Annotated in this window: 52 protein-coding genes and 1 tRNA gene (2 of these 53 cut by a window edge); 20 read left to right on the top strand and 33 right to left on the bottom strand. The window is 68.4% G+C overall.

Annotation, left to right across the window (positions count from 1 at the left end):
* On the top strand, positions 1-1656 hold the 3' portion of the coding sequence (gene han / locus ACMGFE_RS21105; protein WP_436927264.1) for a Hef-associated nuclease. Its footprint begins 255 nt before the window's first position; the window shows 1656 of its 1911 coding nt (coding positions 256-1911); the start codon falls outside the window, past its left edge; its stop codon occupies positions 1654-1656.
* Positions 1657-1727: 71 nt separating this feature from the next.
* Here han and ACMGFE_RS21100 read toward each other — a convergent pair whose 3' ends face one another.
* The 4 genes from ACMGFE_RS21100 to ACMGFE_RS21085 all read right to left on the bottom strand — a co-directional run bounded on the left by ACMGFE_RS21100 (position 1728) and on the right by ACMGFE_RS21085 (position 6593).
* On the bottom strand, positions 1728-3401 hold the full coding sequence (locus ACMGFE_RS21100; RefSeq protein ID WP_436927263.1) for a phospholipase D-like domain-containing protein: 1674 nt from the start codon (positions 3399-3401) through the stop codon (positions 1728-1730).
* Between the two features lie 98 nt (positions 3402-3499).
* The gene (locus tag ACMGFE_RS21095; protein ID WP_436927262.1) at positions 3500-4789 is read right to left on the bottom strand and encodes a HEAT repeat domain-containing protein; all 1290 of its coding nucleotides are present in this window, start codon (positions 4787-4789) and stop codon (positions 3500-3502) included.
* A gap of 184 nt (positions 4790-4973) precedes the next feature.
* Positions 4974-5888, bottom strand: a complete 915-nt coding sequence (locus tag ACMGFE_RS21090; RefSeq protein ID WP_436927261.1) for a M48 family metalloprotease — start codon at positions 5886-5888, stop codon at positions 4974-4976.
* 255 nt (positions 5889-6143) lie between these two features.
* The gene (locus tag ACMGFE_RS21085) at positions 6144-6593 is read right to left on the bottom strand and encodes a halocyanin domain-containing protein (RefSeq protein ID WP_436927260.1); all 450 of its coding nucleotides are present in this window, start codon (positions 6591-6593) and stop codon (positions 6144-6146) included.
* Positions 6594-6960: 367 nt separating this feature from the next.
* Here ACMGFE_RS21085 and ACMGFE_RS21080 point away from each other — a divergent pair, with 367 nt between their 5' ends.
* The gene (locus tag ACMGFE_RS21080; protein WP_436927259.1) at positions 6961-7398 is read left to right on the top strand and encodes a plastocyanin/azurin family copper-binding protein; all 438 of its coding nucleotides are present in this window, start codon (positions 6961-6963) and stop codon (positions 7396-7398) included.
* A gap of 74 nt (positions 7399-7472) precedes the next feature.
* On the opposite strand, the gene ACMGFE_RS21075 is transcribed toward ACMGFE_RS21080, so the two are convergent.
* Genes ACMGFE_RS21075 through ACMGFE_RS21060 form a run of 4 tightly spaced genes read right to left on the bottom strand, consistent with a single transcriptional unit; the run spans position 7473 to position 10014 of the window.
* Complete coding sequence (locus ACMGFE_RS21075; RefSeq protein ID WP_436927258.1) at positions 7473-8123, bottom strand: 30S ribosomal protein S3ae; 651 nt, start codon at positions 8121-8123, stop codon at positions 7473-7475.
* The gene (locus ACMGFE_RS21070; protein WP_436927257.1) at positions 8120-8401 is read right to left on the bottom strand and encodes a KEOPS complex subunit Pcc1; all 282 of its coding nucleotides are present in this window, start codon (positions 8399-8401) and stop codon (positions 8120-8122) included. The genes ACMGFE_RS21075 and ACMGFE_RS21070 overlap by 4 nt, the downstream gene beginning before the upstream one ends.
* Positions 8398-9549 (bottom strand): hypothetical protein, encoded by a 1152-nt coding sequence (locus tag ACMGFE_RS21065; protein WP_436927256.1) that lies wholly within the window; start codon positions 9547-9549, stop codon positions 8398-8400. Before ACMGFE_RS21065 ends, ACMGFE_RS21070 begins: the two co-directional genes overlap by 4 nt.
* Positions 9550-10014, bottom strand: coding sequence for a 30S ribosomal protein S15 (locus ACMGFE_RS21060; RefSeq protein ID WP_436927255.1), 465 nt, complete (start codon positions 10012-10014; stop codon positions 9550-9552).
* A gap of 475 nt (positions 10015-10489) precedes the next feature.
* Here ACMGFE_RS21060 and ACMGFE_RS21055 point away from each other — a divergent pair, with 475 nt between their 5' ends.
* Positions 10490-11908 (top strand): DUF7289 family protein, encoded by a 1419-nt coding sequence (locus ACMGFE_RS21055; protein WP_436927254.1) that lies wholly within the window; start codon positions 10490-10492, stop codon positions 11906-11908.
* A gap of 181 nt (positions 11909-12089) precedes the next feature.
* On the opposite strand, the gene ACMGFE_RS21050 is transcribed toward ACMGFE_RS21055, so the two are convergent.
* The 5 genes from ACMGFE_RS21050 to ACMGFE_RS21030 form a co-directional block, all read right to left on the bottom strand.
* Positions 12090-12866, bottom strand: coding sequence for a DUF7289 family protein (locus tag ACMGFE_RS21050; protein ID WP_436927253.1), 777 nt, complete (start codon positions 12864-12866; stop codon positions 12090-12092).
* Entirely contained in the window at positions 12863-13339 is a 477-nt protein-coding gene (locus ACMGFE_RS21045; protein WP_436927252.1) for a DUF7266 family protein, read from the bottom strand. Before ACMGFE_RS21045 ends, ACMGFE_RS21050 begins: the two co-directional genes overlap by 4 nt.
* Positions 13340-13376: 37 nt before the next feature.
* Positions 13377-14282: a DUF7261 family protein gene (locus ACMGFE_RS21040; protein ID WP_436927251.1), complete on the bottom strand. Its 906-nt coding sequence runs from the start codon at positions 14280-14282 to the stop codon at positions 13377-13379.
* Positions 14270-14833 carry a DUF7288 family protein gene (locus ACMGFE_RS21035; RefSeq protein WP_436927273.1) on the bottom strand — a complete coding sequence of 188 codons (564 nt, stop codon included), beginning with the start codon at positions 14831-14833 and terminating at the stop codon, positions 14270-14272. Before ACMGFE_RS21035 ends, ACMGFE_RS21040 begins: the two co-directional genes overlap by 13 nt.
* Positions 14834-14934: 101 nt before the next feature.
* Entirely contained in the window at positions 14935-15510 is a 576-nt protein-coding gene (locus ACMGFE_RS21030) for a DUF7287 family protein (protein ID WP_436927250.1), read from the bottom strand.
* Between the two features lie 256 nt (positions 15511-15766).
* On the opposite strand from ACMGFE_RS21030, the gene ACMGFE_RS21025 reads away from it, so the two are divergent.
* From ACMGFE_RS21025 to ACMGFE_RS21015, 3 genes are all read left to right on the top strand, one after another.
* Positions 15767-15838 (top strand) — tRNA-Ala (locus ACMGFE_RS21025).
* Between the two features lie 379 nt (positions 15839-16217).
* Positions 16218-18152, top strand: coding sequence for a glycosyl hydrolase family 28-related protein (locus ACMGFE_RS21020; protein ID WP_436927249.1), 1935 nt, complete (start codon positions 16218-16220; stop codon positions 18150-18152).
* A 77-nt stretch (positions 18153-18229) separates the two neighbouring features.
* Positions 18230-19144 (top strand): DUF7537 family lipoprotein, encoded by a 915-nt coding sequence (locus ACMGFE_RS21015; RefSeq protein ID WP_436927248.1) that lies wholly within the window; start codon positions 18230-18232, stop codon positions 19142-19144.
* A 96-nt stretch (positions 19145-19240) separates the two neighbouring features.
* Here the strand turns inward: ACMGFE_RS21015 and ACMGFE_RS21010 are convergent, their stop codons facing one another.
* From ACMGFE_RS21010 to ACMGFE_RS20990, 5 genes are all read right to left on the bottom strand, one after another.
* Positions 19241-19483, bottom strand: coding sequence for a DUF7127 family protein (locus ACMGFE_RS21010; protein WP_436927247.1), 243 nt, complete (start codon positions 19481-19483; stop codon positions 19241-19243).
* A 95-nt stretch (positions 19484-19578) separates the two neighbouring features.
* Positions 19579-21684, bottom strand: a complete 2106-nt coding sequence (locus ACMGFE_RS21005) for a type II secretion system F family protein (RefSeq protein ID WP_436927246.1) — start codon at positions 21682-21684, stop codon at positions 19579-19581.
* Complete coding sequence (locus ACMGFE_RS21000) at positions 21681-24206, bottom strand: type II/IV secretion system ATPase subunit (protein WP_436927245.1); 2526 nt, start codon at positions 24204-24206, stop codon at positions 21681-21683. Before ACMGFE_RS21000 ends, ACMGFE_RS21005 begins: the two co-directional genes overlap by 4 nt.
* A gap of 134 nt (positions 24207-24340) precedes the next feature.
* Complete coding sequence (locus tag ACMGFE_RS20995; protein ID WP_436927244.1) at positions 24341-25486, bottom strand: pyridoxal phosphate-dependent aminotransferase; 1146 nt, start codon at positions 25484-25486, stop codon at positions 24341-24343.
* Positions 25483-25971, bottom strand: a complete 489-nt coding sequence (locus ACMGFE_RS20990; protein ID WP_436927243.1) for an Lrp/AsnC family transcriptional regulator — start codon at positions 25969-25971, stop codon at positions 25483-25485. The genes ACMGFE_RS20995 and ACMGFE_RS20990 overlap by 4 nt, the downstream gene beginning before the upstream one ends.
* 131 nt (positions 25972-26102) lie before the next feature.
* On the opposite strand from ACMGFE_RS20990, the gene ACMGFE_RS20985 reads away from it, so the two are divergent.
* Positions 26103-26441 carry a hypothetical protein gene (locus tag ACMGFE_RS20985; protein WP_436927242.1) on the top strand — a complete coding sequence of 113 codons (339 nt, stop codon included), beginning with the start codon at positions 26103-26105 and terminating at the stop codon, positions 26439-26441.
* Positions 26442-26467: 26 nt separating this feature from the next.
* Here ACMGFE_RS20985 and ACMGFE_RS20980 read toward each other — a convergent pair whose 3' ends face one another.
* A complete protein-coding gene (locus ACMGFE_RS20980; protein ID WP_436927241.1) occupies positions 26468-27268 on the bottom strand; it encodes an HpcH/HpaI aldolase family protein in 801 nt (266 codons plus the stop codon).
* A gap of 119 nt (positions 27269-27387) precedes the next feature.
* Between ACMGFE_RS20980 and ACMGFE_RS20975 the strand changes: the two genes are divergently transcribed.
* Together ACMGFE_RS20975 and ACMGFE_RS20970 are read left to right on the top strand one after the other, a co-directional pair.
* A complete protein-coding gene (locus tag ACMGFE_RS20975; RefSeq protein WP_436927240.1) occupies positions 27388-27954 on the top strand; it encodes a thioredoxin family protein in 567 nt (188 codons plus the stop codon).
* A 77-nt stretch (positions 27955-28031) separates the two neighbouring features.
* Positions 28032-28181 (top strand): hypothetical protein, encoded by a 150-nt coding sequence (locus tag ACMGFE_RS20970; protein WP_436927239.1) that lies wholly within the window; start codon positions 28032-28034, stop codon positions 28179-28181.
* Between the two features lie 49 nt (positions 28182-28230).
* Here ACMGFE_RS20970 and gfo6 read toward each other — a convergent pair whose 3' ends face one another.
* Positions 28231-29301, bottom strand: coding sequence for a D-xylose 1-dehydrogenase Gfo6 (gene gfo6 / locus ACMGFE_RS20965; RefSeq protein WP_436927238.1), 1071 nt, complete (start codon positions 29299-29301; stop codon positions 28231-28233).
* A 240-nt stretch (positions 29302-29541) separates the two neighbouring features.
* Here gfo6 and mvaD point away from each other — a divergent pair, with 240 nt between their 5' ends.
* Positions 29542-30519 (top strand): phosphomevalonate decarboxylase MvaD, encoded by a 978-nt coding sequence (gene mvaD, locus ACMGFE_RS20960; protein WP_436927237.1) that lies wholly within the window; start codon positions 29542-29544, stop codon positions 30517-30519.
* A gap of 21 nt (positions 30520-30540) precedes the next feature.
* Here mvaD and ACMGFE_RS20955 read toward each other — a convergent pair whose 3' ends face one another.
* Both ACMGFE_RS20955 and ACMGFE_RS20950 read right to left on the bottom strand, forming a co-directional pair.
* On the bottom strand, positions 30541-31449 hold the full coding sequence (locus tag ACMGFE_RS20955) for a universal stress protein (protein WP_436927236.1): 909 nt from the start codon (positions 31447-31449) through the stop codon (positions 30541-30543).
* A gap of 45 nt (positions 31450-31494) precedes the next feature.
* Positions 31495-32388: a universal stress protein gene (locus ACMGFE_RS20950; protein WP_436927235.1), complete on the bottom strand. Its 894-nt coding sequence runs from the start codon at positions 32386-32388 to the stop codon at positions 31495-31497.
* A gap of 116 nt (positions 32389-32504) precedes the next feature.
* Here ACMGFE_RS20950 and ACMGFE_RS20945 point away from each other — a divergent pair, with 116 nt between their 5' ends.
* Together ACMGFE_RS20945 and ACMGFE_RS20940 are read left to right on the top strand one after the other, a co-directional pair.
* Positions 32505-33212 (top strand): class I SAM-dependent methyltransferase, encoded by a 708-nt coding sequence (locus ACMGFE_RS20945; protein ID WP_436927234.1) that lies wholly within the window; start codon positions 32505-32507, stop codon positions 33210-33212.
* A 107-nt stretch (positions 33213-33319) separates the two neighbouring features.
* Entirely contained in the window at positions 33320-34528 is a 1209-nt protein-coding gene (locus tag ACMGFE_RS20940) for an NAD(P)/FAD-dependent oxidoreductase (RefSeq protein ID WP_436927233.1), read from the top strand.
* Position 34529: 1 nt separating this feature from the next.
* On the opposite strand, the gene ACMGFE_RS20935 is transcribed toward ACMGFE_RS20940, so the two are convergent.
* Together ACMGFE_RS20935 and ACMGFE_RS20930 are read right to left on the bottom strand one after the other, a co-directional pair.
* A complete protein-coding gene (locus ACMGFE_RS20935) occupies positions 34530-35699 on the bottom strand; it encodes a chemotaxis protein CheW (protein ID WP_436927232.1) in 1170 nt (389 codons plus the stop codon).
* Positions 35696-36595, bottom strand: coding sequence for a ParA family protein (locus ACMGFE_RS20930; RefSeq protein WP_436927231.1), 900 nt, complete (start codon positions 36593-36595; stop codon positions 35696-35698). The genes ACMGFE_RS20935 and ACMGFE_RS20930 overlap by 4 nt, the downstream gene beginning before the upstream one ends.
* A 227-nt stretch (positions 36596-36822) precedes the next feature.
* On the opposite strand from ACMGFE_RS20930, the gene ACMGFE_RS20925 reads away from it, so the two are divergent.
* A complete protein-coding gene (locus tag ACMGFE_RS20925) occupies positions 36823-37335 on the top strand; it encodes a FlaD/FlaE family flagellar protein (RefSeq protein WP_436927230.1) in 513 nt (170 codons plus the stop codon).
* A 70-nt stretch (positions 37336-37405) separates the two neighbouring features.
* Here ACMGFE_RS20925 and ACMGFE_RS20920 read toward each other — a convergent pair whose 3' ends face one another.
* Positions 37406-38188, bottom strand: a complete 783-nt coding sequence (locus tag ACMGFE_RS20920; RefSeq protein WP_436927229.1) for a TrmB family transcriptional regulator — start codon at positions 38186-38188, stop codon at positions 37406-37408.
* Positions 38185-42045, bottom strand: coding sequence for an MMPL family transporter (locus ACMGFE_RS20915; RefSeq protein WP_436927228.1), 3861 nt, complete (start codon positions 42043-42045; stop codon positions 38185-38187). The genes ACMGFE_RS20920 and ACMGFE_RS20915 overlap by 4 nt, the downstream gene beginning before the upstream one ends.
* A gap of 255 nt (positions 42046-42300) precedes the next feature.
* Here ACMGFE_RS20915 and ACMGFE_RS20910 point away from each other — a divergent pair, with 255 nt between their 5' ends.
* Entirely contained in the window at positions 42301-43335 is a 1035-nt protein-coding gene (locus tag ACMGFE_RS20910; RefSeq protein WP_436927227.1) for an actin-like salactin, read from the top strand.
* A 12-nt stretch (positions 43336-43347) separates the two neighbouring features.
* Here the strand turns inward: ACMGFE_RS20910 and ACMGFE_RS20905 are convergent, their stop codons facing one another.
* Positions 43348-43524, bottom strand: a complete 177-nt coding sequence (locus ACMGFE_RS20905) for a hypothetical protein (protein WP_436927226.1) — start codon at positions 43522-43524, stop codon at positions 43348-43350.
* Positions 43525-43694: 170 nt separating this feature from the next.
* Between ACMGFE_RS20905 and ACMGFE_RS20900 the strand changes: the two genes are divergently transcribed.
* Entirely contained in the window at positions 43695-45044 is a 1350-nt protein-coding gene (locus ACMGFE_RS20900; protein ID WP_436927225.1) for a hypothetical protein, read from the top strand.
* A 114-nt stretch (positions 45045-45158) separates the two neighbouring features.
* On the top strand, positions 45159-45329 hold the full coding sequence (locus tag ACMGFE_RS20895; RefSeq protein WP_436927224.1) for a hypothetical protein: 171 nt from the start codon (positions 45159-45161) through the stop codon (positions 45327-45329).
* Between the two features lie 114 nt (positions 45330-45443).
* Here ACMGFE_RS20895 and ACMGFE_RS20890 read toward each other — a convergent pair whose 3' ends face one another.
* Complete coding sequence (locus ACMGFE_RS20890; protein ID WP_436927223.1) at positions 45444-46535, bottom strand: M24 family metallopeptidase; 1092 nt, start codon at positions 46533-46535, stop codon at positions 45444-45446.
* Between the two features lie 169 nt (positions 46536-46704).
* Between ACMGFE_RS20890 and trpD the strand changes: the two genes are divergently transcribed.
* Genes trpD through trpG form a run of 4 tightly spaced genes read left to right on the top strand, consistent with a single transcriptional unit; the run spans position 46705 to position 50724 of the window.
* Positions 46705-47730, top strand: a complete 1026-nt coding sequence (trpD, locus tag ACMGFE_RS20885; protein WP_436927222.1) for an anthranilate phosphoribosyltransferase — start codon at positions 46705-46707, stop codon at positions 47728-47730.
* Positions 47727-48428: a phosphoribosylanthranilate isomerase gene (locus ACMGFE_RS20880; protein WP_436927221.1), complete on the top strand. Its 702-nt coding sequence runs from the start codon at positions 47727-47729 to the stop codon at positions 48426-48428. Before trpD ends, ACMGFE_RS20880 begins: the two co-directional genes overlap by 4 nt.
* Positions 48425-50104 (top strand): anthranilate synthase component I, encoded by a 1680-nt coding sequence (gene trpE, locus ACMGFE_RS20875; RefSeq protein WP_436927220.1) that lies wholly within the window; start codon positions 48425-48427, stop codon positions 50102-50104. The genes ACMGFE_RS20880 and trpE overlap by 4 nt, the downstream gene beginning before the upstream one ends.
* Entirely contained in the window at positions 50101-50724 is a 624-nt protein-coding gene (trpG, locus tag ACMGFE_RS20870) for an anthranilate synthase component II (RefSeq protein ID WP_436927219.1), read from the top strand. Before trpE ends, trpG begins: the two co-directional genes overlap by 4 nt.
* A 393-nt stretch (positions 50725-51117) precedes the next feature.
* Here trpG and ACMGFE_RS20865 read toward each other — a convergent pair whose 3' ends face one another.
* The 5 genes from ACMGFE_RS20865 to ACMGFE_RS20845 all read right to left on the bottom strand — a co-directional run.
* Entirely contained in the window at positions 51118-52356 is a 1239-nt protein-coding gene (locus tag ACMGFE_RS20865) for a tripartite tricarboxylate transporter permease (protein WP_436927218.1), read from the bottom strand.
* 112 nt (positions 52357-52468) lie between these two features.
* Positions 52469-54070 carry a long-chain-fatty-acid--CoA ligase gene (locus ACMGFE_RS20860; protein WP_436927217.1) on the bottom strand — a complete coding sequence of 534 codons (1602 nt, stop codon included), beginning with the start codon at positions 54068-54070 and terminating at the stop codon, positions 52469-52471.
* 187 nt (positions 54071-54257) lie between these two features.
* Entirely contained in the window at positions 54258-54605 is a 348-nt protein-coding gene (rpl12p, locus tag ACMGFE_RS20855; RefSeq protein ID WP_436927216.1) for a 50S ribosomal protein P1, read from the bottom strand.
* Positions 54606-54610: 5 nt separating this feature from the next.
* A complete protein-coding gene (locus ACMGFE_RS20850) occupies positions 54611-55648 on the bottom strand; it encodes a 50S ribosomal protein L10 (protein WP_436927215.1) in 1038 nt (345 codons plus the stop codon).
* Between the two features lies 1 nt (position 55649).
* Positions 55650-55985 carry the 3' portion of a 50S ribosomal protein L1 gene (locus ACMGFE_RS20845; RefSeq protein ID WP_436927214.1) on the bottom strand. The gene runs 303 nt beyond the window's last position, so the window shows 336 of its 639 coding nt (coding positions 304-639); its start codon lies off the right edge, out of view — the gene reads right to left on this strand; the stop codon is at positions 55650-55652.

Below are 55985 nucleotides of genomic sequence, written 5' to 3'. Positions count from 1 at the left end.
CGCGAGAACGGCGACCTCGCGTTCAACGAAGTCTCCCTCGACGACTACGAGGTCGAGTCGATCGCCCGTGACAGCCACGCGGTCGCCGACCTCGGGGACGTGGTCGGCGAGTCGATTACCCTGGAGGGCGTCGTCGTCCAGATCAAACAGACCGGCGGCCCGACCGTCTTCCAGGTGCGCGACGCGACCGGCATCGCGCCCTGTACCGCCTTCGAGGACGCGGGCGTCCGCGCCTACGAGGACGTCGCCCTCGACGACGTAGTCCGCATCGAGGGCTACGTCGAGACGCGCGAAGGCGCGGCCCAGGTCGAGATCGACGACCTCCAGGTTCTGGACGGCGACGACGCGGCCACCGTCCGCGAGGCGCAAGACGAGCAGCTCGACGACCTCGCCGCGCCCCACGACCCCGACCCGCTCGTGGAGTGGGACGCCTTCGAGAAACTCCACGACGACCTGCAGGCAGTCGCACGACGGCTCCGCCGCGAGATCCTGGAGGGGCGCCCCATCCGGATGCGCCACCACGCCGACGGCGACGGCATCTGCGCGAGCGTCCCGATGCAGGTCGCGCTGGAGCGGTTCATCGAGGACACTTACGAGGACCCCGACGCCGCACAGCACCTCCTCAAGCGCCTGCCGAGCAAGGCGCCGTACTACGAGATGGAGGACGTGACCCGCGACCTGAACTTCGCGCTGGAGGACCGGAAACGGCACGGCCAGCGCCTCCCGCTCCTGCTCATGCTCGACAACGGGTCGACCGAGGAGGACACGCCCGCCTACCGCAACCTCGCCCACTACGACGTGCCCATCGTCGTCGTCGACCACCACCATCCCGACCCCGACGCGGTCGGTGAACTCCTCGACGAGCACGTCAACCCGTACCTCCACGACGAGGACTACCGCATCACCACGGGGATGATGTGCGTCGAACTCGCGCGGATGATCGACCCCGACGTCACCGACGAACTGCGCCACGTCCCCGCCGTCGCGGGCCTCTCGGACCGCTCGGAGGCAGCGGCGATGGACGACTACCTCGACCTCGCCCGGGAGGAGGGGTACGACGAGTCCGAACTGCGCGACGTCGGCGAGGCGCTGGACTACGCCACCTTCTGGCTGCGCTACGACGACGGCGGTCAGCTCATCACCGACGCGCTCAACGTGGACTGCGACGACGAACAGCGCCACCGCGAACTCGTCGAGTTCCTCGCCACGCGCGCCGAGCGCGACGTGGAACGACAGCTCGACGCCGCGATGCCCCACGTCGACCACGAGCGGCTGGACAACGACGCCCACCTCTACCGGATCGACGTCGAGAACCACGCCCACCGGTTCACCTACCCCGCGCCCGGCAAGACGACCGGCAAGATCCACGACTCGAAGGTCGCCGAGACCGGCGACCCGGTCATCAGCATCGGCTACGGTCCGGACTTCGCCGTGCTCCGGTCGGACGGCGTCCGCCTCGACATTCCGAACATGGTCGAGGAACTGAAAGACGAGATCGACGGGGGCGGCGTCAGCGGCGGCGGCCACCTCGTCGTCGGCTCGATCAAGTTCGTCCGCGGCATGCGCGAGACCGTCATCGACGCCCTCGTCGAGAAGATGGCCGACGCCGAGATCGACGAAGCGCTCGGTAGCTCCGCCGCCTTCGCCGAAGACTGACTGAGACGCGCCGGTACTGGTTGCTCGGCCCGCTCTCGTCGTTTCGGTAGCTTCCGTCCGACAGTCGTGGGTCATCGATCCGGCCCGACGCCCACGTTCGAACCGAAGTCGATGCGGCGAGCGACCAGCGTCGCGAGCAGGAGACAGCCGGCGACGCCGGCGACGATCCCGACCGGTAGTGCCCGTCCCGTCTTCTCGTCCCAGTCGGCCTCGAAGGCGTCCCGGTAGTACGACCCAACCGCCTCGCCCTCCAGCGAGAGGACGACCTCGCGATTCTGCCGGATCGACTCGCCGTTCCAGTTGAGGCTCCCCAGGAGCACCTGGTCCCCGTCGACGACGACTCCCTTCGCGTGGATCTTCTCGTAGTCACCTCCCGGGTCGGCCAGCTTCGCAGAGAGCGGCAGGTTTTCGCGTTCGGCTACCTCGCGAAGGTGCTCGACGAGCCGGCGGTTCTCTTCCTCGACGTACCAGGCGCTGCTGAGCAAGATTCGGACGTCGACGCCGCGTCGGGCCGCCCGAACCGTCGCCCGGAGGAACTGCTGGTCGGGGCCGTCGATGGACATCTGAATCACGTCGATGGACTCGTCGGCGTCGTCGAGTGCAGTCGTGATCGCCGAACCGGCGTTGTCGGGGGTGACGAGCAGTCGCGTCCGATCGACGGGGACCCTTTCGGGCGCGCGCCGACTCGGATACGAGCCGTTCGCGACGCCCGACCTCTCGAAGGAGCGTCCGCGGCGGACCTCCGCCCAGGGCCTGGCACTCTGCCAGTCCACGTCGGCGCGGAACGTCTCGGCGAGCCCGCGGACTATCCGTGGCTGGGAGACGGTGGCCCCCCACCCTCTGCTGGCGCGACCACCCGTGCCCGCCGGCTTCCAGTTCTCCGTCAGCACGACGGCCCTGTCGTCGACGACCGCGTACTTCGCGTGGTGGTACGCGTACCGTCCGTGGGGCCCGCCGAGGAGTTCGACGGTCACGCCGGTCTCCGTCAGCGAATCGAGGACGCGCGCCTGCCGGCGAGAGATACCGTCCACGGGCTGGCCCTCGAGGAGGACGTGCACGTCGACACCCCGATCGACGGCGCGTTCGAGTTCCCGCGCGACCCGTTCGGACGTGAAGGTGTACCCGGCGAGCAAGATCCGGCGGTCCGCATCCCGGATCGTCTCGACGGGAACCGCGGGCGCGTCCGGGAGCGTGAACGCCCGTACCTCGCCGCCGGTGGCGGTGACGACCGACCGGTTCGTCCGCCCGAGCGGCTGCCACGTGATCGCACCGCGGTCGTCGAAACGACCGATCTCCCCCTCCGGCGCGTCGCGATACCTCGCGGTCGCGACCGTTTCGTTCCCCCGATCCAGTTGCAACCGGTCGCCGCCGTTGGCGAGCGAGATGGATCCGTTCGCGCCGACGACCCGGATATCCGTGAGATTCCGAACTCTCGCGGGGGCGGCCGTGACCGCGACGCGGCCGCCGACCGTCCCGTTCGGCAGCGAGAGCGACCCGTCGGCGTCGGCCAGCTCGTATCGGCCGAGATCGGTTCCGTTCGGGAGCGCGAGCACGGCAAATTCGCCGCGGTCGCCGTCGGCGACAGGGTTCGGATACACCGCGATGATCTCGGGCTGGACCGGTCGGTGCGCGTCGACCGATTCGGCCGGCGACGGCTCGGGAGACTCTCCGACGGTTCCCAGCGCCGGGGCGGCGACTCCGGCGACGAGCAAGCAGACGGCGACGAGCCACGCCACTCTGGACACGCGACTGGCTGGTCCCGCTCTCGGATATAAAGGTCAGGATGGAGAGGGGAAGAGGGGAACGCCGCCGGAAAACGCGGCCGGCCGAGGAGACGGGCGCCTCAGACCGCTTTCTGCGCTTCGGACTGGACGAGGAAGGCGCGGTCGTCGGTGTAGTCTTCGAGCACGCCCAGGGCGCGTTCGGTGCCGATCTGGTTGAGCGCCCAGGCGGCGCTGGCCCGGACCTCGTTGGCCTCGTCGTTCTCCAGCACGTCGGACAGGGGGTCGATAGCACGCGTGTCGCCGAGCAGGCCCAGCGAACGCGCGGCGGCGCTGCGGACCTCGTAGTTGTCGGCGTCGAGTCGGTCGGCGACGGGCTGGACGGACTCGGCGCTCCCGATCTCGCCGAGCGCGCGCAGGGTCACCTTCTGCAGGGCCGGGTCGCCGTCGCCGTCGATAAAGTCGTGGAGCGTCTCGGCCGCGCGCTCGTCGCCGATCTTCCCGAGGATCTCGACGGGGCGCTTGTTGCGCTTCTGCGCCCGCTGGTGGACGGCGTCGAAGGCCTCCTCGGGGCCCATCCGCCAGAGCGCGTCGAGGATGTTCTCCTCCATGAAGTCCGAGTCGAACGTCTCTAGCGCCTTCACGATCGGTTCGACCTCGCCTATCTCCTCGTAGACCTTCACCGCGTTCCACTCGGCGGGGAAGTCCTTGCGGTTCTCCGATTCGAGGACGTCGTAGAAGCCCTCCGCGTCGAGTTGCTCCCGGACCGTGAGGTCGTCCCACTCCTCGGCGGCGTCGAGGTCGTCCTGCAGCGCCTCGGCGTCTTCGAGGAGCGCGGCGATGGTCTCGGCGTCCTCGTCGGGGTCGAGCGTACTCCCCTCGATCACCTGTGCGGCCTGGTCGAGCGCGTCGGCGAGGTCGTCCGTGTCCTCGCTCTCCGGCGAGATCTCGGTGTCGAGTTCGTCGGCGAGCGTCTCCAGGTACGATTCGACGGCGGCGACGACGTCGGGTCGGCCGTCCTCGGTCCAGCGCGTGTCGGCGACGGTCGACTCCGCGTCTTCGAGGACCGCGACCACGTCCTCGGCGTAGGGCCCGCGCTGGTCCTCGAGCTGGTCGCGCAGGTCGGCGACGCGGTCTTCGAGTTCGGCCGCCGGGTCCTCGGCGTCCTCGTCGTCTTCGTCGGGTTCCGGCAGGTCGGCCGCGTCGATGTCGGCCTCGATCTCGTTGAGGTCCGCTTCGACGGCGTCGAGGTCGGCCTCGGTCTCCGCCGCTTCGAGGTCGCTTTCGGCGTCGTCGAGCCGCTGGTCCAGCGTGTCCGCGGACAGTTCGGTCGTCTCTTCGGCCTCGCCAGCGTCGGCCTCCTCATCGGCTGGCGCGTCCTCGTCGGCCGCTTCGTCGTCCCCGTTGCTCATACCCCGAAATGCGACTCTTTGGGGCAAGAGCGTTTCCCTTCGGAGTCCTCGCCGCGAGTGATATCGGTCTCCGCCGTACCGAACGAGTTCGCGGGCGTGTTGAGCGATGTCGTCGCGTTCCAGCGAGCGCGCTGCGGTCGCACGGCCGATCCGCTGGGGATGTTCGGGGGAGTCGCCAGTTCGCCTACGCCCGCTCGAACTCCCCGGCCAGCTCGGACAGGCGCTCGACGCGCTTTTCGGGGTCAGGGTGGGTCTGCATCGCGCTGACGAGGCGGGACTTGGCGTCGGCCGGGACGATGAACAGCGCGTTCAGCTCGGCGTGGTCGCGGAGGTCCTCGTCTGGCGTCGCCGCCATCTCCGTGGAGATGGTCTCGATGGCGGCCGCCATCGCGCCGGGCTTGCCGGTGATGACGGCCGCGCCGCGGTCGGCGGCGAACTCGCGGTGGCGACTGATCGCCCGCGAGACGAGGTAGCCACCGATCCAGGCGACCAGCGAGATCGCGACGAACGCGAGGAACCACGGCATCCCGCCGTCGCCTCCGCCGGCTCCGTCGCCGCCGCCGTCGCCGAACCACCAGAAGTTCCGCACGACCATCGCCGCGGCGGTCACGAGGAAGGTCACGACCGACATCACGAGCGCGTCGCGGTGCTCGACGTGCGCTATCTCGTGAGCCAGGACGGCGTCGAGTTCGTCGCCCTGGAGGGTATCGAGCATCCCCTGGGTCACGGCGACGACGGCGTCGTCGCGCCCTTTCGCGGTGGCGAAGGCATTGGGCTGTGCCTGGGGCGCCACCGCTACGTCGGGCTTGGGGATTCCAGCCTGTGCGGCCAGGCGCCCGACCCGCGCGTGGAGGTCGGGGTACTCGGTTTCGTCGACGCGCTCGGCGTCGAGCGCTTTCAGTGCGGCCGCGGGGGCGTACTTGTACTGGAGGGTGACGAGCACGCCCGCGACGCCGACGACGAGGACGAAGCCGGCCGACCCCATCGCGTCGGTCGCCCACCACGCGGCGACGCCGACGAACGCCGCGTAGAGGACTGCCATCCCGGCCATCGCCAGGACCATGCGAACCCGCAGGGACCAGTCGGGTTTGAGGCGCATGTCGATCGCTACCCGTCGCGGACGAAAAGTTGTTGCGCCACCATCTTTTTCGCGAGGGGGTCGCCGACGGCGACCCCCTCGCCAAAAACATGGGTGAAAAAGGCCGAACTCGCGCCTGCGGCGCGAGTTCGGTGTCCGCGGGAGTGAGCACCGCGAACGACCGCGGGCTCGTCAGAGCAAAGCTCTGACGGCGAACCGCGCCTCGCTTCGCTCGGCGGACGCGCTGTACAGGCGAGAGACGTTACGTTGGCTCTCTCAATTGCCGGGCACCTCGTCAGTCGGGTCCGGATACTGACCACAACACGGGCCGACGACGATAGCCCCTCGCTCGCCTTTCGATTCGTCGTGCTGGCTGCACTCGTACGCATAGAGTCCCCCGTCCTCGTTCGGCGGTTCCAGCGTGAACTCACGGGAGAATGTATGCCCCTTCTCAGCGGTCAGACGACTCTCAAAACTGGCGTCGAGAGTTCCCTGAACCTGATGTGCGCCACCATCACCGGTCCACCGCCACGTAACAGTCGTTCCATCGTCGATGAGAACCGCAGCGGGGTCGAATGCGTAGTGACCACGGTTTCCATCGGCACCGACGAGGACCTCGACTTCCGCTCTCCCGGTCATATTTGTGAGGCCGGTGTAGTTCTCCGGTGCGCGATGATTCTCGTTGAGGTAGTCGTGGACACGTTCTGGAACCTTTTGATCGGTCACTGTCCCGGTGGTGGGGCCGGGTTGGTCTGTGGTCCCTGGTACGCCTGTCTCACCACAGCCCGCGATACAACTGATCCCACCAACTGTCAGGGTCCGGAGGAACCTACGTCGGGAGGGCGAACCAGACATGTCGGTCAAATCCGTTCGCAATGCCCTGAATGTTTGGATGACACGGATGCGATCCCAATCAAGCAGTGAATCGGAACCTGTTGTCGCTCGATCCTCACGAAGAATAAACCGAAGTGAAAGATACGCGAACCGAATTGAATACCGACGGATGGCGCCACCCGTGGGTCGTCCCGTGGCGAGTTCCCGGCGATCGTTCCAGACCGAGGCCTCTATTTGGACCGAGTTCCCACCGTCTCGTATGGACAGACGGGCGTTCCTCCGGAGTGCGGGCACCGTCGCCCTCGCGGCCGGACTCGCGGGCTGCGGCGAGGGCAGTGGCGAGACCGGCGACTACGACGTCGGGATGACCGCCCGGAAGTTCGAACCGGTGTCGATAGAAGTCCCGCCCGGGGCGACCGTCGTCTGGAAGAACACGAGCACGCACGCCCACACGGTCACCGCCTACGAGGACGCGATCCCGGACGACGCCGACTACTGGGCGACCGGCGAGTTCGACTCCCAGTCGGCGGCCGAGAGCGGCTGGCTCGACGGCAACGACGGCGCGCTCTACCAGGGTGACACGTACGAACGAACCTTCGAGACGGTCGGGACGCACGACTACTTCTGCATCCCGCACGAGGCCGGTGGGATGGTCGGCGCTGTCGTCGTGAGCGAGGACGCGACGACGGACGCGTAACTCAGGCGCGACGACGGACGCGTCGCTCGGGCACAGGTATCCTGCGGCGAAAGAATTCGAAACGGCGTGCGTCGTCAGTCGGCAGACTCGTCGACTGCGACTTCCTCTTCGTCGACGTCGACGCTGGTCTCCTCTTCGGCGGCGACTTCCTCGGGACGGGCCTCGAGGGTCAGCTTCTGGATCTCCACGCGGCGCAGCGGGTAGATGGTCTTCGCGTCGTTGTAGATGGCCGAGGAGAGCCGTCCCTCGACGACGCTGTCGACGAGTTCCGCGTACGTGCGGTCCTGCGCGGACTCCTCGACGATGTCGATCATCGTGCGGCGGATGGCCTTCTCCTGGCTCTCGTCGGCGCTCTTGGTCGTGAGCGCGACGGGCTGGATCTGGACGCGGTAGTCGTCCTCGGTGAGGACGGTGATGTACGCCTGGACCTTCGAGGAGCCGCGGCGGACGAGCGAGCGCAGGTAGTCCCGCGTCAGCTCGTGTTTGACGAACTCGGTGTACGCCGAGTCCGACGCGACCTCGTTGACCTTGAAGGTCAGCTTGGTGTTGTTCTCGCTGGCGTCGTTGCGCAGGTCGCCCAGCGTGGTTTCGATGGTGCGGCCGAGCACCTTGTCCGGTTCGTCCGCGGGGGTCTCACCGAGTTCCTCCCGGTCGAACTGCTCGGGAGCCATCAGTGTGTACCACCGCTTCTCTTGCTTTCGTCGTGAGACTGATCGTTCGCTCATGTGTTGGTGTCTGTGTCGGGTGTGTCGTCTGTCTGCGCTGTACTCCGCTCCGCCTCGCTCTCGCCCCCTCCGAGCCGCGCGGCGACCCGGCAGTTGACCACGTAGTCGTCGACCGTCGACCGGAGCCCGCCCGTCCGCTCGCGCGTCACCGTCGTGACCACCGCGTCACCGTCGACGCACGTGGTCATCTCCGCGGTGTTGTCGGGTGCGAGCGAAGCGGCGACTCGCATCGCAGCGTCCTCGTCACCGTGGGTCGTCGTGATCGTGGCCCGTCTCATAGTGCCTCCCTGAACGCGGTGATGAACGCGCCCGTCTCCACGTCGAAGCGGACGCGGCCGGTCGTCCCGGTCGCCGCGGCGGTGCCGTCGACGCCGTTGGCCGCCGTCGCGAGGACGGCTTCGAGGTCGCGTTCGTCCGCGACGACCGCCGCCGCGCCGTCCGTGACGGCGAGCGTCACGGGTTCCGGCGAGCGATAGTCGTGGACGAGTCGCGCCATGGTCTCGACGGGCGCGTCGTCCGTCTCGGCCCGGGCGACGAACAGGCCGTCGTACCGGCCGGTCGTCGCGTCCGAGACGGCGGCGTGCGCGCGCCGGGCGTGCGACCGCCACGCGTCGAGCGCGGCCGCCTCCGCGTCGTGACCGAGCGCGAGCGCGACGCCGGTGCCGGGCTCGTCCCGCGCCAGCGCGTCGAGGACGTCCGCGTATCCACCGATGGTGCCGAACGGCCCGCCCGCGAAGGGACGGAGCGCCCGTTCGACCGCGTGTCCGCCCCGCGGCGGGACCGCGTCGTCGCCGGCCGCGCGCAACGCGACCAGCGAGGCCACGCGGCGTCGGTCGTCGGCGTCGAGGGCGCTCGCGTCGACGCCGTCCTCGCCCGGTTCGAGTCCGAGGTCGGCGAGCGCCGCAGCGGTCGCGTCGGTGTCGCCCGAGAACGGCGCGTGGACGAGCGTCGAGTGAGCGAGGCCGTCGACGAGGTCGGTCGTCGGCACGGCCACGCCGGGTCGGCGCTCGACGCCCGCGTCCGCGGCGGCCGCAGCGACCGGACCGTCGAGGGCACGCCCGTCGGCAACGACGCCGGCGAGCGCGAGCGCGAGGTCGGGCTCGGTGCCGAGTCCACGCGCGACCTCGAAGGCAGTCTCGCTGGCCGGTCGCGCGGCGGCGGATATCGAACTGTCCGCCGTCGGATCGGCGCGACCCACGGCGACGGTCAGGTCGGCGTCGGTCGCGCGTTCGGCGTCGGTCGGGAGCGCCGCGAGACTGATCTGGAAGGGACTGTCGAGTTCCGTCAGCGCCCGCGCGAGGACGCCGCTGGCTGCCAGTGCGTCGCCGGTCGCGGCGCCGACGAGGCGGACGAAGTCGGCCTCGCGGAGCCGGTCGGCGAGCTCGCCGGCGGCAGCGTCGTCTTCGGAGCGGGCGGTGGCGGACATCTATTCGAGGAGTTCCGCGGCGGTGTCGGCGCTGTAGGTGAAGTCCTCGTCCAGCTCGTCGCCGCGATAGTAGTCGGCTAGGCGGCGGATCTTCGCTTCCGTGTTCTGGAGCGCGCGCTTGTTCTGGTGGTCGGTCGGGTTCTCGTCCATGTGCTCGTGCAGGCGGACGGCCCGCTCCAGCAGGTTGCTGAGGTCCTCCGGCAGCTCCGGGGCGGCGTCGTTCTCTTCGAGGATCTCGGTGATCTTCTTGCCGGTGGCCAGGGAGACGTCCGGGACGGGCGTCCCGTTGACGCCTTCGTCGCGGAGCTTCAGCCCGATCTCGCTGGTGCTGAGGCCCTGCTCGGCCAGCTCGACGACGCGCTCTTCGATCGCCGATTCGTCTACGTCGCTCCACTCCGGGGGTTCGTCGGCCGCGGGCTTGTCCGAGGAGGACGAGCCGCGACGGCGCGTATGCATTCGTGCCATGTGTCTGAATTGGAACGCGACTGACCGCTGTTCGACGGTCGTGAGACCGCGCAGTGCGTGCGTGCGCCGCGGCCGGCCCCGCGAATGCGAGACCGCCGGTCGGCGCGAACACGGCCGCAATCCCGAGTCGCGCGAGGCATCGAAAGAGGCCTCGTATTGCGCGAGCGGTGAATCCGCGAGCGCGCAATCGCGCGACGATGTCAGATTTGCGGTCGTGCGTTCCCACCGGAGAGTGCCTCCTCGCACACTAAACAGTTTCCATCGGAACGCCGCGAGGACCGAACCGCCGGCGCGACCGCCGCCCGGATCGGCTCAGACACGCACCTCACCTCGTTATCACAGTTAGTATTATCCGTCAGCGCTAGATAATGGCCGTGAAACGGCGGAAACTGCGACCCCCTCCGTTCTAACTTCAATCGTGATAAACGAAGGCGCGCGTTTATTGACCGGGGTCGCGAACGGAGGGCAGAAACCGATGAGTCAGGACGCTCGGGGCGTGAGCAGCGTGTTGGGGATCGTACTGTTGTTCGCCGTCGTCATCGGCGGGACCGCGCTCGTCGTGTCCATCGGCGCGGCGGCGCTCGACGACACGAGCGACGGGCTCGACGTCAGCCGGGCCGAGAAGTCGCTGACGCAGTTCGACTCCCGGAGCGCGATGGTCGCGCTCGGCGGGACGAGCCACCAGGGAGTGGACCTGGCGGCCGCAAGCGGCGCCAGCTACGGCGTCGACGGCGCCGTCGGCTGGATGAACGTCACCGTCTACAACGAGACTTCCGGCGAGACGAAGACGCTGACGAACGTGACGCTCGGCGCCGTCCGGTACGACAACGGCGACCAGAGCGTCGCCTACCAGGGCGGCGGCGTCTGGAAGGGGACCGAGGCCGGGACGACCATGCTCTCCCCGCCGGAGTTTCACTTCCGGGCCGCGACGCTGACGCTCCCGATCATCACCGTCGACGGCACGCCGAGTCTCGGGTCCGGGGCGACGGTCACCAAGGCCGACCCGACCCGGGTCCGCTATCCAAACGCGACCCAGGACGCCAACTTCACCAACCCGCTCGACAACGGGTACGTGAACGTCACCGTCCGGAGCGAGTACTACGAGGCGTGGGGTCGCTTCTTCGTCCAGCGGACCGAGGGTAACGTGAGCTACAACCACACCAGGAGGACCGCCCGCGCGAAACTCGTCGTCCCCTTCGACGAGAGCTACGACAACGTCCTCGCGTCGACGCAACCGGGAGGGATCCGCATGAACGGCAACGACCCGAAACCCTCGCCCTCGGAGACCGGGATCAACTACCCGCTGGCCGACGACCGCATCGAAGATCGCATCGACGAGTGCGAGGACAACGCCGGCGCCTGCGACGATCTGCCCGCGGGCGACCCGGTCACGATCACGAGCGGCGGAACCTACTACACGGACTCGTACTTCTCCGAGACGCTCGAGATCGACAACCCCGGCGACGACGTCACGGTGGTCGTCGACGAGAACTTCAGCCCGGAGGGCGTGACGATCACGAGCAGTCACAACACGACGATCCTCGTCCGCAACTCCTTCGACATGGGGTCGAACGACGACCTCAACGACGGCGGTCTGGCGAGCGACCTCTCGGTCGTCATGCACTCGGACGGGGCGGTCAACGGCAACGGCAACTTCAAACTCGTCGGACTGCTGTACGCGCCCGGCTCGGACTGTAACCTGAACGGCGGCGGCTCCGTCGATCCGAACATCATCGGAGGGGTCGTCTGCGAGAGCATCACGGTCAACGGCAACCCCAACGACTTCAGCTACGACCCCAGCGTCGAGGACACCAACCTCGAACTGGAAGGCGACATCACCCCAGTCACCTACCTCCACGTGACCGAGAACCCGGTCAACGTCACCAGCGAGTGACCGCCGGGCCAGTCGACTCCCATCCGGCCCACTCCTCCCGCTCGTGACGGCCGGTCACTCGGCTCCCGGGTTCACTTTCGCTGTCCACGACTACCCATAGCGCCGGATGACTCCACAGTCCGAGTCCGGGACCCGGCCCTGTCGGCCGGCGAGGAGCGTCGATGAGAGGGTCGTGCCCGCCTCAGGCCTTCAGTTCGACGGCGATCCGGACCTCGGTGACGTAGAGCTGTTCGGGCGTCTCGTCGAGCTGGCAGGAGACCCGGTCGGACCCGGACTGAAAGCAGGTCAGCGCGGGGTCCCGGCCGAGCATCGACAGCCAGAGGTCCTGCCTGGGCGAGGTCACGTTGATCCAGACGTCGTCGTATTGCCCCTCGTCGTCGGCCACGGGGACGAGGCGACGGTTCGCGCTCGCGCGCACGAGTACCGTCGAGCTCTGGATCTGCTGGCCGGTGTCGGTCGCCGAGACCGTCGTCACGATCGGGATCAGGGTGCGTTCACTGTCGAACACCGGCGACCAGGGCTGGACGACAGTCCCGCCACGCGGGTCGTCGCGGAAGATGGCGCCCATCACGTAGACGAGCTCCGTGTCGCCGTCGTCGTAGACGATCGGACGGATCTTGTGAGTCCTGTTGGGCAGGAACGACGGGTCGCTGACGCTCTCGTTCGGATCGCGGACGGTCACGATCGTCTCGTTCGCGAGGGAGAGCGACGCGTCCTCGAGGCTGATCTCGGTCGCCCGGCTGGGCGCTCCCCGCTCGGCGATGTCGCCCATGTTGTCCGAGAGGACCTCCATCGCGCGCACGGCGTTGTCGGTCTGCTGGGCGTCGCGCACCGTTTCGAGGCTGGCGAGGCCTGACAGCGAGACGATCCCGACCACGCTGACGATCATCGCGAAGACCAGGACGAACCCGACGACGTCGCTCACGGCGCGGTCGTCGACCGCACGAGGCCCATTCATGCGCGGACCTCCAGGTGCGGACCGCCGGGGTCGTAGACGATGCTGACGTCGCCGCCGGACACCGCGCCGGTCGCCACGGTCGTCTCGGTCTCGATCCGGACCGCCACGGAGACCGAGGGGTTCGACGTCGAGAGGTTCAGCCACTGCTCGGACCCGGCGTGGGTGACCGCGACGTTATAGTGCGATCCGGCGATGGTCGGCGGGAGCGACGCGTTGACCGCGACCGTCTGCGTGCGCTCGCCGGCCCTGACGAGCCGGTCCGCGGCGACCACGTCGCCGGCGAGTTGCTGGCCGACGACGCCGAGTTCCGTCCTGACGACCTCGGTCCGTTGCTGGGTCACGAAGTCACCCGCGGCGACGAACAGCCCGGTGACGACCAGCGATGCGATGGCGAGGGCGAGCGTGTACTCCAGCGTCGTCGACTGCCCGCGACTCGCGCTCGCGAGACTGCCGTACCGCCGGCCGCTGTCCACGCGCTCCGCGGAATGCCCGCGACGGCGTGGCGGCGGGCTACCCATCGGTCTCACCTGGGGCGACCCGGATCGTCGATCGGTAGCGCACGTCCGACGACCAGTAGACGAGGTCGACTTCCATCGCGTGGAGGACCTCCTCGTACTGGCTGCTGGACAGCGCAGCACTGGGGCTGCCGTCCACGACCATCGTGTACTCGCCGTCCGCGACCGAGCCGTTCCGGATCCCGAGGTCGTACGGCCCCGAGACGCTCCCGAGGTCGAGGGCCGGACAGTCGGCCCCGTCGACCGTCCCCTCGGAGAAGTCGACGGTGAGTGGGGCCGTCGCCGTCGTCGTGCACGACTCGTAGCTCCCGGAATCGTTGACGCCGATCTCGTACTCGGAGGCCGCCGAGTCGTAGGAGACGTTGAGGTACCAGGTGTCGCCGCCGTCGGCGACGACCCACAGCTCGTCGCTGTCCGACCCGCTCCAGCTCTCGACGTCGAGCCGGAACTTGCGGGTGTCAGAGACGTCGGTCGCGATCGTCCAGTCGTCGGTGCCGCTGTCGCTGAAGTCGCTCGGATCGTCTGTGACGTTCACCCCCGGCGTCGTCGCGACGCTGACGTTCGTCAGCTGCCCGTGCGCCGCCTGCTGGCGCCGGGTCGCGTTGTGATAGCTCTCGACGGCGTCCCGGACGCTCTGGTTGAGGGCGTCGTGGTCGCCGCTGTGGGCCGTGTGCGCGTACCGGAACGACTCGACCGCCATCGTCTCTGTCGCCCGATGGAAGGCGTGTGCGTTCGACGTCTCCGCCGACTCGCTCCGGGTCGCCAGGTTCTCCGTGTAGATGGCGGCGTTCATCACCAGCGCCAGCGCGACGAACACGACCGCCAGCGCGAACGCGCCGACCAGGATGATCTGGCCGCGTCCCGCGTCGGGTCCACCGACGCTCGGCCTCAGATCCGCCACACGACCACCTCCACGTCGATCACGTTGTAGACGCTGGATCCCGACGGCTGCGGCGCGAAGTACGTCGAATCTGCTACGACCGTCGTCCCCGTCGGGTCGCCGTTCTCGTCGCGGATCTCGTCGTCCACCATGATCGACAGCGACCACGTCGCGCGGACCGCGTGGTCGCTCGGCACCCCCTGGTAGACGTACGGCTCCGTGTGGGTCTGCGAGTCGGTCCCCTGATAGCGCAGGTAGACGTTGTACGCGACGCCCTCCCGGTCGAACGACCGTTCGAGCATCGTCCCGAAGCGGTTCGGCGGCGCTCCGGTGGTGAAATAGCCGAGTTCGCTCGTTTGGTAAAACTGCTCGCTCGTCGCGTTCCACGAGAGCACCGCCCGCTCGAGCGCCCCCGTCTCGGCCGCCGAGGCGAGCACGCCCCGCGCCGTCGCTTCCTGCTGGTTCTCGATGTGCTGGCTCGACGTGCTCGCGGACAGCGGCGTCACCGCCGTCATCTCCAGCGCGAACACGACTGCCGACAGCAAGATCAGGCTCGCGATCACCCCTTCCAGCGTGTGCGCCTGCCCGCGGTCGGCGCCCCCACCGTCCGCACTGCCGACGTCCCCGTCCTCGTCCCCGCGACCCGCCGGCGTTCGCGGCGGCCGACGAGCGCTCACCACATTACCACCTCGACGGTGACGTCCTGCCCGTCGAGCAACGCGACCCGCTGCGCGCTGACGGTCTTCCCGCCGCTCCCAGCCGGGTTGGACCCGTCTGTGAGGACGGTCCCACAGCTCGGGCTCTGCGCGACGACCGTGCTCCCGTCCCAGCAGAGGATCACGTTCTCGTCCGACCCGACGTCGCCACGGATCGTCACGTTCACCGGCGTCCGATCGACGATCCCGACGCGTTGCTGAATCGGGTCGCCGTCGAAGCCACACGCGGTAACCGCCTCGTCGAAGAACGCCTCCGTGCACTCGCTGTCGAGCACGTACGGCGCGGTCGCGTTGCCCAGCGACCGCTGGGTGAGGTCGTCAGCGACGCGGTTGACCGCCGGCGTCTCGGTCTGCCCGCTGTCAGAGAACGGCTCCAGCATCCCCGGAACGAACGCCAGCGCGAACGTCAGCGCCAGCAGAAAGATGCTCATGCCGATGGCGAAATCTAGCGTCGTCTGTCCGCGCCCGTCCCGGCGGTCGAGCAGTCGCTCGGTACGCCCGTCTCGCTGTGGGCCCGTGCCGTGTGACTTCACGGGCCCCGTTTGGTCCCCGAATCGTCGCATGGTGTGTGTCTGACGGTCCCCGCGGACGCCGTCCCCCCGGAAGGCGCCACAGGCCCCGTGCCTTGGCGACTGAACGACGGTCCCCGTTATATCCGTTGGCCTGGCAGTACAGAAATTGATACTCAGACGGTCGGACGGTTGACACCACGGCCGTGTCACTCGATGACGACCCGCCGCCTGCTTCGATGGGTTTATGAAAAGTCCCCGGATACGTGTTTTTGCAGGCGGGCTCGTAGATCAGTGGTAGATCATCCCCCTGGCACGGGGAAGGCCCCGGGTTCAAATCCCGGCGAGTCCATCGGAGCGAGCGAGTTTTTCGAGCGAGCGAGAATGGTCGAGGCAGGATTTGAACCCCTACCAGTCGCAGCGCCGAGCGGAGCGAGGCGACCGTCTGGTTCCGGGTTCAAATCCCGGCGAGTCCACTTCCTTCCGTTCGCTTCGCTCACTCCAGTCAGTGGACTCGCCGACCCTCGCGAACGCTTCGCGTTCGCTCGGTCCCGGCGAGTCCACTATCTTATCCGGCGAACTTCCTGGCCAGCACCGCGTCGCGTGTATTGGTCAGTGTGGGCCGCTACCGCCGGCGTCGGCAGCTCCTCGATCAGTGCTGACGAAGCAGTCGTCTCCGTGGTACGTGGCGCATTACAATGTGGCTACAGGTTCGGTTACGAGTGACAACAATGACGCAACGAGTGGCGAGGCGGGAGGTACTTCGGGCGATAGGCGCGCTGGGTGCAGCTGGTACGGCAGACGCGGCGACGGCGGCGGACGCGACGACTGCGGACGGCGATCACCTGGGAGAGACGTGGGACGGATCGCCGGATACGAACCACGGGTTGAAGATAGACGTCGGAGGGACGAAACACGCGCTCGACCTGCGAGCGCAGGCCAGCGACGCGACGACGCTGTTCTCCAGGGCGTCGGCCGACTCCGGGAGTACGATCGGGGTCCAGGGGACCGCGGTGTCCTCCAGCGGCAAGGGCGTCTTCGGGTTCGCACCGGCTGACTCCGGGCCGTCGATAGGCGTCAAAGGCGTCAGCAACTCCACCGGGGGCCGAGGGCTGTACGGGTACGTCACCGCCGACTCGGGATGGACGCGCGGGGTCGAAGGCAAGGTAAACTCCTCCGGCGGATCGGGCGTCTACGGCGAGGCGGCGGCAACGTCCGGAACGGCCGTCGGTGTGGAGGGGCACAGCGAGGCCGCGGACGGCGTCGGAGTGAAGGGAACCGCCGGGTCGACAGACGGGTTGGGCCTCTACACCCCCGACGACGCGGCCGTCGACGGCGCACTTCGGGCGACGACACACCGAACCGCAGCGCATCCCCGGGCCGACGTGACGGCGCACGGAGCCGCTGGCGACGGAAACACCGACGACACCGAGGCGATCCGCCAGGCCCGCGATGCCGTCGACGCGGGGGACGTGGTGTTCTTCCCGCCCGGGACGTATCTGGTCTCGGAGTCGATCGATCGCAAGGGGAGGGCCTTCGTCGGCGCCTCACCGTTCGAATCGACGATCGAGGCCGAGAGCGGCGGCTCGTGGCGAACCGGTGGCGCCGACATCGCGACGGCCGTCTGTTACGACCGGGAGACCGACGAATCCGTGTGCAGGAGTCTCGGCGTCGACGTGAACGGCGAGGACGCGGCCGGAATCGCCTGCTTCGGCGGACGGCGGCTCCGCCTGACCGGCAACTACGTCCGCAACGGAGCGGACTCCGGCGTCCAGTTCTGGGGCAACGACGTGTCCGGGGTCGCGGACTGCGTCGACGGGACCATCGCGCGCAACGTGGTCGAGAACTGCACCTGGAATCTCGTCCTCGACGGATCGTGCAGAAACTGCGCCGTCGAGCAGAACGTCTCGCGGAACGCCAGTCGCCGACACGTCTCCTGTGACGCCGCGCAGTCGGCGGACGGCAGACCCGCCGCGGGGTGCCGGGTCGCGGGCAACGGCTGCGCGGGCGCGAGCGGCGACCCCGGGGTCGGCCCGGGAGCGATACAGATCAGGCGGGGCGCGGGTACCGACGTGCAGATCGTCGATAACGTCGTTCGCGACTGGCCCGCCGAGGGCGTCAAGGCCGAGGACGCGTCGCTGATCGCCAACAACGTACTCACGGGCGATTCGGAGACGCTACAGCGGGCGATTTTACTGGACGGGACGCGGAGCGGACTCCTCGTCGAGGGGAACGTGATCGAGGACGCGAACGTCGGCATTGCGGCGAAGTCGGGAACGGACCCTGCCGTCATCTGCGACAACGTCGGTCGGAACCTCGGTGACCCCGAGGAAATCGATGGTCCGTACACCGACGAGTGGGTCGTCGCGGACAACTATCGCTACGAATCGGGCGGACGGGGAGGTGCGCGCCTCGCTCGCGTCACCGCGTCCGGCACGGTCACGCTATCCAGTGGGACGACGGCCGAGACCTGGGAGTTTCCGACGGAGCTGTTCCAGGCGCCGGAGGCGACTGACGTCGACGTTCGACCCACGAGCTCACTCGGCAACGCGACCCACTGGTGGGTCTCGAACTTCGAGAAAACCAGTCTCGACGTGGCCGTCGACGCCGACCCGGCGCAGGACGTGACGTTCGCGGTGACCGTCGACATCGGCGGTAGCGACTGACGGGCGGCGCAGGCGGACTCGCGGTAGACCCCGATCCGCCGAAGCCGTATTGTACCCCACGTCCTTAGCGACCCGTAATGCGAATTCGGGCGGTCATCGTCGCGGCGCTGGTTCTCCTCGCCGGGTGTAGCGCAGTTTCGTTCGGGAGCGACGGCCAGCAGGGGGCGCCGACGGACACGGTCACGCCCGTCCCGGTCACCGGCACCGACCGCGGCGCGAGCGCGACGACGACGCCGGTCGACCTCCCCCCGGGCGTGAACGCGGACGGGAGCGTCAACGCCGTCGAACTCGCGCAGGCACACGACGCGTACGTGGAGAATCGGTCGTACACGTGGTTCGTCGACTACGACACGGGCAGGCCGGACTTCGTCGGCGGGGTGTTCACCCGCCGGGCGGTCGTCGGCAACGGGAGCTTCTTCGTCCAGCAGGTCAGCCTCGGCCCCGGCGCGAACAGTTCGCTGTACGTCAACGAGTCGGGCGGGTTCCTGCGGTCGGCGGAGGGCAACGAGACGCGCTACGAACTGATACAGGTCCCCGGCGACCACGGGGAGTACGTCTTCGCGGACGACGCCATCCGCCGGTTCCTCGGTGGGACGACGTTCGACGTGACGACCGTCGAACGAGGGGGGCAGACGTACTATCGGCTGTACGTCGCCGACGGACCGATCCCCGATACGCTCGCGGCGTCGCCGGTCGTCGTCCGCAACTACACGGCGACGGCGTACGTGACGAGCGACGGGTTCGTCCGGTCGCTGACCGCCCAATACGACCGCGTCGTCGACGGCAACCAGTCGCACGTGAGCTTCCGCTACGACTACAGTCACGTGGGCGAGTCGACGCCCCGGGCGCCCGACTGGGTAGGCGAAATCCACCTGCGGTCGACGCCGGAACCCGTCCCGCCGGGGACGACGACGCCGAACGGCACGACCCCGCCGTCGGACGAGTCGACTGCCACGGCCGCCGGAACGACGACGGACGAACTCGACGAGTAGTCGACGCCGACACCAGCCGCTACCGGGACGGCAAGCGGGAAGTCGGTGGACCAGAAGACGCGGTCGTCCGCGCGCAAGCGATGGGGGAGCGTCGACTCAGGACCTGAGAGTGAGCATCCCGTCGTTGACCGACAGGTCGGTCACTTCGTCGGTGACCTCGAACTCGAACTGCCGGTCGCCGGCGACGACGATGGCCGTGTCACCCACGACGTCGAGCTTTGCGTCGATCTGCTCGCCGAAGTCGACGACGATGAGCGTCTGCCCGTCGACGTCCCGGCGGGTGATCGCGATGTCCTCGTCCTCGGCAGCGGCTGACTGGAGCGTGCGTGGGGCATCCATAGGTTCGGTTGGGCCCTCGCGCACCTAAGGGCGTCGCCGGGCCACGCCGGGCCCGCGGCGACCGTCCGCAGTGGGGCGAATTCGGCTCGTCCGCGTCACGACATGAGCGTGACGACGTACCAGACGACGAGCGCGATCGTCGGGAGCACGACGGCGAACTTGACGCCGGCGAGCAGGCTCACGTCGCGGATGTACCCCGCGATGAACGAGGACAAAAGCGCCTGCAGGACGACGGCGTGGAAGAACAGCACCGAGAGCATGTGCGTGTTGACGCCGCCGAACCCTCCGCTGGGCGCCTGCCCCGACGCTCCCCCACCGCCGGACGATGCGGACTGGGTCGCCAGGTCCGCCATCACGTTGAGGAACTTGATCTTCAGGAGCGCCATGACGCCGAGCAGCGTGAGGTAGGTCATGATGATGATGACCATCTGCATCCGCGTGCGCGACTTGCGCTCCAGGTCGATGTCGTCCTGGTTCTCGGAGGCCTGGGCGGCCGTCGAGAGGACGTCCTGGATCTGACTGGACGCTTCCTGGGCTTCGCTGATCAGTTTGACCGTCCGCGCGAGCCGGGGGATGTGATAGCGGTTGTTGAACTCCCGGAGCGCGTTCTTGAGGTTGGTCCCGTAGTTGACCTTCGCGTGCATCGTCTCGAGTTCGTCGGCCATCCGGCCCGAGGAGGTGTCGGCGACGACCCTGATCGACTCCAGGAGCGTCATCCCGGTGTCGTTGGCGCTGGCGAGTTTCCGCAGGTTCTCCGAGAGGTTGCCGACGACGCTCCGGCGGGTCCGGAGGTTCCACTCGTAGAAGATGCCCAGCGGCAGCAGGTTCAGGTAGATCGGGACGTAGACCCACATGAACGTCCCCGTGATGACGGGGTAGGTCCAGCGCTTGTCCGGCGTGTCGAGGGCGTCGGGCACGTCGGCGCCCGTCGGAACGACGAGTTCCGAGATCGTCATCGGCGCCAAGTGGAAGATGACGACGACAGCGAAGAAGGCGATCGTGATCGGCACCGTGAGCCCGAGGACGAACAGCGGGTTGTCCCGGAAGAAGATGTGGGGCCGCCGGAGGATCTCGGTCGCGCGGTAGGTCCCCTCGCGGCTCTTGATCCGGTCGAAGACGCCGTGGGTGCCGGTGTAATTCTCGACCAGACCGAGGCTCAAGAGCCCGTCGTCTGCCTCCGAGTACGTCTCCTCGGCGTCCCAGTCGGGGCGGAGGTAGCCGTCGCCGATGGAGTCCTGGGTGACAGTCGAGGTGAGCACGAGGAACCCGACGCCGGTCAACGGGATGAGCCCGTAGACCGTCCCCATCATCATGTCCATCTTCGACCCCGAGGACATCATGCTCATGATGACGAGGATGATGATGAGCAAGAGCGGGAACAGCGAGAGTGTCATGTACATCTCGCCGAACAGCTCCAGCGTGTCCAGCATCTTCTTTTGCTCCTGCTTGGCGGTCCGCATGTGCTTGTCCTTCTGGTCCTCGAGGAAGGAGGTCATGTCACCGCCGGAGTCGACGATTGAGAGCATGTCCGTCAGGAACTGGCTGAGTTCGTCGCTGGGCGTCTCCAGCGCCTGGTTGCGGATCGCCGTCCGGTAGTCGGTGTCGAAGTACTCCGTCTCGAGGACGAGCGACTGGAACTCCTTGGCGACCTCGCCGTAGGTGTCGTCGGCCTGGGCCATCGCCTGGAGGATTTCGAGCTGGTTGAGGCCACCCACCGAGAGCGCGTACATGAACGCCACCGAGTCAGACAGGAGAACGTTGATCTCGCGTTTGCGCGCGTTCGACCGGAAGTACGGTATCGAGACGAGCGAGCCGAAGCCGACGCCGAAGCCGATCGCGCCGAACACCAGTCCCGAGACGAAGATGATCGCCGGGATCTTCAGCGTCGAGACGATCGGCTGGATCGACTCCGGCAGTCGGAGCCCGAGGAACTGCGGGTCGCTGATCCCGAGCATCTGGACGACCAGATAGCCGAGCAGCATCCCGAGCAGCCAGAGGGTCAGGCCGGCGACCGTGCCGACGGCCAGCGCGCGCGAGATGTACATCTCGACGTTGTCGTCCATCCGCGCCTCGGCGAGCTTGTCGTCGATGCCCGCGACGAAGTCGCCCTCCTCGTCGAACAGCGTCTGGTAGAGCGGGTAGAACGTGTCCCCGACGGTGTTCGCGCCGCCGAGTTGGCGGGACTCGCGCCCGAGGCTCATGCCTCGTCAGCCTCCGCACCGGCCGCCGGCACGAACTCGCTGAAGTCGATCTCTTCCTCGTCGTCCTCCTCTTTCTCGACGGGCGTGATGTCGGTCTCCTCCTCGTCGACGCCCGAGCCCGTCAGCGCGCTCACGATGTCGGAGGTCTCCTTGTCGCGGAACTGCTGGAACAGCGGCTGGGCGTTCTCCAGGATGTCGTCGGCCTCGTCGAGCATCTCCGCCGGCGGGTCCGGCCGCGGGACCATCTCCTCTTTCTCCGGGTCGATGTTGATCTTGACCGACTCCATCTCCCGGAGGTCCTCGAGCGAGCGCTCCAGTTTGTCCTCGGCGATGAGTGCCATGATGGTGTCCGGGTCGTTGATGAACGCCTGGACGGCGGCCGCGACCTCCGTGTAGGTGTTGAGGTTCTGTTCGATGAGGTACGCGAGGACGACCTTCCGCATGAACAGCTCCTCGTCGAGGCGCTCCTGTTTCCACCCGCGGTCGAACTTGAGCTCCTCCAGCGTGTTGGAGTTGCCCATCTGGAGGTACTCGTCGGTCTCGGCCTGCCACTCGTAGACGTCGCGGACGTTGATCTCGTCGTGTTCCGCCGAGTACTCGTTGATCTCGGTGAGGTTCTTGTTGCGGCGGACCTTGTTGCCGTCGACCCGCGTCTGGGTCTGGATGGACACCAGGTCGAGCGCCGTGAAGAGCGTTTTCGAGACGTTGATCGGCTCGGTGGTGAACCGCTTGATGACCTCGCCGACGGTGTCGGCGTGGAAGGTGGAGTAGGCCGTGTGCCCGGTCGACATGACCTGGAAGAGGTCGCGACCTTCCTCCCCGCGCACCTCGCCCATGACGATGTAGTCGGGGCGCTGACGCAGTGCGGCCTCCAGCAAGTCGAACTCGTCGACGTCGCCCTTGTCGTCCTCCCCGAACGAGGGGCGAGTCACCGAGGCGACCCAGTTGCGCTGGGGCAGTTCGACCTCGCGCGTGTCCTCGATGGAGACGATCTTCGCGTTGCTCGGGATGAACAGGGAGATGGCGTTCAGCGACGTGGTCTTCCCCGAGGCGGTACCACCGGCGAAGATCATCGACTTGTTGTTCTCGATGCACAGCCAGAGGAACGCCATCTCGTCGAGCGAGAACGTGTTCCAGTTGATGAGGTCCACGGGCGTGAACGGGACGTCCTTGAACTGACGGATGGTGTAGTTGGTCCCGTGGTCGGAGACCTCCTCGCCCAGGGTCAACTGGGCGCGCGACCCGTCCGGCAGGGTCGCGTCGACCTGCGGCTGACGCTTCGAGATGCCCTTGCCCGACCGCTGGGCGAGTTTGACGACGAAGTCGTCCAGCGACTGCTTGCCGTGCTCGACGTTCGTGATGATGTTCTCGTACTCCGTGTGGTAGACGAACACGCGGGAGTTGTACCCGTCGCAGGAGATGTCCTCCACGTTGATGTCGTGTTTGACGGGGTCGATCCGCGCGTAGCCGATGAAGTCGCGCTTGAGCCGGTAGAGCAGTTTCTCGACCTGGTACTCGTCGAGGGTCTTCGGGTCGTCCTCGATGACGACCGGTTCCGGCCTGGCCTCGATCCCGTCGAGTTCGCCACCCTGCGTCTCGACGCCGACCTCCATGCCGAGCGCCTCTTTGAACTGGTCCATGATCCCGAGGTCCCCCTGCTGGGCGGGCGTGTAGAGGTCGTACCGCTCGAGCAGGCGCTCGGTCTCCCGCTGGATGACGTTGGCCCGGTCGGCTTCCGACCCCTCGACGACGACGTCGTCGTCGGAGTACTTGATCGCCGATTTCAGCTTGCCCGAGAGGAAGTCGGCGAGGTTGGACTCGATGTCGTTCTCGTAGGGCTCGATCGCGTAGTACTTCTTCTCGTTTTCCTTGCGGGAGTGGAAGATGACGACGCAGGCGTAGGGCTTGTTCACCCAGTAGCGCTCGACTTCGACGAAGTGCGCTTTCTTCTCCAGCGGCACGGCCTTCTCCAGGTCGTAGCGGTTGACGACCGTGGTATGGCCGTCGATCGTCGAGAAGAAGGCGTCCTCGTCGAGTTCGGGGTTGACGTCCACTGTCCGCTCGTCGACGATGGCCGACAGGCGTTCGGCGGCGTCGCCCGCCCCGCTCAGTCGGTCCTCCGTCTCGTCCGGGTCGAACCCGAGGTACTCCTCGGGTTCGAACGGGATCTTCTCCCCGTCGCTGTCCCGGGGGATCTCCCCGTCCTCGTCGTAGTAATACTCCTGCTTGAAGTGTTCCCAGGTGTAGCGGTCCTTGACCACGAACGAGCGCTCGGCCTCGATCCGGTCGCCCCAGGCCTGTTCGAGCGTCTTCGCCGCGCTCGCCCCCGCCTGCAGTCGGTCCTCGATGTCGAGCGGGTCGAACCCGAGGTACTCGCTCCGGTCGAACCGCCCACCAGTGTGCACGTCCCGTCGCAGGTCGTTCCACGTGTACTCACCGACGGTCGGGCCGCCCCCGGAGAACCGGTCGCCCCCTGACCCAACCTGGTCAGACTCGTTGCCCCCCGTACCATCAATTGCCATTACAAGCTAACTACTGGTAAAACAGAAAAAGCTTTACGCCCACGAGGTTGCTGTCGATAATTCCACCAATCACCGGCTGAGCGCCGGTAGGGAGCCCCTACTGCCGAACGACGGGTGGGTGACCCCACATGGTGTCAACTGATAAACTCTTCGATGCGAGCCATCGCCTCTTTGAGATCGCCGAGACTGGTCGCGTAGGAGACGCGGAGGTGACCCTCCCCACCGGCTCCGAAGACGTTGCCGGGAACGACGGCGACGCGCTGTTCTTCGAGGAGGGCCTCGGCGAAGGCGTCGCTGTCGTCCCACGGGCACTCGGGGAACGCGTAGAACGCGCCGGCGGCCGGGAAACAGTCGATCCCCATCTCGTCGAATCGCGAGAGGACGAAGTTCCGGCGGCGGTCGTACTGGGCGCGCATCTCGCGAACGTCGTCGTCGCAACTGTCCAGCGCCTCGACGGCGGCGTACTGGGCCGTCGTCGGCGCCGACAGCATCGTGTACTGGTGGATCCGGTTCATCGCCTCGATCGCCTCTGGCGGCGCGAGGGCGTACCCGAGCCGGAGTCCCGTCATCGCGTAGGCCTTCGAGAACCCGTTGAAGACGACCGTCCGTTCGCGCATTCCGGGCAGCGTCGCGATGGAGTCGTGGTCGTGCTCGTAGCTGAGCTCCGAGTATATCTCGTCCGAGAACACCAGCAGGTCGTGTTCGCGGGCGAACGCGGCGACCGGCTCCAGTTCCTCGCGAGTCATCGTCGCCCCTGTCGGGTTGTTCGGGTAACACATGACGAGCGCGTCGGCCTCGGCGGCGCCGGAGGCCTCCAGCACCTCGCGGGTGAGTTTGAACTCGTCGGCGGCCCGGGTCGGCACGTCGATCACGTCGGCGCCGGCGAAGCGCGCGCCGGGCACGTACGAGACGTAACACGGCTGGGCGATGGCGACCGAGTCGCCGTGGTCGAGGAAGGCTCTGAAGGCCAGATCGACGGCCTCGCTCGCGCCCGAGGTGACGAGGACCTCCTCGTCGGGGTCGTAGTCGAGCCCGTAGCGCTCGCGAGCGTCGACCGCGATCCGGTTGCGCAGTTCCGCCATACCGCGATTGGCGGTGTAGGAGGTCTGCCCGCGCTCCAGGGAGGCGATGGCGGCGTCGCGAGCCGCCCACGGCGGGGCGAAGTCGGGCTCGCCGACCCCGAGGGAGATGATGTCGTCGTACTCCTCTGCGAGTTCGAAGAACCTGCGGATGCCGGAGGGAGGCACCGAGGCGACGCGGTCGGTCGGATCGAACGTCATGGCGAGATCGACAGGCGGTCGTCGTCGTGGCCGTCCCCGAACTCGACGCCGCGTTCCTTGTAGCTCTCCATGATGTAGTGGGTCACCGTCTGGGTGATCTCGGGGACGGGCGCGACCTTCTCGCTGATGAACCGCGACACCTCGCTCATCGAGTCGCCCTCGACCTCCATGGCGAAGTCGAAGTCGCCGCTGACGAGGCGCAGTCCCTGTACCTCGGGGAACTTCGCGAGGCGCTCGGCGATGTCGTCGTAGCCGGTCTCGCGGTCGAGGGTCACGTTCAACTCGACGGCCGCGCGGACGCGCTCGGGTTCGACCTTGTCCCAGTCGACGACGGCCTGGTAGCCCTTGATCACGCCCTCGGACTCCAGATCCTCGACGACCGCCTCGACGTCGTCGGCGTCGAGCCCGGTCTGTCGGGCGAGGTCTTCGGTCGAGTACCGCGCGTTCTCGCGGAGCAACGCCAGTATCTCCTCGCGGTCGCTCATACCTACCTACCGGCCCACTGCGAACAAAAGGGTTTCTCCATCCCGGTATCGGGTGGCACGCCGCCGACCCAGGGCCGCGTGCGCTGCCGGGACGGGCGGCTTTATCCGCTCGTCCCACATAGGCGCTCAGTATGCTCGATACCGACCCGTCAGACGACGCGGGTGGCGACTCCGACGGCTGGGCCTTCGTCGCCGACAGCGACGGGGCCGCGAAACTGTTCGGGACGCTTGTCGACCTCGACGCCGAGGACGCCTACACCCGCTCGGAACTCGCCGAGCGCTCGGGCGTCCCGCTGAAGACGCTGTACCTGAACGACCTGATCGCGGCGTTCGTCGAGCGCGGCGTGCTGGAGACCGAAGTCGCGCCGTCCGACGACGAGGGCGAGCCCCGCTATCGGGTCGTCCCCGACTCCGCCCTCCTCGAGGCCGCCGCGGCGTTCGACGACGCCTATCAGTCGCAGACTGACTGAACGGACGCCCCAGTTCGCCCGACCGATCACTCGGTCGACCGCGACCCCTCGAACCCGTCGAGCCAGCCCGTGACCGCCGACTTCAGCGCGCCGGTCGTGCTTCCGACGTGGAGGATCTGGTAGCCGTTCTCGGCCTTCTCGTTGACGTCGTCCATCCCGAAGCCGAGGCCGCCCAGCGCCACGTCGGCGTCGACGGCAGTCGAGCGGACCCGCTCGATCCCCTCGCGGACCTCCTCGTGGTCGAGTTCGCCCGGGTGTCCGAGCGACACCGAGAGGTCGAGCGGGCCGGCGAAGACGAAGTCGAGTTCCGGGACCGCGACGATGTCGTCGACCGCGTCGACGGCTTCGCGGTTCTCGACGGTCACGCCGATGAAGACCTCCTCGTCCTCCGTCTCGACGTAGTCCTCGGCGAGCCCCCAGCGTCGCGCTCGCGGGCTCGCCATGCCGCGGTCGCCCGGCTCGCCGTCGTACTCGAAGCGGGCCGCCCGGGCCACCCGCTCGACCTCCTCGGCGTCCTGCACGCGCGAGAGAAAGACGTTCCTGACGCCCGCGTCGAGCGTCTTCCTGACGAGCGCGGGCTCGGTGGTCGGAACCCGCGCGAGGATCTCCGTGCCCGTCCCCTCCGCGGCGCGGAGTAGTTCCTCGAGCGCACTTGCGTCCCACGGACTGGGGCCGCCGTGTTCGAGGTCGATCCAGACGAAGTCGACGCCCAGTTCGCCGTAGAACTCCACGAGCGTCGGGCTGTACGTGTTGTCGAGGACGCCCAGCGCGACTTCGCCGGCCTCGACTCGGTCCTTGACCGCGTTGGTTCGGTGGTCGTCGACCATGCGGAGGCAAGGGCCGTCACGCCCCTAAGGGTGGTGCAGGCAGCGGCCGGAGTCCAGCCGCATTCGGGGACTCCCTCACCCAAAACGTCATTCTGTCGGCATCCGTACACCCGCCCGTCATGGTCGCACTCGACTCCGAGGAGGACGCGCTCGACCGCGGCGACGCCGCACCGGCCTTCGAACTGCCCGGCGTCGGCGGTGAGACACACGCGCTCGACGACTTCGCCGACAACGAGGCGCTATTGGTCGTGTTCACCTGCAACCACTGCCCGTACGCCCAGGCGAAGTTCGACGAGTTGAACGCGCTCGCAGACGAGTACGACGACGTCGCCGTCGTCGGGATCAACCCCAACGACGCCGAGGAGTACCCCGAGGACTCCGTCGAGAAGATGGAGGAGTACGTCGAGCGCGGGAAGGTTCAGTACGACGCGTACCTGCGCGACGAGAGCCAGGAGGTCGCCGCCGCCTACGGCGCGACGTGCACGCCGGACCCGTTCCTCTTCGAGGAAGCCGACGGCGAGTTCCGCCTCGTCTACCACGGTCGCCTGGACGACGCGCTCAACCCCGACGACGAGCCGACCGAACGGGAGATGAAAGCTATCGTCGACCGCCTGCTCGCGGGCGAGGAGGTCGACGACGAGTTCAGACCGAGTCGCGGCTGTTCGATCAAGTGGAAAGACGACTGAGCCGCTGACCGCCGGCTGCTGCCGGCATCGACGACCACGACGGGAAGTTTCGATCGTCACTCCGTCGGGATCGACCCGTGGGAACGGCGAACGACGGCTTCCTCCTCGACGACGTCGACCTGCCGGACCTACGCGGTCAGGATATCGAGCCGACCGTCCCGCTGGGGCGGATGTCGACCCCTGACGAGGTCGCCGGCGCGTACCTGTTCCTCGCCTCCGAAGCGTGACTCGATTTCGGAAGTACGCACCCTCGCCCGTCGGCAATTTAGATCTCGTTCACAGGTCGAGTTCGACGCGTCGTCCGCTCTCGGCGGATTCGTAGAGGGCGCGGATGACGCGCATGTCGACCATGCCGTGCTCGCCGTCGGGTTCGAGGTCGAGACCGTGCTGGAGGCGGTTGGCGAAGTAGTCGAACTCCTCGCGCATCTGGTCGACCGGTTCCGGGCGGTACTCGCCTTCGATGTCCGGCCCGGACACCCGGAGCACCTTCCGGGTGTTCGGGAAGAACAGCCCCTCGATGCTCAGTTCGCCCTCGGTGCCGACGAACCGGAGACTCGAGGCCAGTGTCGCGCTGTGCGTGACGGTACACGAGGCGAGTTTGCCCTCGGGGAACTCGAGCTGGAAGGCCCCGTGCTCGTCGGTTCCCTCGTAGGCGGGTTGTTCGGACTCCGTCCGGGCGTACACCGCCTGGGGGTCTTCCTCCAGGATGAACCGGATCGTGTTCGTCGGGTAGATCCCGATGTCGTTGAGCGTCGTCCCGCCGGAGAGGTCGGGATCGAACCGCCAGCTCGTCTCGTCGACGGCGTCGAGGATGTTGTCCGACATGTGCCCGGTTATCGAGACGACGTCGCCGATGGCGCCGTCCCGGATCAGTTCTCGGGCGCGGCGAGCCACCGGTTCGGTCTGCAGTCGGTAGGCGACCATCAGCGGGACGTCTGCCTCTCGGCAGGCGTCGACGGTCGCCCGGGCGTCCTCGACGGTCGCCTCCAGGGGCTTCTCGCAGAGGACCGCCTTGTCGTGGGCGGCCGCGGCTTCGACGTTGCCGCGGTGGAGCCCGTTCGGCGTGCAGATGTACACTGCGTCGTAGTCGTCCGTCGCCGCGCCTTCGGCGTACTCCTCGTAGGTGAGCGTCGCTTCGATCCCTTCCGTGTCGGCCGCGACGTCCTCGGCCTTCTCCCTGCTGGAACTGACCAGGGCCGTCGTTGTGCAGTAGTCGGCGTTTTCGACGGCGGGGATCGCCTGTTCGCGCGTCCACCACCCGAGTCCGACCATGGCGAACCGGATCGGATCGGCGTCTGTCGGGCGCTCCCAGTCGCGAGCACTGAAGCTGTCGAGATCGATCTCCATGAGCGAGGTATCGCTGCCCACAATAGATAATATTCACGCACGAGGAACCACACGTATCGTGCAGAGACGATTCTCGGGAGCGCGTTCGACAGTTCGGTCTCCCGCGAGTACGGTCGCGGTGCTCGAAGTGGTTCCCGAGTACGACGCCCTGCGACCACTTCGACACTCGCACGAACGCCGGGACACCGTCCGACGGACCGGAGCCACAACAGCAAAGTGGAGACCCGCGGAGTTGCGGGTATGAAGGCGACCGCGAAGGCCCACCCGATCCAGGGGCTCGTGAAATATCACGGGATGCGCGACGAGGAACTTCGACTCCCGTATCACGACTCTATCAGCCTCTGTACCGCGCCGAGTCACACGAAGACGACCGCCGAGTTCGACCCCGACCTCGACGCGGACGAGTACCGTATCGACGGCGAACCGGTCGACGGCCGCGGCGCCGAGCGGGTCCGCGCCGTCGTCGACGAGGTCCGCGAGCGCGCGGACATCGACCACCGCGTCCGTTTCGTCTCGGAGAACTCCTTCCCGACCAACATCGGCTTCGGCTCCTCTTCCTCCGGGTTCGCCGCCGCGGCGATGGCGCTCTCCGAGGCCGCCGGGCTGGACCTCTCGCGGCCCGAGATTTCGACCATCGCCCGCCGCGGCTCCTCGTCGGCGGCCCGCGCGGTCACGGGCGCGTACTCGCACCTGCGCACCGGTGCGGACGACCACGATTGTCGCTCCGAGCGCATCGACGTGGCCGACGAACTCGAAGAGGACGTTCGCATCGTGGCCGGGATGGTCCCGAGCTACAAGGAGACCGAGGCCGCCCACGAGGAGGCCGCCGAGAGCCACATGTTCGAGGGCCGACTGGCCCACATCCACGAGCAGATCGCCGAGATGCGCGGCGAACTCCGCGCAGGTGACTTCGACGCCGCCTTCGAGCGGGCCGAACACGACTCCCTGTCGCTGGCCGCAACCACGATGACGGGTCCCGCCGGCTGGGTGTACTGGCAGCCCCGAACAATCGAGATATTCAACGCCGTCCGCGAACTCCGCGAGGAGGGCGTGCCCGTCTACTTCTCCGTCGACACCGGCGCGAGCACCTACGTCAACACGACTGCCGAGCACGTCGACCGCGTCGAGGAGGTCGTCGCCGACTGCGGCGTCGACACCCGCGTCTGGGAGATCGGCGGCCCCGCGCAGATCCTCGACGAGAGCGAAGCGTTGTTCTGATCTGCCGAGTACCGGGCGCGCTCACTCCGGGTTCTCGTGGCGGACGGACAGCACGGGGGCGTTGGCGTGGCGCATCACCCGCTCGGTCGTGCTCCCGAGCAGAACACGGTCGAGGCCCGTCCGGCCGTGGGTTCCCATCGTCACGAAGTCGATCGACTCCTCGTCGACGTAGTCGACCAGGACGGACCCGGGAGACCCTTCGACGACCTGGGTGGTTGCGTCGAGGCCCGCGTCGCGCGCCCGTTCGGCGATCCCGTTCGTTGCGTCCTCGCCGCTGGAGACGAGCGGTTCCAGGAGGTCGCCAGTCGCGACGCCACCACCGCCGCCGGCCATCGTGGTGTCGGCGCCGCCGGCCAGGGCCATCGTGTCGACGACGTAGACCGCGTGGACGGTCGCGTCGAACGCGTCCGCGACTGCGATCCCGTGGTCGATGGCCACCGCGGCCGCGGGGCTGCCGTCGGTCGGGATCAACACGTCGTCGTACTCGGTGGACAGCGAGCCGTCGACGTCACGGACTGTCACCACCGGAACCGGCGACTCGCGGACGACATGGGCGCTGGTGCTTCCCGTCACGACTCGGTCGAGGCCCGTTCGGCCGTGGGTCCCCATCGTTACGAGGTCGATTCCTTCCTCGACGGCGTACTCCACGATGGTCTCCGCGGGGTCACCCTCGACGACGGCGGTCTCGACGGGCTGGGCGCCCATCGCGTCCACGACCGAGGCGACCGCCGTCTCGGCGTCGGCTTCCAGCCGATCGACGAACTCGTCGTCGACCCCGCCCGCGCTGAACGGGCCCGCTTCCCCCTCGACGTCGACGACCCCGAGGACGTGGACCGTCGCGTCGAAGGCGACGGCCAGCGCCACCGCGTGATCGGCGGCAAACTCGGCCGTGTCGCTCCCGTCGGTCGGCACGAGGATGGACTCGTACATACGCCCGGTTGGGCGTCCGGCCGTTTCAATGACAGGCCGTCACAGTCACTCCGCCGACCGGTCGGCGTCGGGACGAGCGGCCAGCACGGGCACGGGCGACCGTCGGACGAGGCGTTCGGTCGTGCTCCCCAGGAGCACTCTGTCCAGACCGGTCCGACCGTGGGTCCCCATCGCGACGATGTCTATCGACGCCTCGTCGACGTAGTCGAGCAGTTCCGCCGACGGGAATCCGTGTTCGACCGTGGTGACAGCCTCGACGCCGGCGTCGCGAGCGCGTTCGGCGATCGCTTCGGTCGCCTCCTCGCCGGCTTCGGTCATGCGATCGATCTGGGCAGTGGGCGGTTCGATCCCCGACCCGGCCGCCGCTGCACTGATGTCGACGACGTGGAACGCGTGCACCGTCGCCTCGAACGCGTCCGCGATGGCCACTGCGTCGTCGACGACCGCCTCGGCCGCCGTGCTGCCGTCGGTCGGAACCAGCACGTCGTCGTAGTCAGTGACGGGTGCGGCGTCGGTGTTCCGTGCGGTGAGCACGGGCACCGACGCGTGGCGGAGGACGTGTTGCGTGACGCTCCCGGCGACGAGTCGAGCGAGACCGCGCCGCCCGCGAGTTCCCATGGCGACGGCGTCGACGGCGTGGTCGTCGGCGTAGTCGAGGATCGCCTCCGCCGGATCGCCCCGGACGACGTCCGTCTCGACGGAGACGTCCTCGGCCAGCGCGACGGTCTCGTCGACGGCCGTCCGGCTTTCGGCCACGATCCGCTCGACGAACTTCTCGTCGACGCCGCCGGCGTCGAACGGTCCGGCCGCTCGTTCAACGTCGGCGACGCCGAGCACGCGGACGGTCGCGTCGAACGCGTCGGCGAGCGCCACCGCGTGGAGGGCCGCCCGTTCGGCGTGTACGCTACCGTCCGTCGGGACGAGGATCGACTCGTACATACTCGACAGTTCGCAGACGACCTATTTCAATCCGGCCGTGGATTCCGGAGACCGGGATACGGTCACGGACGTTCCTGTCAGATATTTTTATCCCGACGCCCGTGCTAGCCGACACCATGCCGATCGACGAGCCGACCCGGGAGGCCTACGAGATCATGGCAGAGGAGAACGCCGACTGGAGCGACGAGCCCCATCGCCAGTACCTCGAGTGGCCCGCGACGCGGTCGCTGTTGCCCGACCTCGACGGGCTCCGCGTGCTGGAAGCCGGCTGTGGCATCGGCGACTACACCGGGTACTTCCTCGAACACGGCGCGGAGGTCGTCGCCGTCGACGCGACGGGAGCGGCGGTCGAACGGGCGCGCGAGCGGTACGCGGCCGATCCGGTGACCGTCCATCAGGCAGACCTCACCGAGCCGCTGGCGTTCCTCGACGAGGGGTCCGTCGACCTGGTGGTGAGCCAGCTCGTCCTCGAACACATCCCGGACTGGCGGCCGGTGTTCGCAGAATTCGCCCGCGTCCTGCGCCCCGACGGTCTGTTCGTCTTCTCGACCGGCAACCCCGTCTCCGGCTGGAACGGTCCCGACGACGCCGAGGCGTACTTCGAGACGGAGAAACTCACCCAGGACTGGGGGGAGATGCAGCCGCGCAACTACCGGCGACCGCTGGCGGAACACCTCAACCCGCTGGCCGAGGCCGGGTTCGCGATCGAGCGATTTCTTGAGCCGACGCCCGACCCGGCGTATCGCGAGGTCGACCCGGAGAAGTACGAGCGGCTCACGACGCTGCCCCGGTGGGAGTGCGTCCGTGCCCGCCTGATCGAGTAGCGGACTACCGCCGCCGTCGCGAAGCGGGCCGTCGCCGCGGTCGCGATTGCGGCGCCCGGTTCGAGAGCCGTCAGTGGGCTTTTCTCGGTAGGGGCCGCAGATCCGCCATGCGCGTCGCCGTCTTCGGCGCCGGATACGCCGGCCTGACCCTCGCCCGCGAACTCGAATCGGCACTCCCCGAGGAGGTGGACCTGGTGGTCGTCGACGAGGACGCCGCCCACCTCGTCCAGCACGAACTCCACCGCGTCGTGCGCCGCCCCGACCTCGCCGCGGAGATCGTCGTCGATCTCGACGAGGTGCTCGACCGGGCGACAGTCCGCGAGGCGACCGTCACCGACGTCGACACGGCGGCCGGTGTCGCCACGCTCGACGACGGGGACGGGCGGTCCCGCCTGGACTACGACGTCGGTGCGGTCTGTCTCGGCGCCGAGACCAACTACTACGACCTCCCCGGCGTCGAGGCGCACGGAACGCCGCTCAAGCGGATCGTCGACGCCGAACGCGTCCGCGCGGAGTTCTTCGACGCGGTCGAGGAGGCCGAACCCGACGACCCCGTCCGGATCGTCGTCGGTGGGGCCGGGCTCTCGGGCGTGCAGGTCTCGGGCGAACTCGCCGCGCTCGCGGACGACGAGGGCGTCGGCGCGTCGACGGAGGTCGTCCTGCTCGAACGGGAGAGGAGCGTCGCGCCGCGCTTCCCCGAGAACTTCCAGCGAGCCGTCGCGGACGAACTCGAAACCCGCGGCGTGCGCGTCGAGACCGACAGCCGCGTGGCGAACGCGGGCGACGACGCGATCACCTTCGCCGACGGCGAGACGATGACCTACGGCCAGTTCGTCTGGACGGGCGGTATCCGCGGGCCGGACGCGCTCGACGGCGAGCGCCCGGTCGTCCGCAACACGCTCCGATACGAGGACGGCACGTTCGTCGTCGGGGACGCCGGGCGCGTCGTCGACACCAACGGGGAGGCCGTCCCCGCGAGCGCGCAGGCGGCCATCCGCGAGGCCCGCGTCGCCGCGGACAACGTCGCGCGCCTCGTCGAACACGAGCGCTCGGGCAGCGGCGGGTTCGAACCGCGACTCGACGGCTACCGCTTCGACTCGGTCGGCTGGCTCGTCAGCGTCGGCGACGGCGCCGTCGCGCAGGTCGGCCCCACCGTGTTACGGGGCCGGCCCGCGAAAGCGCTGAAAACGTCGGTCGGCGCGGGGTACCTCTCCAGCGTCGGCGCCGTCGAGAACGCGGTCGACCTCGTCAGGGAAGAAGTGGGGTGGCCGGATGGCGACGAAGACGACTCAGCAGAACGGCGCGACGCGAACTGATCTATCCGGTCGCTTCGTCGAGGTCGAGTTCCGGCGTCGTCCAGATGACGAACTCGCCGTCGCGGTCGACGACGCCGTTGACGTGGTCCTGGTCGACCGGCGAGGCGTTGACCTCGTCCTCGGTGATGGGCGTGACCTGGTTCACGTCGTCGACGACCCAGCCGACCGCGCCCTGGTCGTCGAACTCGTCGGGGTCGAAGACGACGATGAGGTCCTTGCTCCCCGCTTCGGGGATGTCGAGCAGGACTTTCGGGTCGAGGATGGTGGTGATCTGGCCGCGCAGGTCGACGACGCCCTCGACGCAGTCGGCGGTGTTGGGCACCCGCGTCACCGTCTCGCGCTTGACGATCTCCTCGACGTACTCGATGTCGAGGCAGTACTGCTCGTCGCCGAGCGCGAACTCCAGGACGCGGGTCTCGTCGCCGGTCTGGGTCTCCGCCGCGTCCGCCCGGCCCGCCGCACCCGGCGCGACCGGATCCACGCCGTCGTCGTCGGCGTCGTCGCCATCCGCGTCGCCCGTCTCCGACGCCGAACTCAGCCCCGCCTGCCGGGCCATCTCCTCGACGTCGACCTCCACGTCGCCGACGTCCGCTCCGGGGATGTGGATCGTTCCGCCCTCGTCCGTCTCGCTCAACTCCGCGGCCGCCTCCGCCGCCGCGGCGGCCGCGGCTTCCGCGTCGGAGGTGTCGGTGTCTTCCGCGTCGTCGTCGACGTCCGTCGACACCGCGTCGACCGACTCCGCGGAATCGTCGACCTCGGTGACTGCCGCGTCGTCCTCGGATTCGTCGACCTCGGTGACTGCCGCGTCGTCCTCGGATTCGTCGACCTCGGTGTCGGGCGACTCGTCGTCCACCGATTCGCCCGTTTCGGTGTCCTCCGCATCCTCGGTCCCGTCGTCCACTGATTCGTCCTCCGCGGCTTCGTCGTCCACGGATTCGTCGCCATCTTCTGCGGACTCTTCGGCGTCGTCCGCGGATTCTTCGGCGTCTTCGCCTGCGGATTCTTCGGCGTCGTCGTCTGTGGATCCGTCGACTTCGGCGTCGGACGGCTCGTCGGCGTCCGTCGAGTCGGCCTGCTGGTCGTCGTCCGATGCGTCGTCCTGTGGCCGGGAACCCTCGCGCATCTCGCGGATGCGGCGGGCGCGGTCCATGCGTTCGTCGTCGTCAGTCATGCTGTTACCTCAGTGTAGCCGAACTGCCGGTCGAGATCCGCCGCGACGTCGAGGAACACCTCGGTCATGTCGACCGAGGGGTCGTAGGCGAAGAGAGACTGGCCCGCGGAGAACGCACGCTGGAGCGCGACGCGCTTGCGGACCTCCCAGACCGGGTCGTCCGCGAAGACAGCCTCGAACCACTCCAGCATCGTCTCGTCCTCGCCGGTCGACTCCACCCGGTTGGCGACGACCCCCAGCGTGTCGACGGTGATGTCGGTCTGGCTCTCCAGCGCCGTCATCTGGTCGATGAGGAGTTCGATCGCCCGCTCCGAGGTCGCCTCGGTCAATGCGGGGACGAGGATGTTCCGGGTGGCGAAGATGCCCGTGTCGGTCAGCTTCCCGTAGAACGGCGGCGAGTCGACCACGACGTAATCGTAGTCGTCCTCTACCGCCGCGAGCGCCTCGTCCAGTGTGTCCAGAGCGTGCCCGCCCGTGACCGTGTCGGGCGTGACGTTGACTGCGAGCGACGACAGCGCCCCGGGGTCGATGTCCACGTCGCCGGCGGTCGCGCGAGCGACGAGGTCGGCGATGGTCAGTTCGCGCTCGGCCTGGAGCATGTCGATGTTGCTCGGGACCACGTCCATCTCGGGGTGGTCGACGATGAGATCGCCGATCCGGTCGCGCTGGTCGCCGTCGGTCAGCACGTCGAACAGCGTCGGCGGCGCCGAATCGAACTCCTCGAGCAGGCCGAGGCCCTCGGTCGCGTTGCCCTGCGGGTCGAGGTCGACGAACAGCACGTCGCGGCCGCGTTCGTTGAGCGCCCCGGCGACGTTGATCGCCACGGTCGTCTTGCCGGTCCCGCCCTTCGCGTTGGTCACGCAGATGCGCGCCGGTCCTGTTCTGCTGGTCGCCACGTTGTCTCGGTCTCGGCCCTACCGGCTTATAAAAATACGCGCCAGGCTATCAGAAGCTGAAATCGGGTGTCGACGGGGCGACACTCCGGGAGCCCACGGCGACGGTCGTCCGAAATCGTGGGGCGCCAGTCCGACGGACTCGCGGCCGCTTACGGTGGAGACGTCGTCAGACGGTCGTCTGACTGAGTGGAAGATTTATGGCACCGGGTGAGAATACGGACAGTATCATGACGATCAACCCCCGAGACTACGACCTGAACGAGCTCCGCGAGATGGCTCGCAAGCGCGGCGACGCCGAGGTCGACGAGCGACGGGCCGACCCCGAGGACCCCACCGACCCGGCGGAGATGGAGTGGGGGCCGCTCGGCGAGGGCGACGACGTGAGCATGTCCGCGGGCGACTCCTTCCGCGCGGGCCTGTACCGCGAACTGCTCCCCCTTATCGGCGGGAACGACGACCTCGAGAAACCGTATCTGCGGTCGGTCCCCGACACCTACGCCGCGGAGTTCGTCGTCTTCGAGTGGCTGGAGTTCCTGCTGATGCACGCCGGCTACAAGGGCGCCGCCGACGCGCTCCACTACTACGAGTCGATCGACTGGATCACCGGCGACGTCGAGTCGCAGCTCAACGACTACCTGCTCGGCATCGACGAGAACGGATCGAACGACGGCACCGACCTCGACGTCGACGACCACTTGCTCAGCCTGGTCTACGTGGCCAAGCTGACGAACATGCAGTAAGAACGAGGGACAGACGCCGAGCGCGGTCGTCGAGCCGCTCGATATCCGCCGGTCGCGGGGGTGACCGGTGCTACAGTTTCTCTTCGATGTCGTCGTCGAAGTGACTCCGGAGCAACTGGAGGAGCACCGTCGCGATGCCGGTGTCGGAACTCCAGATCGCCGTCTCCGTGCGGACGCCGGGGAGTTCTTCGCCGCCGAGGACGCTGAGCAGGACCGTCTCGCCGTCGACCGCGAGCAACCGACCGGCCGCGTCCGCGGTCGGGTCGCCGGGGAACGGCGCGACCGTGACCGCCGAGTCGGCGAACTGCTCGGTGATCCCCGGGTCGTCGCTGAACTGGCTACAGACCCAGACGTCGACCTCCCCCGCCCGCTCCCGGAGCGCGGCCGCGACGTCGTCGTCTACCAGTTCCGGGCCGCTGGCGTAGAGGACGTGTTCGCGCGCGTCGGCGACGATCTGCCGGACGCGGGCGGAGACGTTGTCCTGCCCGTGGACCGTCCAGACGCCCTCCTGGTGTTCGTCCTTGTAGTCCTCGCCCCGGCGTGCGGTTTCGAGGTAGTCGAACGCCCGTGCCTGCTCGCGCTCGAAGCGCTCCGTGAGCGTCTCGCGGGCCTCGTCGAGGGGCACCGCCCGGTACTGGATCGGGTTGGACTGTTGCACCTCCACGAGGCCGCGCTCCTCAAGGTTCTCGGCCGCGCCGTACACCTGCGAGCGGGGCACGTCGGTCATCCGGTCGACGTCCCGGGCGGTGCCGGTTCCCAGCCGCTCCAGCGCGACGAACACCTGGGCCTCGTACTTGGAGAGCCCGAGGCGCTGGAGCGCCTCGACGGCCGCGGACTCGTCCGCGTCGGTCATCGATCGTCCTCCTCGCCGCTCGCTCGGCCGTCGGGCGGGGTCTGACCGGTCTCCGGCCCCCGTCCGTCCGACGGCTGCCCGTCGTTCGACGGCGTTTCGCCGTCAGAGCGGTCCTGTCCATTCGACCGCGCCCGTCCGTCCGGGCGGTCGCCGTCGACTGCGGCGGCGTCGCCGTCGCTGGCGCGTTCGTCGAGCCAGGCGTGACAGACCCGTTCGAACGCCGGGACGGAGACGTCGCCGGCGGCGAGGTGGCCGCCCGCGTCCGCGAGGTCGCGGTCGGTCACGCGGTCGCCTGCGAGGATGCTCCCGACCACGTCGGTGGTGACCGGGGCCGCGTCGGGTCCGGCCACGGGCACGACGTGGTCCGGCGTGAGCAACTCGCCGTCGAAAGTCACCGTCTCGCCGTCGGCGACTCCATCGGGAACCGTGAGGGTGTATTCCACTCGTGCCTCCGTCTCGCCGTCGAACTCCCAGAGGACGTACACGCGGCCGTCGGCGGCGATCCGCTCGATCGGATCCGGAGTGACGTCGCCGAGTTCGACGGTCCCGACCGAAGGGGCCTCCCGGAGCACGACCCGACCGGAGGCCGACGGGAGCGTGACCGTCACGTGTGAGGTCCCCCCGGGTCGGATCCGCTCCGGGCGAAGCGAGCGCGTCGCGAACGGCGTCGCGTCGCCGTTCGTCCGGGCGCTCGCCGCGGGAACGGCCGCGGCACCGGCGGCGACGGTCGAGCCGTCACCGTCCGCGGAGCTATCGGTACCGACCGGTGCGTCCCCGTCGGACGGGCCGGCCGATCCGTCGTCGGCGATCGCATCCGCACCGGAGCCGTCGTCGAACGAGTCGTCCGGTTCGAGCGCGTCGGCCGGACCGACGTGGCGTGTCCAGACCGCCAGCATACTCGGGAGGACGAACACGCTCGCGAGGAAGGCGTAGACGATGGTGAGTCCCGTGATGAACCCGAACTGCTGGAGCGGGGGAAGGATGGCGAACACGAGGACGCCGAACCCGCCGACGGTCGTCGCCGCGCTCCCCAGCAGGGCGCCACCGGTCCCGGTGACGGCGGTGTGCATCGCGTCGCTGGCGCTCGCCTGCCGGTCGAGTTCCAGGCTGAACCGCTCGCTGACGTGGATGCTGTAGGCGACGCCGAGCCCGATGGTCAGGCTCGTGATCATCCCCGTCAGGAGGTTGAACGGGACGTCGAGCAGGTACATCGTGCCGAGGATCCACGAGACGTTGAACACGACCGGCAGCAGGGTCACGAGGCCGAGCGTCGCGCTGCCCTCGGCGACCCGGTAGACGACCATCAGGAAGACGAAGGAGACGACGAGCGTGATGATCAGGCTCTCGACGACGGTCTGTAGCAGGTCGTCCTGGATGATCTTGTCGACGATCGGGCGTCCGGTCGCAGTGACGGTCACGTCGCCGCCGGAGACGACCGACTCGACGGCGTCCATCTGGTCGGTGACCGCCGACCCGGAGGCGCCGCCGTCCAGCGAGACGGTCAGCCGGAGCGCGCGGTAGTCGTCGCCCTCGCGGTGGACGACCTGCCCGGCTTCCCCTGGCGCCGCGTCGAACAGCGCGTCGTAGACGCCCTCGACGTTCCGGTCGGGGACGCCGTCGCCGTCCGTGTCGGCCGCCGCGAACGTGGCGTTGAACGTCTCGTTGGTCGCCGCGACCGATCGCATCACGGTGAGCGGGCTCCGCACGTCCGCTTCGCCGTTCGAGAGCCTGACGGTCACCGGTTTGTCTGCGGCCAGCTCGCCGGTCCGGTTCACCCGCTGGAGGGCGTCGGCGGTCGCGACGTCGCCCTCGAAGAGGAACTCGGCGGTCGAGTCCTCGCGGAGGAAGTTGTCGTTGACGTACTCGAAGGTCGCCCGCATCGAGTACTCGCCCGGCTGCATCCCCTCGGGCAGGTTGTCCATCCACTCGGGTGGCTCCTCGGCGATGAAGTCCTTCTGCTGGAAGGAGGTGTCGACCTGCGTGGCGCCGTAGGCGCCGCCCGCGCTGATCAGGAGCGTGAGGACGATGACCGCCCACGGCGCCCGATCGGCCGCGTTCGCGCCGACCGAGAGGACGCGACTGAACGCGCCGCCGCCGGTCCCGAACGCCCGTTTGCGCCGGTCGAAGCCGAACCGCTCCAGCAGCGCGTCGCCCTCGACCTTGAGCGCCGGGATCAGCGCGCCGAAGACCACCAGCGCGGCGGCGATGCCGACGGCGCTCACCACGCCGAACTCGCGGATCGGCCCCACCGGGCTGGTGAGGTTCGAGAGGAAGCCGATGACTGTCGTCGCGGTCACGAGCACCAGCGCCGTGCCGACGCCCGCGAGCGCGGTTCGCATCGCGCCGGCGGCGGAACGATCCTCGTCGTCGCCGTCGACGGGGCCAGTTCCACGCTCCTCTCTGTGCCGCATGAACACGTGGATGGCGTAGTCGATGGAGAGCCCGATCAACAGGACCGGGATCGCGACGAACAGCTGGTTGAAGGCGATGTCCATCCACCCCATGTAGCCGAACGTGACCAGCAGGGTGAGTGCCAGCCCGACGACGCCGAGGACGATGTCGAGCAGGTCGCGATACGCGAACGTGAGCACGACGAGGACGAAGATGGCCGCGAAGGGTCCGACGACGGTGAGGCTGTCCTCCATCGACCGGTTCGTCTCGTCGGCGATGATGCCCGCGCCGAACACCATCGACTCGTCACCGAGTTCCTGCCGGGCGAGTCGCTGGATCGCGGTCTGGGAGGTCTGGAGGCGCTCGCTGGCCGCGCCCTGCGAGACCGCAGACTCCGCGGTCTGCGTGACGACGATCATCGTCGCGTTCGCCGAGGTCGACCCCGGCTCGTAGCCGGTCGGCATCAGCGCGAACGCCTGCCCGTCGCCGTCCCGGTCGAGAACGCGTCCGACCGTGGACTCGGTCGCGGACTCGTTCATCGACTCGATCCGGTCGATCTGGACGGACAGCGGCGGCATCGAACCGTTCTCGACCCGCTGCTGGAGCCGCTCCTGGTCGCGTTCCAGCGCCGCGGCCCGTTCCCGCAGGGCGCGAGCGTCGGGAGCCAGCACCCGCTCGATGCCGGCGTACACCTGCCCGAACCGTTGCCCTATCTCGCCGGCGCGCTCGCGGTAGGTCGACTCGTTGATCTCGCCGCGCGCGTACGAGGCGTTCAGCGACGCCTGTCGCGTCTGGAGCGTCCGCGCCTGGGAGGTCAACTCCGCGAACGTCGCGGTCTGGTTGGCCGACAGTTCCGCCGTCGCCCGCTCGCGGGTGGCCGTGAGGTTTCGCTCGATGGCGGTCGACCGCTGGCGGTAGGTCGCGTCGTCGACTTCGCCGCGAGCGTGCGAGCGGTTGAGTTCGACGTACTCCTGCTGGAGTCCGCGCGTCCGGTTGAGCGCGTCGCTCAGTCGGGCCCCGGTCTCGTTGAGTCGCCGCTGCTCGGCTCGCAACGCGCGTCCCCGTTCGGTCAAATTGGCCGCCTGATCCTCGCGGATCGCGGCCGTCGCGACCACGTTGGCGACGCCGGCCGGAGGCTGGTCGTCCGAGAGCGTCTCGTTGACGGACCGGTCTTCGAGTAGCGATCGCTCGAACCGCAACTGCTCCAGCAACGCCTCGCGCGTGAGCACGTCGTCGCCCCTGACGATCACCTGGACGGACGTCGTGTTCGAGTCCGTCCCGAAGTTCGCGTCGACGTAGTCTAGCTTCTCGGCTTCCGCCGAGTTCGTCTCGAACTGCGAGAGCGACGAGGAGTCCTCGACCTGTGCGGCGCCGACGCCCACCGCCCCGACCACCAGGAGCAACGTGACGATCACCAGGCGCCTGTGGTCGACGATGCCGTCCGCGACGTCTCCGATCCCGACCATCAGCGATCCCTCCGTCCGACCGACGTACTGTGTTCTCTCATCACGACAACTCTGTTGTTAGAATCCTACTAACGAGTTCCCTTAACGATGCCGGAACCGATCGGTGCCTCCGCCGGCGGCGAACGGGATACTTCTGACGGGCGCCGTGTCGGCTAATTTCCGGGCCCGATCGGCGTAATTTCCGGAAGTTCGGACGTTCGCAGAAACGATAATGCACGGGGTACATTTATCCGGGGAGACGCTAAATCCCGGGACATGAGCGACGACGAGCCGGTTCCGATCGGCGTGAAGCTCGGTAGCACCCGAACGGTCCTGGCCTACCCCGACGACGACGGCGAGATACAGACTATCCGGACGCTGACCTGTCTGGCGACCTACGAGGACGCACTGACGGGCGAGGAACGGGTCCTCTACGGCGAGGAGGCCGCCCGCGAGTATCCCGACGAAGTCCAGTTCATGCTCCGCTCGGGGCTCCCCGAAGACGAGGACCGGGCCGAGCTGACGAAGACGTTCTTCGAGGAAGTGATCGACGCCAACGACGTCCCCGAGAACAGCGGCGTCGTCTACGCCATCCCGACCATCGACAACCCCGAGGGGCTGGCGAACCTCGAAGAAGTGATCGAGGAGTCGTCGATCGGGCAGGCGCTGGTCGAGAGCTATCCCGAGTCGCTCTGCGGTGCCATCCCGGCTCGCGGCGACGACCTGGAGGCCATCGAGGAGATATTCGTCGCGGTCAACATGGGGTCGACGAACCTCGAAGCGTCCGGCTATCGCCGGGGCGAACAGCTCGCACCGTTCACGACCGGTGCGGTCACCGGCAACGAGGTCGACCGGATGATCGCCAACTACGTCGAGGAGGAGACCCAGGGTCGGGTCAACATCGACACGCAGACCGCGCGGGAGTACAAGGAAGAACACGCAGACTTCGACGACTTCGAGTCGTTCACCGACATCATCCAGCAGCCCGGCGGCGGCTCCCACGAGTTCACCATCGAGCGCAGCGTCATGGACGCCTGCAACGAGTACCTGGACGACGCGGTCGAGGAGTTCTGCAACACCTTCCTGCCGGAACTCGCCAACGACTACATGAAGGTCTACCAGCTCGCGCTCGACAACCGCATCGTCCTCACGGGCGGCATGGCCTGCATCCCGGGTATCGTCGAGGAGTTCGAGCGCCGCGTCAGCGACGAACTCGACCGGGAGGTCGAGGCCGTCGCCGCTGGGCGGCCCGACATCTCGCCGTCGCTCGGCGCCCAGCGCATCGCCGGCCGTCTGGTCGACTCGCTCTGAGCCGGCCGCTGCTCACGCCCTGGCCCAGCACTCGACCCACGATACGAACCCGTGCGTCGCGGCGTCGAGGTCGCTTCGTTCGTGCGTCTCCGCCCCGTCGTGTCGTCGGTCAGCCCCGTCCGGTCGGTCGCTGTGCCCGCTCGCCTCGCCCACCAGATCGGCAGGCATGTCTATCGTGAATCGAGCCATCCGTCGCCTCGTTTCGTGACTTGGCTTGTAAATCACCGTCAGACGCCCGTCTGCCGGCCGTCTGGTCGCTGACACCCTCCGGCTCTGGCACCGCCGTCGCACGGCAGCTCCGGAGTTGACGCGTTGGACGAACCTAGTCACTCATTACCCCCGGTGGCATACGGATCAGTATGGCCCCGATTATCAACTCGTATAATCCAGGGGGCGTCGATCGCTCGGCGCTCGAGGGGACGGGGCGTGGGGGGATACTTTCGGACGGGTACCTGCGGACCGACCCGCTCGCGGCGTACCTCGGTTCGGGGGAAGAGCCGGTCATTCTCCGATCGAACGCCAAGAAGGGTGTCGGCCGGAGTGCGGTCGGGTCGGGGGAGACCGAGCGCATCGCGCCCGGTGACGGCTACCGCGCGTTCGCGCTCGCGACGGACGCGAGGCTGCTGATTGTCGTCGGTGATACGGACGACGGCGACTGGTCGGTCAGCGTGCCGCTGACCGACGTGGAAGTCGTCGAACACAGCGACGGCGTCCTCGCGAGCGAGTTCGTCGTCACGACGGCGGCGGACGAGCAGTGGTACTTCCCGTGCCGGGGGGACCTGACGCCGATGGTCGAGTACCTCGACGCCGCGTCGCTCCGCTGGATCGCCGTCGAGGAGCACCTGGACGACGCCCGCGACGCCGTCGTGGAAGCCGACCGGCTCACCGAATCGCGCATGTACGACGAGGCGATGGCCGCCGTCCGCGACGCGATGGGCGAGACGGACGCCGCCCGCCGGAGCGAACGTGAACTCTCCGAGGACGGCGTCGCGGCGGTGGCCAGGCGTATCGAACGCGTCGAGGAACGGATCGAGGGCGCACGACTCCGGACGCTCGAAGGACGGGCGGCTCACTCCATCGATCTGGCCGAATCGCACTGGCGCGAGGGCGAGTACGCGCAGGCCCACGACGCCTACGGCGCCGCCCACGACGACTACGAGGAGGCGCTCGCGGCGAACGCCGGCGACGCCGACGTCGCCGAGCGCCTCCGGACGAAACTCGACAGGGTCGAGCGCAACGTCGCGGCGCTGGAGCGAGCGCCGGTCGAACGCGCCGAAGACGCACACGAACGCGCGCGGGAGACGGACGACCTGGTCGAACGCGGAGACGAACTGGCCTTCGCGCTCGACCGCTACCGGACCGCGCTGGAGCTCGACTGGGGGCGCTCGGCCCGGCGATTCCAGGGCGACCCCGAGGCGATCCGCCGCGCCGTCGACGCGGTCGCCCGGGAACTCGTCGAGACGCGGCGCCGCTACGCGTCCGAGTGCGTCCGCCGCGGCGACGAGGACCGCGATGCGGGCCGTCACGCACGGGCCGAGTCCCACTACCGCGACGCCTACGACGCGCTGGTCGACACCGTCTCCGTCGCCCGCGAACTGGTCCCCGAGACGCACGACGACGTGCAAGACCACTGCGACGCGGTCGAGGCCCGACTTCGCCGCCTCGACAGCACCGACGACCAGACGCCGGTCTCCAGCGGCACCAGCTGACGACGCCCCAAATCCCGATTTCTCCGATACAGCGACCCGCTACTGCCATGTCCCTCGAAGTCGAGAACCGGGAACGTAACTATTTATAGTGTGCCCCACCATAATAGGAATATAATGCCCCAGTGTTCGAACTGCGGCGAGCGCATGAGCCGCAACGACGAGACGACGAAGCTGACGGAGTACGTCTGCGCTCGCTGTCACCGGACGGAGATCGTTCGCAAACCGGCATACCGAGTGACGGCCTCGGCTGGGGCGGACGCTGCGGCTGTCGCCGACGACGACTGAGCGTTCGAACGTGGGTCTGTTTTTCGACGACGCGACCGTCGAGAGCAGTGGCTACGGGAGAGATGCGACGAACGGGAGCGAGAAGCGTCGACTGTCCGGTCCGGCCCGCGCCGGTCAGCGGTGCAGGACGGCGTGGCGCTCGATCGCGGGGCCGTCGCCGACGGGCTCGACCGTCTCCGTCGGCCAGTCGCCGGTCCCGGTCAGCAACTCGATCCCGCCCTCGGTGACCAGATGCGTGTCCTCGCTCTTGGCCCCCTGGACGGTCGGGTTCCAGGCGTACGCCATCGGCAGGTGCACGGGGTCGTCGGCGTCGGGCGTCGCGAACCACTCGCGGCCGGCGTAGCCCGCGGCGCCGCCCTGGTGGTGGTTGCGCCACTCACCCTCGTAGCCTTCCTCGGCGTAGGCGTCCTGGATCGCGGCGAAGACGTCGCTGGCCGTCCCACCGTCCCGCCCGACACGCTGGGTTGCCGCGAGCGCACTGGCCTCGACGCGCATGGCGGCCTCGGTGCGGTCGTCGAGCCACGCCGGCGCGTCGAAGGCGATACACCGTGTGACGCTCGCGTGGAGGCCGTCGCGGACGGCAGTGATGGAAGCGAGCGCGTACTCGCCGAGTTCGGCGTCGCCGGTCGTGTAGTGGCGGTACTGCTGGCAGCGCTCGCCGCTCCCGACGAGGACGACCGGCGACTCGATGCCGCGGGCGAACAGCCGGTCGCGCAGCCGACCGCCGACCTCGCGTTCCTCGTCGTCGCTGCTGGCCTCGCGGACGACGGCTTCGAGGACCTCGGCCGCCTCTTCGCCGAGCGACCGGTAGTTGTCGATATCCTGCTCGGTCATCGGCTGGCGGAGCGGCGTCGGGTCGACGTCCTCGAACCCGGGCACGTCGAAGTCGGCCGCGGCGGGCGTCGGGCTCACGTCGGCGACCGCCTCGTCGAGGTCGGCCTCGAACCAGTCGGCCTGCGCGACGGTGACGTCGTCGGGCAGTTCCTCGTCGGCCAGCCGCGGGGCCTCGATGTTGTCCGTGACGACGGTGAACTCCTCGCCGTCGTAGCCGGCGGCGGCGACGCCGAGGTCGGCCTCGCGCGCGACGACGTTGTTCCCACCGGTCGCCCAGGTGAAGGAGTTCGGTCGCGCGAACCAGACCGCCTCGAGGTCGCGGTCGGCGAGCAGTGCGTCGAGTCGCTCGCGAACGGCGTCTCTGTGATCCATGGGCGTTAGTCCTCGGCAGCGGCAGTTAAAGCCCCCCGTGCCGGCAACGCGGACCGGGACGACCGCGCCGTCCCGCCCCGGGCCTGCCGTCACGCGCCCGTTCCCGACACCCTTAAGTGAATGTACTTATTTGTTCATCGTACTACGGAACAGTCCATCGGTGACACACATGGAATCATACATCGAATCCGTCACGGACGGGGAGGACCTGACGCTGGAAGCGGCCCGGGAGGCGGCGACGGCCGTCTTCGACGGGGCCACGGAGGCACAGATCGGCGCGCTGCTGACGGCGCTGCGCGCGAAGGGCGAGACGGAGGCCGAGATCGCCGGCTTCGCGCAGGGGATGCGCGAGGCCGCGCGGACGATCGACCCCGACCGCGCGCCGCTGGTCGACACCTGCGGCACGGGCGGTGACGACTACAGCACGATCAACGTCTCGACGACGAGCGCCATCGTCGCCGCCGGCGCCGGCGTGCCCATCGCCAAGCACGGCAACTACTCCGTCTCCTCCTCGTCGGGGAGTTCGGACGTCCTCGAAGAGATCGGACTCGACATGGACACCGAGCCCGAGGCCGTCGAGGCGACAATCGAAGAGGCCGGCATCGGCTACATGCACGCGCCGGCGTTCCACCCGGCGATGAAGGCCGTCATCGGCCCGCGCCGCGAACTCGGGATGCGGACCATCTTCAACGTGCTCGGCCCGCTGACCAACCCCGCGGGCGCCGACGCGCAGGTCATGGGCGTCTTCGACCCCGACCTCGTCGGGCTGGTCGGCCGGGCCGTCGCGGAGATGCCCGTCGACCACGCGCTGATCGTTCACGGCTCCGGCATGGACGAGATCACCGTCCACGACGAGACGACCGTCGCCGAGGTCGAGGGGAGCGAGGTCACCGAGTACACGATCACGCCCGAGGACCTCGGGCTGGAGACCCACGACATCGACGCCGTCGCGGGCGGCACGCCCGAAGAGAACGCGGCCGACCTGCGGGGCATCGTCGAGGGGACGGTCACCGGTGCGAAGCGTGACATCATCCTCGCCAACGCCGGCGCGGCGGCGTACGTGGCTGGGAAGGCCGACTCGCTCGAAGCGGGCGTCGCGGCAGCCGCCGACGCCATCGACTCCGGCGACGCCGCCGCGAAACTGGACGACCTGCGCGAAGTGAGCGCCCGCGTCGCCACCGACGGGGGCCGATGAGCGACGTGAGCGACTCGATCCCCGGACCGCGGTCGAGCACGCGCGTCAAGATCTGCGGTGTCACCAGCGCGACCGACCGCGACGCGGTCGTCGCCGCCGGGGCCGACGCGGTGGGCGTCATCTGCGACGTGCCCGTGGACACGCCCCGGGAGGTCGACGAGGAGACCGCCGCGGATCTGTTCGACGGCGTCCCGCCGCTGGTCACCGGCGTACTGGTCACGATGCCCGACGGCGTCGACGACGCGGTCACCCTCGCCGAGGCGCTCAAACCCGACGCCGTACAGGTCCACGGCGGGCTCTCGCCCAGCGAACTCGGCGCGCTCGGTCGACGAGTGAGTCAGGACGTCGTCGCGGCCGTCGACGCCGAGGCCGAGGACGTCGGCGCGTACGCCGGCGAGGCCGACGCCCTGCTCGTCGACTCGGTCGACGCAGAGGGCGGCGGCGGCACCGGCGAGACCCACGACTGGGAGCGTACTCGCGAGATCGTCGCCGACCTCGACGTCCCGGTGATACTCGCCGGCGGGCTCGCGCCCGACAACGTCGCCGAAGCCGTTGAAACTGTCCGACCGTTCGGCGTCGACGTGGCGACTGGCGTCGAGCGCGTCGACGAGGCCGGTGACCGCGTCGGCGGCGAGAAGGACCGCGACGCGGTCGAGGCGTTCGTCGCGAACGCGACCCGAGAGGTGACGACCGCATGAGCGGACCGTCGCTCGATCACTCGAAGGAGGAGTTCGTCGAACTCGCCGACGCCGACGAACCGGTCGTCGTCCGCGCAGCGGCCGAACTCGACACCGAAGTCGAACCGCTGGACGCCTACGCGGCGCTGTCGGGCCGGACGACCGACGTCGAGGGCGCCGACTACACGTTCCTGCTGGAGAGCGCGGAGAAAGTCGCCTCCAGCGACCCGGACGGCGCGTTTTCGGCGACGACGGACGACCGCCACGCGCGCTACTCGTTCGTCGGCTACGACCCGAAGGGCGTCGTGACCGTCGACGCCGACGACGCGACCGTCGACGTGTTCGACGACCGCTACGAGACGTGCTTCGACGTGAACGGCGGCGACGTGCTCGACCGCGTCCGTGGGTCGATGCCCGACGTGGAACGCCGCGGGTTCCCCGACATGGACCGCGAGCACTTCGAGGGCGGCCTCGTCGGCTTCCTCTCGTACGACGCCGTCTACGACCTCTGGCTCGACGAGGTGGGCTTGGACCACCCAGACTCGCGGTTCCCCGACGCCCAGTTCGTCCTCACCACGAGCACGCTCGTCTTCGACGAGGTCGAGGGGACGGTGTCGCTCGTCCTCACGCCGATCCTCGAACCCGGCGACGACGCCGCGGCTCGCTACGAAGAACTGCAGGACGAGGTCGAACGCGTCGCAGACCTCCTCGGGGCCGCCGGCGACCTGGAGACCGGCGGGTTCGTCCGCGAACACGAGGACGCGGGCCCGAAAGACGAGTACGAACAGGCCGTCGAGAGAGCCAAAGAGCACGTCCTCGCCGGCGACATCTACCAGGGCGTCATCTCGCGCACGCGGGAGCTCTACGGCGACGTGGATCCGCTGGGCCTCTACGAATCGCTCCGGTCGGTCAACCCTTCGCCGTACATGTACGTCCTCGACTACGACGGGCTGAGCATCGTCGGCGCGAGCCCGGAGACGCTCGTCGCCGTCCGCGGCGACCAGGTGCTCTCGAACCCCATCGCGGGCACCTGCTCGCGGGGAACCAGCCCCGTCGAGGACCGCCGTCTCGCCGGCGAGATGCTCGCCGACGGGAAGGAGCGAGCGGAACACACGATGCTCGTCGACCTCGCGCGCAACGACGTCCGTCGGGTCTCCGAGCCCGGGAGCGTCCGCGTCGAGGAGTTCATGAGCGTCCTGAAGTACAGCCACGTCCAGCACATCGAGTCGACCGTGACGGGCACGCTCGCCGCGGACTCGGACGCGTTCGACGCGACTCGCGCGTCGTTCCCGGCCGGCACGCTCTCGGGCGCGCCGAAGATCCGCGCCATGGAGATCATCGACGACCTCGAACTGTCGCCGCGGGGCCCCTACGGCGGCGGCGTCGGCTACTTCACGTGGACCGGCGACGCCGAACTCTGCATCGTCATCCGGACCGCGACGGTGGAGGACCTCGACGGCGACTACGGTGCGGACTTCGACACCGACTCGGTCCCATCGGGCGCCAGCGACCGCGTCACCGTCCAGGCCGGCGCGGGCATCGTCGCCGACAGCGACCCGACTAGCGAGTACGAGGAGACCGAGAAGAAGATGGGTGGCGTGCTCGACGCGCTCGAAGCCATCGAGGTCGGCGACGCCGCGGACGAAGCAGTGGACGGGAGCAGTGGCGCCGTCGAAGCCGAGGAGGTGTCCCGATGAGCGCCGGCCAGCACGAGCGGACCGAGCGGGCCGACGTGCTCTTCGTCGACAACTTCGACTCGTTCACCTACAACCTCGTCGAGTACGTCAGCGAGCACGCCGACACAGAGGTCGTCCGCAACACGGCCTCGCTCGACGACGTGCGCGCCGCCGACCCGGACGCTATCGTCGTCAGCCCGGGCCCGGGCCACCCGGAGAACGACCGCGACGTGGGCGTGACGACCGACGTCCTCACCGAGGTCAGCCCCGAGGTGCCGACGCTGGGCGTCTGTCTCGGTCTCGAAGCCGCCGTGTACGCCTACGGCGGCGAGGTCGGGCGCGCGCCCGAACCGATCCACGGCAAGGCCTTCCCCGTCGACCACGACGGCGAGGGCGTCTTCGCCGGCCTCGACCAGGGCTTCCAGGGCGGCCGCTACCACTCGCTCGTCGCCACTGAGGTGCCCGACTGCTTCGAGGTGACCGCGACGACCGAGGCGGAGACCGAAGGCGGAGAGACGGTCGAACTCGTCATGGGGATCCGCCACCGCGAGCACCCCATCGAGGCCGTGCAGTTCCACCCCGAGTCCGTGCTCACCGCCGTCGGCCACGACGTCATCCGGAACTTCCTCGACGGCGTCTGAGTCGCTGACACTGATTTTTCCACCGTGGCGCGCGCTGTCGCGAGTTTCATCTCGCGACGGTAACCGTGCGAGGGATGAGAAGCGCAACGGAGTGAGCATCGCAATCGGTTGGGGAGGCGTGTGGCTGTCTGTGGTTGCCGTCCTGGTGGATTGAAAGGGCGAGGCGCGCTCGCGACGGAGTATAGGCGCTGGCCGGGCACTATCCGAGCGAGCGCAGCGAGCGAGGATATCCTGGCCAGCGGCCGCGAGCGGGCCGAGGGCTTTCAGCGCTTGCGGTCATCTGCGGTCAGACCGACTGCTAGCGAGCGGGTCAGGGCCTTTCATCGTGTGCTGTCGCGAGCGGTCAGACCGACTCCGAACGGGCAGATTTCGGCAGACCGGTGATTCCGACGACTATACCCCGATCATCAGCGGAACCAGCAACACACCCATCAGCGACGCCCGACGAGCGCCGAACTTGACGGGGACCAGTCCGACGAGCGTGGACAGACCGAACACCCCGACACCGAGCGGCCCGGTCAACGTGAGAATAACGACCAGAACGAGACACAACACGCCGACGGACAGCTTCGTGTAATCGGCCTGGCCGACCCGCCGGAGATACCCGTCGCCGAGGGTGACCACGAGGACGAAGCCGGCGGCCGCGGCCGCCAACACGCTCCCGAGCATGAGCGGGAGGTCCAGCGGCACGCCGGCCTCGTCGACGGCGACCATCACGCCGGTTCGTGGGGTTCCGAGCGCGACCAGCGCCAGCAGGGCAAATATCGTGTTCGCCGTGTTCACGCCGCTCGTCGTCACCACGAACGCCCGCGGGCCGTCGCCGGAGACGGCCAGCAGGGCGACCGTCGCCGCGATGGCGCTCGACACCCCGGGCACGTACCCGACGACGGCGCCCGATACCGTCCCGATCAGCGCGAAGCCCGCGATCGCCCGCCGAGACGTGCTCACGTTCGCCCCCTCCTGCTCGGGGACGCCCTCGCCGGTCAGCGCGTCCAGCAGGACCGGCGCGCCGAACAGACCAGTAAAGATCGGCGCGAGCATCCCGCCCGAGTCCACGAGACCGCCAGCGGGCAGGTCCAGCGCCACTAGTCCGAGCGTACCGCTGGCACCCACCGACAGCGCGGCGCCCAAGCGCCCGACGTTGGTCGACTCCGTCGCGACGAGCACGACCACCACCCCGCCGAGCAAGAGCGGCAGATGCGCCCGGAGCGTCGGATAGACGGCGGTCATCGCGCGAGTCATCGGGATCGCCAGCGGCGCCGCGATCACGACCGCGCCCGCGCTTCCCAGAGCCGAGAGTCGCAACGCTTCCCGGCCCCGGCCGGCGAGGACCAGTCGGTGACCCGGTAGCGCGGAACTCGCCATCGCGGGGTCGGGCACCCCCAGCGCGAGCGCGGGGACGACGTCGAGAAATGTGTGAACGGTCCCGGCGGCCAGCATCGCCGCGCCGACGAACCGGACCGGTCCCGGGACCGACGGCGCGACGCCGGCGAGCAGGAGCGCGAACGTGTTGGCGTGGATCCCCGGCGTCAGCCCGCTGACGGTCCCGAGCGCCACTCCACCGGCGAGAAAGCCGCAGAACAGTAACGTCTCGTCGGGAGCGAAGACGACGCGGACGCCGACGGGTTCCATCGCGACGGAGTGGTCCCGCGATAGCTGATAAAGGCTCGGCCGGGGAACGCCTCCGGTCGTGGCCCACCCCCGACTGGGAGCCGCGCTGGGCCGTTCTATCTACCGGGTTCGATTACCCCTGCCCGACGCGGGTCTCCTCGCCTTCCCAGTAGCGCTCGCGGAGCTCGTACTTCTGGACCTTGCCGGTGGCCGTCTCGGGCAGGTCGTCGAGGAAGTCGATGCTCCGCGGTTTCTTGTAGCTCGCGAGTCGCTCGGCGGCGAAGTCGATCACCTCGTCTTCGGAGAGGTCGGCGTCGTCCTGTTCGACCACGACGCCGTGGACGCGCTCGCCCCACTCGTCGTCCGGCGCCGCGACCACCGCCGCCTTCTGGACGTCCGGATGGTCGTAGAGGACGTCCTCGACCTCGATCGAGGAGACGTTCTCGCCGCCGGTGATGATGATGTCCTTCTTGCGGTCCTGTATCTGGATCATCCCGTTCTCGTCGACGCTCGCGATGTCGCCCGTGTGGAACCACCCGTCGACCCGGCCGCTGAACGCCTCCTCCGTCTGTTCGGGCTTGTTGAGATACCGGTCCATCACCTGGTTGCCCCTGACGACGACTTCGCCCTGCGTCGTCCCGTCCGCGGGCACGTCCTGGCCGTCGTCGTCGACGACGCGGATCCGCGTCGAGAGGACTTCGAATCCCTGCTTCTGTTTGAGACCGAACCGGTCGTCGGTCTCGGCGAGCCGCCGCGCGGAGTTGCTTGTCGTGATGAGCGGCGCCGTCTCCGTCAGCCCGTAGAGCTGGATCATCCCCCAGCCGAACTTCTCTTCGACGGTCCGCAGCGTCGCCTTCGGCGGCGCGCTCCCGGCCGTCGTCAGGCGCACGTCGCTCTCGCCGGTCGTCGCCGGTTCGTGCTCGTCGTAGTACCCGATGAGCCTGTTCAGCACCGTCGGCGCGCCACACAGATGGGACACGTCGCGGTCGACCACCCGGTCGAAGGTCCGACCGGGGTCGAACCCCCGCTGGCAGACGTGGGTCGCGCCGACGCCGGTCAGGGCGTACGTGTAGCCCCACCCGTTGCAGTGGAACATCGGTAGCGTCCACAGGTAGGTGTCGTCGTCCGACAGGTCCATGTGGTGGGTCAAAAGCAGCGCGTGGTAGTGCTCGGTCCGGTGGGTCCGGACTACGCCCTTCGGGTCACCGGTCGTGCCCGACGTGTAGTTGATCGTCGCGTCGTCGTCCTCGGCGATGTCCGGTCGCTCCGGCCGCTCGGTCGGATAGTCGCTGATCCACGTGCTGTAGTCCTCCCAGTCGCCGTCGATCCGGTTCGCCTCGTAGCCGACGAACCGGCTCGCGGCCACGTCGTCTCGGACAGCTTCGATCTTGTCGGCGAACTCGTGGTCGGCGACGACGAGTTCGGCGTCGCAATCGTTCAGGATGTACTCGTAATCGTCGGGCGTCAACCGGTAGTTGATCGGGACGAACACCATCCCGAGTTGCTGGGTCGCGAACTCCGTCTCCAGGAAGTAGTGGGTGTTCCCGGCGACGAGCGCGACCCTGTCGCCCTGTTCGAGGCCGGCGTCCAGCAGCGCGTTCGAGACCTGATCCACCCTGTCGGCGAACTCGTCATAGGTGAACTCCCGCCCGTCGTCGGTGACCACCGCCGTCACGTCGTCGTACAGATCCGCGCCCCGGTCGAGGAAATCCGTCGTGCGCAGTGGTACGTTCATCGTACTGACTCCACGTCGAGGTATTCATATCGTATTTTAATGAAGGTTTCTGCGGTGGCGGTCGGTCGGCGCTATCGAGTCGAGACGTTCGCTCGGCACGCCACAGGATCACCGAGTTCACGACAGCCGTCATCGACGACCGCGGTGCTAGCCGGGCGGAATAAATCGGAGAAGTTCGTGGTCGGCGTTAGCCGAAGAGTTCGCCGAGGCCCTCGCCGCTGGCCTCGTCGTCCTCGTCGTCGTCGTCGTCGCCGCCTTCGTCGGCGTCGGCTTCCTCGGCTTCCTCGTCGCCGCCCTCGTCGGCCGCGTCGGCCTCGCCGCCGGCGCCGCCCGCGGCCCCACCGGTCGCGGCGGGGACTGCGGCGGCCTGCTCGACGGCCTCGTCGATGTCGACGTCTTCGAGCGCCGCGACGAGCGCCTTGACGCGGGACTCCTCCACGTCGACGCCCGCGGCCTCGAGCACGTCGGTCAGGTTTTCTTCGTTGATCTCTTCGTCGGTCTCGTTCAGGATGAGTGCTGCGTAAACGTATTCCATTGTTGTTAGAACATGGCTCCCAGGGCGTCGCCGGCGTCCCCGTCGTCGTCGTCATCGTCGTCCTCGGCCTCTGCGGCCTCGGCGTCTTCGTCGGACTCGTCGGCGGCGTCCTCGGTGTCGGGTTGGTCGTCAGTCGATGCGTCCGCGGGCTCCTCGACGCCCTGCAGTTCCTCGGGCAGGGCCTCGGGGTCGTCGACCTGCGCCGCCAGCGCGCGTACCTGCGCGTCGGCTTTCGAGACGAGGTCGTCGGCCAGGTCCGGGCTCTCGATGGATGCCTGGAGTCCGAGGCTCTTGGCGTCGCCGCGAGCTTTCTGGAGCAGCGTCGGAGCGGTCTGGGTCGTCGGGTAACTGGCGTTGACGGCGAGGTTGCGACCGCGCGCGGCCGCCGCCTCGATGTCCGCCTGGTACTCCTCGACGTCCAGTTCGAGCTCCTCGGGCTCGAACAGCACGCCGTCCGCGTAGACGGCGCGCAGGTCCAGCCCGACTTCCTTCGGCTCGATGCCGAGTTCGCTCAGGACGTTCGCGAGATCCGTCGAGACCTCCTCGCCGGTCGAGAGGACCGTCGAGTCGGAGAGCACCTGGATCGAGCCCTCCTGGATGCGGGCGTCGGCGCCGACCTGCTGGAGGTCGCCGACGAACGGCCCGGGGTCGATCCCCGTGTCTCCTTCCGGAATGACGATGTCGTTCGGGGCGACCTCGCCGGCGTTGATCGGCGCCGGCGTCTTCGACGCTTCCAGCTGCTGGAAGAGCGCGAAGGGGTTCACGTTGGTCCCGATGAGGCCGACCTGTCCGGAGACGTAGTCGGTCAGGACCTCGAGGCCGTCGTCGACCTCCTCGAGCGCGCGCTCGACGAGCGTGTTGCGCGAGACGCGCAGTTCGGCGGTCCCGTACAGGTCCCGGCGCATGTCCTGGAGCTGTCGGGAGGGGATGCCGGTGATGTCGACGATACCGACGCTGTCGTACGATTCGATCATCTCGACGACGTCGGCGACCTCCTCTTGCTTCCACTGCGGGATGGTCTCTGTCTTGCGTTCTGCGCTCATATCAGGCGACCTCCACCGCCGGCCCCATCGTCGTCTTCACGTAGATGGAGTCGATGTTGAGTGGACCTTTCTCCAGGTCCGCGTGGAGGCGCCGGAGGATCACGTCGATGTTGTCGCCGATGTCCTCGGCGGACATGTCCTCGGCGCCGACGCGGGTGTGGAACGTGCGCCGGTCGCGGCTCCGAACGGTCACGGAGTTTTTCAGCCGCTCGACCATCTCCACCACGTCGTCGTCGGGTGCGAGGGGGTCGGGCATCTTCCCGCGCGGACCGAGCACGGTCCCGAGGTAGCGACCGATGTCCTGCATGAGCGACTCCTCCGCGAGGAAGAAGTCGGT

The sequence above is a fragment of the Halosimplex amylolyticum genome, from assembly GCF_051414035.1.
Lineage (GTDB): Archaea > Halobacteriota > Halobacteria > Halobacteriales > Haloarculaceae > Halosimplex > Halosimplex amylolyticum.
This window is presented reverse-complemented; position numbering and strand designations above follow the sequence as displayed.

Excerpts from the sequence above, each read along its gene's own strand:
- ACMGFE_RS21000 (WP_436927245.1), bottom strand. The coding sequence starts at position 24,206 with ATGGCAATTGATGGTACGGGGGGCAACGAGTCTGACCAGGTTGGGTCA.
- ACMGFE_RS20955 (WP_436927236.1), bottom strand. The coding sequence starts at position 31,449 with ATGTACGAGTCCATCCTCGTGCCGACCGACGGGAGCGACACGGCCGAG.
- ACMGFE_RS20975 (WP_436927240.1), top strand. The coding sequence starts at position 27,388 with ATGGTCGCACTCGACTCCGAGGAGGACGCGCTCGACCGCGGCGACGCC.
- ACMGFE_RS20940 (WP_436927233.1), top strand. The coding sequence starts at position 33,320 with ATGCGCGTCGCCGTCTTCGGCGCCGGATACGCCGGCCTGACCCTCGCC.
- ACMGFE_RS20945 (WP_436927234.1), top strand. The coding sequence starts at position 32,505 with ATGCCGATCGACGAGCCGACCCGGGAGGCCTACGAGATCATGGCAGAG.
- ACMGFE_RS20950 (WP_436927235.1), bottom strand. The coding sequence starts at position 32,388 with ATGTACGAGTCGATCCTCGTCCCGACGGACGGTAGCGTACACGCCGAA.
- ACMGFE_RS21095 (WP_436927262.1), bottom strand. The coding sequence starts at position 4,789 with ATGAGCAACGGGGACGACGAAGCGGCCGACGAGGACGCGCCAGCCGAT.
- ACMGFE_RS20990 (WP_436927243.1), bottom strand. The coding sequence starts at position 25,971 with ATGAGCGACCGCGAGGAGATACTGGCGTTGCTCCGCGAGAACGCGCGG.
- ACMGFE_RS20860 (WP_436927217.1), bottom strand. The coding sequence starts at position 54,070 with ATGAACGTACCACTGCGCACGACGGATTTCCTCGACCGGGGCGCGGAT.
- ACMGFE_RS20925 (WP_436927230.1), top strand. The coding sequence starts at position 36,823 with ATGACGATCAACCCCCGAGACTACGACCTGAACGAGCTCCGCGAGATG.
- ACMGFE_RS20920 (WP_436927229.1), bottom strand. The coding sequence starts at position 38,188 with ATGACCGACGCGGACGAGTCCGCGGCCGTCGAGGCGCTCCAGCGCCTC.
- ACMGFE_RS20895 (WP_436927224.1), top strand. The coding sequence starts at position 45,159 with ATGCCCCAGTGTTCGAACTGCGGCGAGCGCATGAGCCGCAACGACGAG.
- ACMGFE_RS21050 (WP_436927253.1), bottom strand. The coding sequence starts at position 12,866 with ATGAATGGGCCTCGTGCGGTCGACGACCGCGCCGTGAGCGACGTCGTC.
- ACMGFE_RS21020 (WP_436927249.1), top strand. The coding sequence starts at position 16,218 with ATGACGCAACGAGTGGCGAGGCGGGAGGTACTTCGGGCGATAGGCGCG.
- ACMGFE_RS20915 (WP_436927228.1), bottom strand. The coding sequence starts at position 42,045 with ATGGTCGGGATCGGAGACGTCGCGGACGGCATCGTCGACCACAGGCGC.
- ACMGFE_RS20880 (WP_436927221.1), top strand. The coding sequence starts at position 47,727 with ATGAGCGACGTGAGCGACTCGATCCCCGGACCGCGGTCGAGCACGCGC.
- ACMGFE_RS21015 (WP_436927248.1), top strand. The coding sequence starts at position 18,230 with ATGCGAATTCGGGCGGTCATCGTCGCGGCGCTGGTTCTCCTCGCCGGG.
- trpE (WP_436927220.1), top strand. The coding sequence starts at position 48,425 with ATGAGCGGACCGTCGCTCGATCACTCGAAGGAGGAGTTCGTCGAACTC.
- ACMGFE_RS21070 (WP_436927257.1), bottom strand. The coding sequence starts at position 8,401 with ATGAGACGGGCCACGATCACGACGACCCACGGTGACGAGGACGCTGCG.
- ACMGFE_RS21080 (WP_436927259.1), top strand. The coding sequence starts at position 6,961 with ATGGACAGACGGGCGTTCCTCCGGAGTGCGGGCACCGTCGCCCTCGCG.
- ACMGFE_RS21090 (WP_436927261.1), bottom strand. The coding sequence starts at position 5,888 with ATGCGCCTCAAACCCGACTGGTCCCTGCGGGTTCGCATGGTCCTGGCG.
- ACMGFE_RS20995 (WP_436927244.1), bottom strand. The coding sequence starts at position 25,486 with ATGACGTTCGATCCGACCGACCGCGTCGCCTCGGTGCCTCCCTCCGGC.
- ACMGFE_RS20910 (WP_436927227.1), top strand. The coding sequence starts at position 42,301 with ATGAGCGACGACGAGCCGGTTCCGATCGGCGTGAAGCTCGGTAGCACC.
- ACMGFE_RS21060 (WP_436927255.1), bottom strand. The coding sequence starts at position 10,014 with ATGGCACGAATGCATACGCGCCGTCGCGGCTCGTCCTCCTCGGACAAG.
- ACMGFE_RS20865 (WP_436927218.1), bottom strand. The coding sequence starts at position 52,356 with ATGGAACCCGTCGGCGTCCGCGTCGTCTTCGCTCCCGACGAGACGTTA.
- ACMGFE_RS21075 (WP_436927258.1), bottom strand. The coding sequence starts at position 8,123 with ATGAGCGAACGATCAGTCTCACGACGAAAGCAAGAGAAGCGGTGGTAC.
- ACMGFE_RS21055 (WP_436927254.1), top strand. The coding sequence starts at position 10,490 with ATGAGTCAGGACGCTCGGGGCGTGAGCAGCGTGTTGGGGATCGTACTG.
- ACMGFE_RS20985 (WP_436927242.1), top strand. The coding sequence starts at position 26,103 with ATGCTCGATACCGACCCGTCAGACGACGCGGGTGGCGACTCCGACGGC.
- ACMGFE_RS20900 (WP_436927225.1), top strand. The coding sequence starts at position 43,695 with ATGGCCCCGATTATCAACTCGTATAATCCAGGGGGCGTCGATCGCTCG.
- trpD (WP_436927222.1), top strand. The coding sequence starts at position 46,705 with ATGGAATCATACATCGAATCCGTCACGGACGGGGAGGACCTGACGCTG.
- ACMGFE_RS20905 (WP_436927226.1), bottom strand. The coding sequence starts at position 43,524 with ATGGCTCGATTCACGATAGACATGCCTGCCGATCTGGTGGGCGAGGCG.
- rpl12p (WP_436927216.1), bottom strand. The coding sequence starts at position 54,605 with ATGGAATACGTTTACGCAGCACTCATCCTGAACGAGACCGACGAAGAG.
- ACMGFE_RS20980 (WP_436927241.1), bottom strand. The coding sequence starts at position 27,268 with ATGGTCGACGACCACCGAACCAACGCGGTCAAGGACCGAGTCGAGGCC.
- ACMGFE_RS20935 (WP_436927232.1), bottom strand. The coding sequence starts at position 35,699 with ATGACTGACGACGACGAACGCATGGACCGCGCCCGCCGCATCCGCGAG.
- ACMGFE_RS21005 (WP_436927246.1), bottom strand. The coding sequence starts at position 21,684 with ATGAGCCTCGGGCGCGAGTCCCGCCAACTCGGCGGCGCGAACACCGTC.
- ACMGFE_RS21065 (WP_436927256.1), bottom strand. The coding sequence starts at position 9,549 with ATGTCCGCCACCGCCCGCTCCGAAGACGACGCTGCCGCCGGCGAGCTC.
- gfo6 (WP_436927238.1), bottom strand. The coding sequence starts at position 29,301 with ATGGAGATCGATCTCGACAGCTTCAGTGCTCGCGACTGGGAGCGCCCG.
- trpG (WP_436927219.1), top strand. The coding sequence starts at position 50,101 with ATGAGCGCCGGCCAGCACGAGCGGACCGAGCGGGCCGACGTGCTCTTC.
- ACMGFE_RS20850 (WP_436927215.1), bottom strand. The coding sequence starts at position 55,648 with ATGAGCGCAGAACGCAAGACAGAGACCATCCCGCAGTGGAAGCAAGAG.
- ACMGFE_RS21010 (WP_436927247.1), bottom strand. The coding sequence starts at position 19,483 with ATGGATGCCCCACGCACGCTCCAGTCAGCCGCTGCCGAGGACGAGGAC.
- ACMGFE_RS20890 (WP_436927223.1), bottom strand. The coding sequence starts at position 46,535 with ATGGATCACAGAGACGCCGTTCGCGAGCGACTCGACGCACTGCTCGCC.
- mvaD (WP_436927237.1), top strand. The coding sequence starts at position 29,542 with ATGAAGGCGACCGCGAAGGCCCACCCGATCCAGGGGCTCGTGAAATAT.